45 protein-coding genes (1 of these 45 only partly in view) are annotated in these 57671 nt (G+C 62.0%); 16 read left to right on the plus strand and 29 right to left on the minus strand.

Going from position 1 to position 57671, the window contains the following annotated elements:
* The first annotated feature begins 136 nt into the window (after positions 1-136).
* From ABI_RS01180 to trxA, 3 genes are all read left to right on the plus strand, one after another.
* Positions 137-3136, plus strand: a complete 3000-nt coding sequence (locus ABI_RS01180) for a PD-(D/E)XK nuclease family protein (protein WP_006270969.1) — start codon at positions 137-139, stop codon at positions 3134-3136.
* Positions 3133-6657: a double-strand break repair helicase AddA gene (addA, locus tag ABI_RS01185; protein WP_006270970.1), complete on the plus strand. Its 3525-nt coding sequence runs from the start codon at positions 3133-3135 to the stop codon at positions 6655-6657. Before ABI_RS01180 ends, addA begins: the two co-directional genes overlap by 4 nt.
* Positions 6658-6720: 63 nt before the next feature.
* The gene (gene trxA / locus ABI_RS01190; RefSeq protein WP_006270971.1) at positions 6721-7047 is read left to right on the plus strand and encodes a thioredoxin; all 327 of its coding nucleotides are present in this window, start codon (positions 6721-6723) and stop codon (positions 7045-7047) included.
* A 221-nt stretch (positions 7048-7268) separates the two neighbouring features.
* Here trxA and ABI_RS01195 read toward each other — a convergent pair whose 3' ends face one another.
* The 6 genes from ABI_RS01195 to ABI_RS01220 all read right to left on the minus strand — a co-directional run bounded on the left by ABI_RS01195 (position 7269) and on the right by ABI_RS01220 (position 12811).
* Entirely contained in the window at positions 7269-8567 is a 1299-nt protein-coding gene (locus ABI_RS01195; RefSeq protein WP_006270972.1) for a bifunctional folylpolyglutamate synthase/dihydrofolate synthase, read from the minus strand.
* A gap of 18 nt (positions 8568-8585) precedes the next feature.
* A complete protein-coding gene (locus ABI_RS01200) occupies positions 8586-9011 on the minus strand; it encodes a hypothetical protein (RefSeq protein WP_157138667.1) in 426 nt (141 codons plus the stop codon).
* 25 nt (positions 9012-9036) lie between these two features.
* Positions 9037-9966 (minus strand): acetyl-CoA carboxylase carboxyltransferase subunit beta, encoded by a 930-nt coding sequence (locus ABI_RS01205; RefSeq protein ID WP_006270974.1) that lies wholly within the window; start codon positions 9964-9966, stop codon positions 9037-9039.
* A gap of 15 nt (positions 9967-9981) precedes the next feature.
* Positions 9982-10833: a tryptophan synthase subunit alpha gene (gene trpA, locus ABI_RS01210; RefSeq protein ID WP_006270975.1), complete on the minus strand. Its 852-nt coding sequence runs from the start codon at positions 10831-10833 to the stop codon at positions 9982-9984.
* Positions 10830-12056: a tryptophan synthase subunit beta gene (gene trpB / locus ABI_RS01215; protein ID WP_006270976.1), complete on the minus strand. Its 1227-nt coding sequence runs from the start codon at positions 12054-12056 to the stop codon at positions 10830-10832. Before trpB ends, trpA begins: the two co-directional genes overlap by 4 nt.
* A gap of 104 nt (positions 12057-12160) precedes the next feature.
* Complete coding sequence (locus ABI_RS01220; protein WP_040308472.1) at positions 12161-12811, minus strand: phosphoribosylanthranilate isomerase; 651 nt, start codon at positions 12809-12811, stop codon at positions 12161-12163.
* Between the two features lie 119 nt (positions 12812-12930).
* Here ABI_RS01220 and ABI_RS01225 point away from each other — a divergent pair, with 119 nt between their 5' ends.
* The 3 genes from ABI_RS01225 (at position 12931) to ABI_RS01235 (ending at position 16187) form a co-directional block, all read left to right on the plus strand.
* A complete protein-coding gene (locus tag ABI_RS01225; RefSeq protein ID WP_006270978.1) occupies positions 12931-13884 on the plus strand; it encodes a glucokinase in 954 nt (317 codons plus the stop codon).
* Between the two features lie 8 nt (positions 13885-13892).
* The gene (locus tag ABI_RS01230) at positions 13893-14840 is read left to right on the plus strand and encodes a glucokinase (RefSeq protein ID WP_006270979.1); all 948 of its coding nucleotides are present in this window, start codon (positions 13893-13895) and stop codon (positions 14838-14840) included.
* 288 nt (positions 14841-15128) lie between these two features.
* On the plus strand, positions 15129-16187 hold the full coding sequence (locus ABI_RS01235) for a ribonucleotide-diphosphate reductase subunit beta (protein WP_006270980.1): 1059 nt from the start codon (positions 15129-15131) through the stop codon (positions 16185-16187).
* A 274-nt stretch (positions 16188-16461) separates the two neighbouring features.
* Here the strand turns inward: ABI_RS01235 and ABI_RS01240 are convergent, their stop codons facing one another.
* The 3 genes from ABI_RS01240 to ABI_RS01245 form a co-directional block, all read right to left on the minus strand.
* The gene (locus tag ABI_RS01240; RefSeq protein ID WP_006270982.1) at positions 16462-17430 is read right to left on the minus strand and encodes a DUF4915 domain-containing protein; all 969 of its coding nucleotides are present in this window, start codon (positions 17428-17430) and stop codon (positions 16462-16464) included.
* A 356-nt stretch (positions 17431-17786) separates the two neighbouring features.
* Positions 17787-17924, minus strand: coding sequence for a hypothetical protein (locus ABI_RS24815; protein WP_006270983.1), 138 nt, complete (start codon positions 17922-17924; stop codon positions 17787-17789).
* A gap of 77 nt (positions 17925-18001) precedes the next feature.
* The gene (locus ABI_RS01245; protein ID WP_006270984.1) at positions 18002-18313 is read right to left on the minus strand and encodes a cysteine hydrolase family protein; all 312 of its coding nucleotides are present in this window, start codon (positions 18311-18313) and stop codon (positions 18002-18004) included.
* Between the two features lie 299 nt (positions 18314-18612).
* Here ABI_RS01245 and ABI_RS23325 point away from each other — a divergent pair, with 299 nt between their 5' ends.
* The gene (locus tag ABI_RS23325) at positions 18613-21897 is read left to right on the plus strand and encodes a tetratricopeptide repeat protein (RefSeq protein ID WP_169313699.1); all 3285 of its coding nucleotides are present in this window, start codon (positions 18613-18615) and stop codon (positions 21895-21897) included.
* A gap of 23 nt (positions 21898-21920) precedes the next feature.
* Positions 21921-23504: a tetratricopeptide repeat protein gene (locus ABI_RS01255; protein ID WP_006270986.1), complete on the plus strand. Its 1584-nt coding sequence runs from the start codon at positions 21921-21923 to the stop codon at positions 23502-23504.
* Between the two features lie 75 nt (positions 23505-23579).
* On the opposite strand, the gene ABI_RS01260 is transcribed toward ABI_RS01255, so the two are convergent.
* Positions 23580-23804 carry a CsbD family protein gene (locus tag ABI_RS01260; protein WP_040308474.1) on the minus strand — a complete coding sequence of 75 codons (225 nt, stop codon included), beginning with the start codon at positions 23802-23804 and terminating at the stop codon, positions 23580-23582.
* Between the two features lie 161 nt (positions 23805-23965).
* Between ABI_RS01260 and ABI_RS01265 the strand changes: the two genes are divergently transcribed.
* Positions 23966-25543 (plus strand): DUF5060 domain-containing protein, encoded by a 1578-nt coding sequence (locus ABI_RS01265; protein WP_006270988.1) that lies wholly within the window; start codon positions 23966-23968, stop codon positions 25541-25543.
* Between the two features lie 289 nt (positions 25544-25832).
* A complete protein-coding gene (locus ABI_RS01270) occupies positions 25833-27395 on the plus strand; it encodes a carboxylesterase/lipase family protein (protein WP_006270989.1) in 1563 nt (520 codons plus the stop codon).
* A gap of 63 nt (positions 27396-27458) precedes the next feature.
* On the opposite strand, the gene ABI_RS01275 is transcribed toward ABI_RS01270, so the two are convergent.
* The 6 genes from ABI_RS01275 to chvI all read right to left on the minus strand — a co-directional run bounded on the left by ABI_RS01275 (position 27459) and on the right by chvI (position 32403).
* Entirely contained in the window at positions 27459-28262 is an 804-nt protein-coding gene (locus ABI_RS01275; protein ID WP_006270990.1) for a hypothetical protein, read from the minus strand.
* Positions 28259-28561 (minus strand): HPr family phosphocarrier protein, encoded by a 303-nt coding sequence (locus tag ABI_RS01280; RefSeq protein ID WP_050808164.1) that lies wholly within the window; start codon positions 28559-28561, stop codon positions 28259-28261. The genes ABI_RS01275 and ABI_RS01280 overlap by 4 nt, the downstream gene beginning before the upstream one ends.
* 333 nt (positions 28562-28894) lie before the next feature.
* Positions 28895-29299, minus strand: coding sequence for a PTS sugar transporter subunit IIA (locus ABI_RS01285; protein ID WP_006270993.1), 405 nt, complete (start codon positions 29297-29299; stop codon positions 28895-28897).
* 169 nt (positions 29300-29468) lie between these two features.
* Entirely contained in the window at positions 29469-29855 is a 387-nt protein-coding gene (locus tag ABI_RS01290; RefSeq protein ID WP_006270994.1) for an HPr kinase/phosphorylase, read from the minus strand.
* Between the two features lie 178 nt (positions 29856-30033).
* A complete protein-coding gene (chvG, locus tag ABI_RS01295; RefSeq protein ID WP_006270995.1) occupies positions 30034-31584 on the minus strand; it encodes a two-component sensor histidine kinase ChvG in 1551 nt (516 codons plus the stop codon).
* A 108-nt stretch (positions 31585-31692) separates the two neighbouring features.
* Positions 31693-32403 carry a two-component response regulator ChvI gene (chvI, locus tag ABI_RS01300; protein WP_006270996.1) on the minus strand — a complete coding sequence of 237 codons (711 nt, stop codon included), beginning with the start codon at positions 32401-32403 and terminating at the stop codon, positions 31693-31695.
* Between the two features lie 233 nt (positions 32404-32636).
* Between chvI and ABI_RS01305 the strand changes: the two genes are divergently transcribed.
* Complete coding sequence (locus tag ABI_RS01305) at positions 32637-34358, plus strand: hypothetical protein (RefSeq protein ID WP_006270997.1); 1722 nt, start codon at positions 32637-32639, stop codon at positions 34356-34358.
* Between the two features lie 13 nt (positions 34359-34371).
* On the opposite strand, the gene kdgD is transcribed toward ABI_RS01305, so the two are convergent.
* Positions 34372-35310, minus strand: coding sequence for a 5-dehydro-4-deoxyglucarate dehydratase (gene kdgD, locus ABI_RS01310; RefSeq protein WP_006270998.1), 939 nt, complete (start codon positions 35308-35310; stop codon positions 34372-34374).
* Between the two features lie 229 nt (positions 35311-35539).
* Here kdgD and ABI_RS01315 point away from each other — a divergent pair, with 229 nt between their 5' ends.
* Complete coding sequence (locus ABI_RS01315; protein ID WP_006270999.1) at positions 35540-36862, plus strand: MFS transporter; 1323 nt, start codon at positions 35540-35542, stop codon at positions 36860-36862.
* 7 nt (positions 36863-36869) lie between these two features.
* On the plus strand, positions 36870-38705 hold the full coding sequence (locus tag ABI_RS01320; RefSeq protein WP_006271000.1) for a DUF8034 domain-containing protein: 1836 nt from the start codon (positions 36870-36872) through the stop codon (positions 38703-38705).
* Here the strand turns inward: ABI_RS01320 and ABI_RS01325 are convergent.
* The 8 genes from ABI_RS01325 to ABI_RS01360 all read right to left on the minus strand — a co-directional run bounded on the left by ABI_RS01325 (position 38702) and on the right by ABI_RS01360 (position 49482).
* Positions 38702-39466 (minus strand): SDR family NAD(P)-dependent oxidoreductase, encoded by a 765-nt coding sequence (locus tag ABI_RS01325; RefSeq protein WP_006271001.1) that lies wholly within the window; start codon positions 39464-39466, stop codon positions 38702-38704. The two genes, ABI_RS01320 and ABI_RS01325, sit on opposite strands and share 4 nt — an antisense overlap.
* Positions 39463-40641 carry an acetyl-CoA C-acyltransferase gene (locus tag ABI_RS01330; protein WP_006271002.1) on the minus strand — a complete coding sequence of 393 codons (1179 nt, stop codon included), beginning with the start codon at positions 40639-40641 and terminating at the stop codon, positions 39463-39465. The genes ABI_RS01325 and ABI_RS01330 overlap by 4 nt, the downstream gene beginning before the upstream one ends.
* On the minus strand, positions 40638-41531 hold the full coding sequence (locus tag ABI_RS01335; RefSeq protein ID WP_006271003.1) for an SDR family NAD(P)-dependent oxidoreductase: 894 nt from the start codon (positions 41529-41531) through the stop codon (positions 40638-40640). Before ABI_RS01335 ends, ABI_RS01330 begins: the two co-directional genes overlap by 4 nt.
* 289 nt (positions 41532-41820) lie before the next feature.
* Positions 41821-42498, minus strand: coding sequence for a TetR/AcrR family transcriptional regulator (locus ABI_RS01340; RefSeq protein ID WP_006271004.1), 678 nt, complete (start codon positions 42496-42498; stop codon positions 41821-41823).
* A gap of 192 nt (positions 42499-42690) precedes the next feature.
* Entirely contained in the window at positions 42691-44262 is a 1572-nt protein-coding gene (locus tag ABI_RS01345) for an AMP-binding protein (protein ID WP_006271005.1), read from the minus strand.
* The gene (locus ABI_RS01350) at positions 44262-45893 is read right to left on the minus strand and encodes a carboxylesterase/lipase family protein (protein WP_006271006.1); all 1632 of its coding nucleotides are present in this window, start codon (positions 45891-45893) and stop codon (positions 44262-44264) included. The genes ABI_RS01345 and ABI_RS01350 overlap by 1 nt, the downstream gene beginning before the upstream one ends.
* Positions 45890-47182: a spinster family MFS transporter gene (locus ABI_RS01355; RefSeq protein WP_006271007.1), complete on the minus strand. Its 1293-nt coding sequence runs from the start codon at positions 47180-47182 to the stop codon at positions 45890-45892. Before ABI_RS01355 ends, ABI_RS01350 begins: the two co-directional genes overlap by 4 nt.
* Positions 47183-47184: 2 nt before the next feature.
* The gene (locus ABI_RS01360) at positions 47185-49482 is read right to left on the minus strand and encodes a TonB-dependent receptor (protein WP_006271008.1); all 2298 of its coding nucleotides are present in this window, start codon (positions 49480-49482) and stop codon (positions 47185-47187) included.
* A 241-nt stretch (positions 49483-49723) separates the two neighbouring features.
* On the opposite strand from ABI_RS01360, the gene ABI_RS01365 reads away from it, so the two are divergent.
* Positions 49724-50911: a Fic family protein gene (locus ABI_RS01365; protein ID WP_211211106.1), complete on the plus strand. Its 1188-nt coding sequence runs from the start codon at positions 49724-49726 to the stop codon at positions 50909-50911.
* A gap of 76 nt (positions 50912-50987) precedes the next feature.
* On the opposite strand, the gene ABI_RS24820 is transcribed toward ABI_RS01365, so the two are convergent.
* The 3 genes from ABI_RS24820 to ABI_RS01375 are packed head-to-tail and all read right to left on the minus strand — an operon-like array spanning position 50988 to position 52793.
* A complete protein-coding gene (locus tag ABI_RS24820; RefSeq protein WP_157138668.1) occupies positions 50988-51482 on the minus strand; it encodes a hypothetical protein in 495 nt (164 codons plus the stop codon).
* Positions 51479-51841, minus strand: a complete 363-nt coding sequence (locus tag ABI_RS01370) for an STAS-like domain-containing protein (protein WP_083811358.1) — start codon at positions 51839-51841, stop codon at positions 51479-51481. Before ABI_RS01370 ends, ABI_RS24820 begins: the two co-directional genes overlap by 4 nt.
* Positions 51825-52793 carry a hypothetical protein gene (locus tag ABI_RS01375; protein ID WP_211211107.1) on the minus strand — a complete coding sequence of 323 codons (969 nt, stop codon included), beginning with the start codon at positions 52791-52793 and terminating at the stop codon, positions 51825-51827. The genes ABI_RS01370 and ABI_RS01375 overlap by 17 nt, the downstream gene beginning before the upstream one ends.
* A gap of 622 nt (positions 52794-53415) precedes the next feature.
* Between ABI_RS01375 and ABI_RS01385 the strand changes: the two genes are divergently transcribed.
* Entirely contained in the window at positions 53416-53832 is a 417-nt protein-coding gene (locus tag ABI_RS01385) for a hypothetical protein (RefSeq protein ID WP_006271013.1), read from the plus strand.
* Here ABI_RS01385 and bchE read toward each other — a convergent pair.
* On the minus strand, positions 53786-55339 hold the full coding sequence (bchE, locus tag ABI_RS01390; protein WP_006271014.1) for a magnesium-protoporphyrin IX monomethyl ester anaerobic oxidative cyclase: 1554 nt from the start codon (positions 55337-55339) through the stop codon (positions 53786-53788). The genes ABI_RS01385 and bchE overlap by 47 nt on opposite strands.
* 258 nt (positions 55340-55597) lie before the next feature.
* Here bchE and ABI_RS01395 point away from each other — a divergent pair, with 258 nt between their 5' ends.
* Positions 55598-57671, plus strand: the 5' portion of a protein-coding gene (locus tag ABI_RS01395) for a methyl-accepting chemotaxis protein (RefSeq protein ID WP_083811359.1). The gene runs 143 nt beyond the window's last position; only the first 2074 of its 2217 coding nucleotides appear in the window; the start codon lies at positions 55598-55600; the stop codon falls past the right edge of the window.

A 57671-nucleotide genomic window follows, 5' to 3' on the forward strand; every position in this document is an offset into this window, starting at 1 on the left:
GACATTCGGGCACTACTGTTTCTGGCCGAACCAACCCATCACCCCCACTCTCTCCCCTCAAGTGGGGAGAGGGAGTTGTTCATGATCTCCATCAAACTGATGGAATACTTCTGCCGACTCACGCCATTTAGTCGCCATGAGCGATGATCTCTTCGCACCGTCACCGGACCCGCGCTGGTTCACCATTCCGTCGGGACGGCCGTTTCTCGACGACCTGGCGCGTGGCCTGTGCCGGTCGCTGGGTAAAGACCTCCCCGAAGCCCAGATTCTTACCCCGACCCGGCGCGGCGCCCGCGCCATGGCCAGGGCCTTTTCCACCCAGACCCGCGGCGGCGCCCTGCTGCTGCCCCAGATCCGCGCCATCGGCGATCTCGACGAAGGCGAACCACCCTTCGACCTCGAAGCCCTGGGGCTGGACCTGCCGTCGGCCATCTCATCTCTGCGCCGCCGCTTTGAGCTGGCGCGGCTGATCACCGAACACTATAAGGGCCTAGAAGGCCGTAACGTCTCCGGCAAACTGGCGCTGGAACTGGCCGACAGCCTGGCCAAGTTCTTCGACTCGCTCGCCCTGGAAGAGGTCGACGCCACCGACCGGCTGCACAGCCTGGTCACGGGCCAGGGCGGCGACCAGTACAGTCTTGATAGCTGGGCGCAACACTGGCAGGTCTCGGCGCAGTTCCTGGCCATTGCCGTTGAGGCCTGGCCCAAACGCCTGAGCGAACTGGGCATGATGGACCCGTCCCAACGCCAGGTCACCCTGATCCGCCGGCTAATTAATCAGTGGACGGAGCATCCGCCCAAAACGCCCCTGATCCTGGCCGGCACCACCGGATCGGCGCCGTCCACCGCCGATCTGGCCAAGGTCGTCGCCGCGGCCTCTATGGGCGCCGTGGTCCTGCCCGGGCTCGATCTGTCCCTGGCTGACGATGCCTGGGACCAGATCGAGGATTCCCACCCCCAGGGCACGATGAAGCGGATGCTGGACCGCCACAACGTCGCCCGCGCCACCGTGCGCGTCTGGCCAGTGTCGCTGGAAGACGACCGCCGCAAGGCCAATGCCCGCCGCCGTCTGCTCAACGAAGCCCTGCGGCCGGCCGAAGCCACCAAGGACTGGCGCGACCAGATCGCCGCATTGCGTGCCGAAAGCGACACCGCCATCGACGATGGTCTGGACGGCCTGACCGAAATCAACGCTGCCCGTGACGAAGAGGCCGCCACGGTCATCGCCCTGCTGATGCGTGAGACGCTTGAAACGCCCGGCAAGACGGTCGCCCTGGTCACGCCCGATCTGACCCTGGCACGACGCGTGTCGGCACGCCTTACCCGATGGGGGCTTCAGGCCGACTCATCAGCCGGTGAACCCTTGGCCAACAGTCCGACCGGTCGCTTCCTGCTCGACCTGCTGACCCTTCTGCAAACACCGTGCGACCCCGTCGCCATTCTGTCGCTGTGGGGTCATCCCGCCTGCCTTTTCGCCACCGACCCCGGTCGCACCCACGTCGAGATGTACGGTCTGCGTGGCGCCACACCCAACGATATGGACTCGGTCCGCGCCGCCCTTATCGAACGCAACCGCGCCACCGATCTGTGGGATCGCTACGCCGCGGCCATTCTGCCGGTCGCCGAGATGCCGATCTCCGACCTCGGCGAAGCCGCGACCCGCATTACCCGCCTGGCGGAAAGCTTAAGTCTCGACGACGGCCAGGCCCTATGGACGGGAGCGGCCGGAGCCAGCGCCGCCGAACTGCTGGCCGGGCTGATCCGTGAAGGTGCCGGCTACACCGTCGACACCCTGCGCGATGTTGCCGATATCCTGGGTCAACTGATCCGCAACGGCAAGGTCCGCACCGGCGGCAACACCCACCCGCGCCTGCTGATCCTGGGGGCCATCGAAGCCCGCATGGTCACAGCCGACCGGCTGATCCTGGCCGGACTGGAAGAGGGCGTCTGGCCTCAGGCGCCCGATCTTGACCCCTTCCTGTCGCGGCCGATGCGCGCAGCCCTGGGCCTGCCCTCGCCGGAGCGCCGCACCGGCCTGTCGGCCCACGACTTCGTCCAGGCCGCCTCGGCGCCAGAATGCTTTTTGGTCACGCGCCACCGCCGTGAAGGCGAACCCCAGGTCCAGTCGCGCTGGCTGTGGCGGCTGCAAACCCTGTGCAAGGGCGCCAAGGTCGACATCCCCAGCGACGGCAGGTGGCTGGACTGGGCGCGCGCACTCGATCGCGGTCTGAGCGACAAACCCGCGGCGCTGAAGCCCGCGGTGCGGCCCAACCCCAAGCCCCCGGTCGAAGCGCGGCCCAAAAAGCTGTCGGTCACCGAGGTCGAGGTCTTCATCCGCGACCCCTACGCCATCTACGCCAAGCACGTCCTGGCCTTAAGACCGCTTGACCGGCCCAACGAGCCCGTCGAGGGGCGTCAGCGGGGGACCGCCATCCACAAGAGCCTGGAACGCTTCGTCACCGAGGACACACCGCTTGGTAAGGCCGGCATCGACCGATTGTGCGACCTGCTGCACGAGGAACTGGCTGCCACCCGCCTGTCACCGGCGCAGATGGCGCTGCAAAAGCCGCTGCTGCCGGGCATGGCGGCTGAATTTATCCGCTTCGAAGCCGATCGTCGTGCCCACCGCCCGAAGCTGCATATCGAACAGCGCGGCGAGCTGAAAATCGGCGACTTCACCCTGGTCGCCAAGGCCGACCGGATCGAACTGCGCGACGATGGCGTCGATATTCTCGATTTCAAGACCGGCGCCGCCCCCTCCGCCAAGGCCGTGGCGGCCGGCTTCTATCCGCAGCTCACCCTGACGGCGGCCATCCTGAAACAGGGTGGCTTTGCCGATATCCGCGCCGACCGGCCGTTAGGCGACCTGCTCTATGTCCGCGTCTCCCCCGACGTCACCAAACCGCAATCGGCCGTCCAGAAGGGTCTCTTCGCCCACGATCTGGCCGATGCGGCGCTGAACAGTCTGCGCCGGCGGATTTTCGCCTATGCCGAAGCCGACAAGGGCTATCTGTCGTGGACGGCGCCGCAGTTCCTCAAGACCCGCGCCGGCGATTACGACCAGTTGGCGCGGTTGTACGAATGGTATGTTCTGGGGACGGAAGATGCCGAAGAGATAGCGGAGGAAGAGGCATGAACGCCGTTAATCCGCAAAATCCAAATCCGCAAAATCCAAATCCGCAAAATATAGCCGCCGATCCGAAGGCGTCTTGCTTCCTGACCGCCAATGCCGGATCGGGCAAGACCTCCACCCTGGTCAACCGTGTGGCGCGCCTGCTGCTGAGCCGCGCTGATCCGGCGCATATCCTGTGCGTCACCTATACCAAGGCTGCCGCGGCCGAAATGCAGGAACGCCTGTTCCAGCAGTTGGGCGGGTGGGCTGTTGCCGACGACGAGCAGTTGATCGGCGACCTGGAACGCATTGGCGAGCCCACCCACGACCTGCCGCGTGCCCGTGCCCTGTTCGCCAAGGCGCTGGAGACGCCGGGCGGGCTGAAGATTCAGACCATCCACGCCTTCTGTGAAAAGCTGCTGCGCCGGTTTCCGCTCGAAGCGCAGCTATCGCCGGCCTTCAAGGTGCTGGACGATCTGCTCGCCGACGACCTGGCCGACAAGGCCAGCACCGCCGTCCTGACCCTGGACGCACCGGGTCTCGAAGCCGTTGCCGAGACGCGCGATCGGTTGATCCGTAAACTGAAGGTCATGGGTTTCGAGAAGCTGCTGGGCCAGTTTATCCACCAGCACGACGCGCTGCAGGAGCGTTTTAGACATCTCGAAAACCAATCGGAGGACTGGCAATCTGCTCTGTTCCATAGCCTCGGCCTCGACGGGGTCTGCACGTCACAAGAATGCCTCGATGCCTACGCCAACACTCTGGAATGGCACCTCCTGGAAGATCTCGGCCAGACGCTTCTGAGCGGTACCACCGCCACCAACCAGAAGGCCGGCCAGGCCTTCCTGGACCTGTATGAAAGCAAGATTTCCGGCAGGCCGTTCGAGTTCGAAGAGATTCGCGGCATATTCCTGACGCAGGCCGGCACGCTCCGCAAAAGCATCTACACCAAGGGTACCGCCCCGGCCGATGCGCGCTATCTCGACCGCATGGCTGAGGAGGCTGTGGCCTTGGCCGACCGGCTGAAGGCAGTGGAGATCGCCAGCAATACGCTGGATGCCTTGCGGCTGTTTGAAATTTTCAGCTTTGTGTACCTGAGCGAAAAGCGCGGTGAAGGGGCGCTCGATTTTACCGACCTGATCACCTATACAAAAAAGCTTCTGGATGACCCGACGCACGCGTTATGGGTACTGCATAAGCTGGACGGCGGACTGGACCACATCCTGGTCGACGAGGCCCAGGACACGTCGGAAGAACAGTGGATCATTGTCGATGCCCTGTCGTCGGATTTCTTCTCCGGCGAAGGTGTCACACGCACGATTCGCACCCTGTTCGCCGTCGGTGATGAGAAGCAGTCCATCTATGGCTTCCAGGGCGCCGACCCACGCGAATTCCTCAAGGCGCGCGGCCAGATCAGCCAGCGCGCGCACGACGGCGGCGCCAATCTGGTCGAGCCGCAATTGATCGACTCCTGGCGGTCCTTGCCGGAAATCCTGGGCTTCGTCGATGCCGTCTTCAAGGCCGATGATGTCCAGCATGCCTTGAATTTCTCCTCCGACCCCATCCAACATATCGCCCGGCGTAGCGACGCCTCGGGCGTGGTTGAGCTGTGGCCCGTGGTCCGGCCGATGGCAGCAGTGGAAACCACCGCCGATGACGACGACGAACAGGCGGCGCTGGACGATCCCGGTCGCAACCCACCCTCCAAGCGCCTGGCCAAACAGATCGCCGCCACCATCCGCTCCGAGATCACCGCCGGACGCACCATCTATGACAAGGCGCTGAAACGCCGCCGCACCGTCCATGCCGGTGACGTCCTGATCCTGGTACGCAAGCGCGACCACCTGTTCGAGCATATCATCCGTGAACTGAAGATCGCCGGAGTCGCCGTTTCCGGCGCCGACCGCCTGAAGCTGGGCGACCATATCGCGTTCCAGGATCTGCGCGCTCTCTTGCGGGTATGCCTGCAGCCGATGGATGCCCTGTCCCTGGCCTGCGTCCTGCGCTCGCCGCTCTGCGACCTGTCGGAGCAGGACCTGTTCGACCTGGCCCACGACCGGCAAATGCCGCTTTGGTCCGCCCTGCTGCACCACCCGGCCACGGAAGGCCCCGTTCATGATGCGCGTATCTTCCTGCTATGGGCCCAGAAGGCCGCCTGGCAACTGACCGCGTTCGATTTCCTGGCGCGCGTTTTGAACCGCCGCGACTTCGCCGGCCGCAGCGTTCGCCAGCGTTTTCTGACCCGGCTGGGCGACGAATGCGAAGACGTGCTGGACGAAACCCTGGCCCTGGCGCTCAAGGGCGAGGGCTCCGGTGCCGTGGCGCTGAGCGCCTGCCTCGACCTGTTCGAATTCCAGGCCTCGCAGATCAAACGCGAACAGGAGGAGGGCGGTCATGCCGTCCGGGTGATGACGGTGCACGGCTCCAAGGGGCTGGAAGCGCCATGGGTCATCGTTCCGATCGGACCGCAATACGGCGCGCGCAAGGAGGATCTGATCCTGACCGGCGAAGACGGACAGATGTATCTCTGCGCCGGAGGTAAAAAGGCCGATACGGCGGTGACGGCCGATATCCGCGATGGCCGCGCTCTGCGCGAAGAGCAGGAAAGCTTGCGGCTGTTTTACGTCGCCCTGACCCGGTCGCGCGACCGCTTGACGGTCTGCGCCTATACCGGCACGAAACCGGCCACGACCGGCAACTTCCCGTCATGGTACGACCTGGCGTCGGACGCCTTCGACCGGCTGGAGACCACCTCCGAGGTCATGCCCCTGGTCAATCCGTTCGACGACGGCGAATATTATAACGAGGCCCTGGTCCGGGTGCACGGCCAGCACAGCGAGGCCCTGACCGCGCAGGCGCGTCTTCGTGAGCCCGAAGTTCCGTTGCCCGACTTCGCGCTGGCCATGGTCACCCATGACGACATCGAGACTGAACGCTGGGCGGCCATTTCGCAGATGGGCGACGAGGACCGCACCGAGACCGAAATCGCGCCCTCGCCGCTGCAAACCCTTGGCAGTCTGGGGCGGTACCGCCGTGGCAATCTGATCCACAAGCTGTTCGAAATCCTGCCCGATATCGCGCCGGACAACCGCATGGCCATCGCGCAGCGCTATCTCACCCGCCAGGCCGATCTGACCGATGCCCAGCGCGAGGAAATGACCGACGCCGTCATGACGGTGCTAACCGATGCCCGCTTTGCCGAGGCCTTTGGTCCGCAATCCCGTCCAGAAGTTGCCCTGGCCGGACAGGTCGGCGTCAATCCGCGCGGCGAGGCCATTATGCTGTCGGGCCGGATCGACCGGCTGGTGGTCACGGACGACCGCGTGGTGATCATCGACTACAAGTCCAACCGCCCGGCGCCCGACCGCGCCGAGGATGCGGCGGTGGCCTATCAACGCCAGATGGCTGGCTATGTCGCCCTGCTGCGTCAGGTCTATCCGGATCGCGCGGTCGAGGCAGCTTTGTTATGGACAGATGGCCCGCGCCTGACGCCGATGCCCGAGACTTTAGTGCAGCTTAGGCTGGAAGAGATTCTTTCTCGCTGAGCCTCGCGTTGATTTCACCTGCAACACCTCCTACATTCGGTCAAAGTTCGAAAGGAGCCAATGATGGCGACGCATAAGATTACCGATGATAGCTTTGAGGCCGATGTTCTGAAGTCGAGCACCCCTGTTCTGGTGGACTTCTGGGCCGAGTGGTGTGGACCGTGCAAGCAGATTGCCCCCATCCTGGAAGAGTTGTCGGAAGGTCTGGGCGACAAGATCAAGATCGCCAAGCTGAACATCGAAGACAGCCCGATGACACCGTCGCGTTTCGGCGTCCGCGGCATCCCGACCATGATCCTGTTCAAGGACGGCCAGATGACCTCGATGAAGGTCGGCGCTCTGCCCAAGGCAAAGTTGCTGGAATGGCTGAACGAATCGGGCGTGGGGTAAGGTTTTAAGGGGACCTCTCCGCTTCGACGCGTTTCGCCCCATAAGGGGGCTCACTTGCTCAGCATGGCACGGGCCACCCCGCTCCCCATCAAGATGGGGAGGAGAAGAAAGAATAGGTATACGCCTACTTCCTTCTCCTCCCTACCGAAGGTGGGGAGGTGGCGAGCAAGCGTCGCCGGGCCGAAGGCCTGCGGCAAGCGCGTCGAGACGGAGGGGTCCTCTTACGAAGGCCAGGTCGCTTCTGACATGGCTAGCACATCTCCCGCCAGATACAGCGAACCACAGATCAACACGCGACACGGCTCAGCCGGTAAAGACTCGATCACCTGCAAAGGGCTCTCGGCTGCAAAGGCCTTGAGCCCTTTTGCTTTCGCCGCCAACGCCAGTACTTCGGGCGCGATCACCGCCTCGCTGGAAAAACCAACACAGGCAAAATCGGCCTCAACCCCGGCAAAGGCGCCGAAGAACTCACCCGCATCCTTGGTGTTGATAAGTCCGCAGATCAGGTAAAGCGGCTTGGCGTCGCGTGCCTGCATCCGATCGATAAAGTCACGCAGGGCCCGCGCCGCATGGGGATTGTGCCCGCCGTCCAGCCACAGGTCCGACCTGGCCGGCAGGGCTTCAAACAACGGCCCGGCCTTCAAAGCCTGCAACCGTCCCGGCCACACCGCTGTCCGCAGCCCGGTGTCGATGGCTTCCGGCGACCAGCCCAGGAGCCGCGCCGCCTTGATCGCCACGGCCGCATTGCCAATCTGATGCTCTCCCGGCAGGCGCGGCAATGACAGATCCAGCAGGGCGTCTTCATCCTGAAACACTAATCGGTCGCCTTCGCGCCAGGCATCGAAGCCTTCGCCGGCAAACTCCAGCGACACGTTCAATTTCAAGGCCTGCCGTTCCAGCGCGGCACGAGCCTCATCAGCCTGGCGCGCCGACACGGCCGGCACGCCGCGCTTGAAGATACCCGCCTTTTCGCGGGCGATCTGCGACAGTTCTTCGCCCAGGAAGTCCTTGTGGTCGTAATCGATAGGCGTAATCAGGGCCAGCTTCGGCCGCGCCACGATGTTGGTGGCATCGAGATTCCCGCCCAGCCCGGTCTCCAGCAGCAGCAGGTCGGCCGGCGTTTCCGAAAAGGCCAGAAAAGCCGCCGCCGTGGTGGCTTCGAAGAAGGTCAGGGGCTCGCCGCCATTGGCCTTTTCAATTCGGTCCAGCGCATCGGCCAGGGTCTCGTCGGAAATCAGCGTCCCGGCAAGCCGAATGCGCTCAGCGAAGCGAACCAGATGCGGCGAGGTATAGACGTGCACGCGCAAACCTTGCGCTTCGGCCATGGCGCGCAGCAGCGCCAGGGTCGAACCCTTGCCATTGGTGCCGGCGACATGCACCACCGGCGGCAACCGGTCCTGCGGGTTGCTCAGCGCCGCGCACACCCGCAACATCCGGTCGAGATTGAGGTCGATCCGTTTGGGGTGCAGGGCTTTCAGGCGCTCCAGCGGGGCATCGAACGGCAGCAGGCGGTCGGTCATGCCGCCGGTTTAGGACGATTAGACGTGTGTGTCGAGCGCGACGACACCATCCTTATCGGGCCGCCGGATCAGCCAAGCTATCAGGGCGCATCCGGCCGCCCACAGGCTGCACAGAATAGTATTTTCCAGCCGCTCAGCACCGATTCCTACTACATAGCCGTAGATAAAGCCGGCTATTGCGCCAACCAAAGCATAGATGATTAGGCTTCGCTGTTTCAAAGCGCTGAGGATGGCGTGCCCCACCAGGCCAACAGGTAAGGCGAACATGGCGACCATGTACGACCCTAATAGCAGCATGGAGCCATAGGTTTCAGGGAATTCCGAATCGAGATTTTCGGACACCATACCGGTAAAGGGCAAAGCGACGGCCGTACTGACCACCACACCTAAGGCCAGTCCAGCCAAGGTTTTGATCACACGACTCGCTTTGATCTGACGAATCATCGCCATCGCCCCCCGGCCGTTCCACTTACGCCGCCTTGCGACGGCCGCCCATCAGCATCGACATCAAAGCACCCAGCACTTCCGGCAGTTCGGAGCGTGGCACCACGCGGTCGACCATGCCTTTTTCGACCAGGTATTCCGAACGCTGGAAGCCTTCCGGCAGCTTTTCACGGATGGTGGTCTCTATGACGCGCGGACCGGCGAAACCGATCAGGGCGCCAGGCTCGGCGAGATGGATATCGCCCAGCATCGCGTACGAAGCGGTCACACCACCGGTTGTCGGGTCGGTCAGAACAACAATATAGGGCAGTTGCGCCGCCTTCAGCTCCTGAATGGCCAGGGTGGTGCGGGCCATCTGCATCAGCGACAAAGCGCCTTCCTGCATGCGGGCGCCGCCGGCCGCCGTATAGGCAACCATCGGGCATTTGCGCGCCACGGCTTCGCGGGCTGCCGTGATAAAGCCTTCACCGGCCGCCATGCCCAGCGATCCGCCCATAAAGGCAAAGTCCTGAACCAGCACGACGCAGGGCGTACCCTGAACCGTGCCATAGCCGGCGGCCATGGTGTCCTGTTCGCCGGTCGCGGCGCGGGCGGCCTTCAGCCGTTCCGAATAGGGCTTGCCGTCGGAAAAATGCAGGGGGTCTTCGTGGACGCCGGGCAGCGGAATATCGCTCCACTTGCTGTCGTCAAAGGTGAACTTCATGCGCGCGTCAGGACCGATGCGCATATGGCGGCCCGAAGGCGTCACCCACATGGCCGCTTCCAGGTCCGAGCGGTAGATCATATCGCCGGTGTCGGGGTCCTTGACCCACAGGTTCTCCGGCGTTTCCCGCCGGCTGACCAGTTTGGAGACACCGGGGGCAATCTTGGCCAGCCAGCCTCCGCGTTCGCGGCGTTCAGGTGGTTTTGCCGTCATGGGCAGTTTCGGACCCTTGGTCGTGTCAGCCATAGCCATACTATCTGCTACTCCTTAACGCGCCGAACGCACAGCCTGGGCCAAAATTGCGGCCTTTTCCAGCACTTTCGCGCTCGCGGCTTGCGAATCGGGTAACTTTTTTGTTGGCTCTAACGCTTCGCTCCTTGAGAGCGCTAACTTGATTTCGTCAACAAGTGCTGAACCAACCACAGCACCATCCGCAATTCGGGCAACTTCCGCGGCCCGTTCCGCCGTCCGAATGCCAAAACCAACCGCCACCGGCAGTTGCGCCGCCTCACGGACCTTGGCGACCTCGTCCTGAATGGCCGCGACGTTGATTTCCTTGACGCCCGTGACGCCGGTCACCGACACGTAGTAGACAAAGCCACGCGTCCGCTTGACCAGGGTTTTTAGCCGTTCGGTATCGCTGGTCGGTGTAACGAGGCGAATCAGGGCGACATCCTGCGCATCCAGGGCGTCCGCCAGGCCATCCGCCTCTTCCGGCGGACAGTCGACGACGATCATGCCGTCGGCCCCGACCTGAGCCATCCTTGCCGCCCAGGCGTCATAGCCCAGAAATTCGACCGGATTCATGTAACCCATCAAAATGAGCGGCGTGGTTTCGTCGACCTCACGAAAACGGCGAACCAGCTCGAAAACGTCCCGAATCTTGGTTCCGGCTTTTAGAGACCGTTCGGCGGCGTGCTGAATGGTCGGCCCCTCCGCCATCGGATCAGAGAACGGGAAGCCCAGTTCGATCAGGTCGGCACCCGCCGCCGGCAGGCCTTTCAAAATCTCGAACGTGGTGTCGAGATCGGGGTCGCCCGCCATGACGTAGGCGATGAAGGCGGCGCGGTTCTCGGACTTCAGGGCTGCGAAGCGGGCATCGATACGTGAGACGGTCATGCTGAAATCCCTCCCAGGCCAAGGCGTTTCGACACCGTGGCGATATCCTTGTCACCACGACCGGACAGGTTCAGTACGACAATGCCGTCCTTGCCGATTTCGCGCGCCAGTTCGCCGACGCGGGCAATGGCGTGGGACGATTCCAGCGCCGGGATAATGCCTTCCAGCTTCGAGGTGAGCTGGAACGCTTCCAGCGCCTCGTCGTCGGTCGCCGTGATGTAACGCGCGCGGCCCGTCTTGAACAGGTGGGCGTGCTCCGGGCCGATACCGGGATAGTCGAGACCGGCAGAGATGGAATGGCCTTCCAGGATCTGGCCGTCATCGTCTTGCAAGAGGTAGGTGCGGTTGCCGTGCAATACGCCCGGACGGCCGCCGTTCAGCGATGCCGAGTGGCCGTTATAAACCTCCAGCCCATGACCCGCCGCTTCGACGCCGACAATCTGCACGGTCTCATCGTCGATGAAGGGATGGAACATGCCGATGGCGTTCGAACCACCGCCGATACAGGCGATGACGGCGTCGGGCAAGCGGCCTTCCTGTTCCAGGATCTGCTCGCGCGTTTCTTTCCCGATGACCGTCTGGAAATCGCGAACCATTTCCGGGTACGGATGCATGCCGGCCGCGGTACCAATCATATAGTAGGTGTCGTCAACATTGGTAACCCAGTCGCGCAAGGCTTCGTTCAGGGCATCCTTCAAGGTGCCGTTGCCGGCCGTGACCGGCGTGACCTCGGCGCCCATCAGCTTCATGCGGAAGACGTTCGGCGCCTGACGCTCGACATCGGTCGCGCCCATATAGACCACCAGGGGCAGATCGAATTTGGCGCACACCGTGGCCGAGGCGACGCCGTGCTGGCCCGCGCCGGTTTCGGCAATGATCCGCGTCCGGCCCATGCGCCGCGCCAGCAGGATCTGGCCGATGCAGTTGTTGATCTTGTGCGCGCCGGTGTGGTTCAGCTCTTCGCGCTTGAAGTATATCTTCGCGCCGCCGTGGTGGGCTGTCAGGCGCTCGGCCAGATACAGGGGCGACGGGCGACCGACGAAGTGCTTCAGCAGGCTGTGATACTCGGCCCAGAAGGTGGGATCAGCCTTGGCGCTTTGCCAGGCGGCGTTCAGCTCCAGCACCAGTGGCATCAGGGTCTCAGGCACATAGAGACCGCCGAATTCCCCGAACCGGCCCTTGGCATCCGGTTGGGAATAGGTGTTGGGACGCAGATCGTTCACTGCAAAGAATCCTTCTGACGTATAGCTTCTGATGCCGCGACTACGTCCGGCTTGCCGACTTAGATCAAGCCAGACCTGGCTGCGCGCGTTTTAAAGAAAGCGGGTTATAGCGACTTTACGGCTTTAAGGAAGCCGGAAATGAGTCGCTCATCCTTAACGCCAGGCGCCGATTCAACCCCTGAGGATACATCCACCCCCGGCGCGCCGCTCAAACGGAGAGCCTGCGCCACATTGTCCGAACTGAGCCCGCCGGCCAGAAGCCACGGCGTCTTCCCTGGCCAGGCGCGCATCAGCGGCCAGTCGAAGCTTAAGCCCATGCCGCCCGGCAGGTCGGCACCGTTGGGCGTCTTCGCGTCGAACAGCAGATAGTCGGCGACCGCGTCATAAACGCACGCCTGCGCGATATCGTCCGCGGTTTCGACGCTGATCGCCTTGATCACCGGCAAGCCGAAGGTCGCACGCACCTGTGCCACCCGTTCGGGGGTTTCGTGCCCGTGCAGCTGGATCAGATCTGGCTTGGCGGCGTGGGTCAAAGCCTGCAAAAGTTTATCATCCGGATTAACCAATACGGCCGTCAGGAGTGTGGTCATACCTTCGGCGCGAATCACCTGCATCAGCTCAGCCATTGACGCTTGCGTCAAATGACGGGGACTTTTCGCAAAGTGGATAAAACCAAGGAAGTCCGCACCACTATTGACCGCCGTCCGCGCGGCAGAAAGCGTCGAAATACCACAAATTTTCGACAAAACCGTCATAATGCGAAGCTCCAGGTCAGACCTTTAGTAAAAATCAACAAATCGATTTTAATTTTACCTAATAACAAAGCTGGCGCGTACATGGCCAGCTGTCAAAAAGTGTTTGAGGGCAGGATATCATGGGCGAATATGTATTGCTGAGCGATATCAGCAACGGGCTGTGCCTTAAACTGGCCCTGGCGCGGCGCGGCGAACGACCCGACAACACACAGCAGTTCCCGTGCGAAACCTGGGAGGATTTCCAGACATCGATCACGGGGTTTCTAAAGGCCCACGACAATCCCCACCTGATGGGCGCGGCCATCTCTGCCGGCGGCTGGGAAGACCGCGGCACCATGGCCATGCCGAACCACCGCTTCTCGCTTAACCGCGCCGAGGTCCGCGAATTCCTCAATATCCAGCGCCTGAACCTCGTCAATGACTGCGTTGCCAAGGCTCTGGCCATTCCGCGCCTGGCCAGCGACGAACGGCTCAAGATCTGCGGCGGCGAGGCCCTGGAAGAACAGGTCATGGCGGTCATCAGCACGCACCGTGGATTGGGCCAGGCCGCTCTGGCGCCCGACGGCATGGGCAACTGGACCGCCATGCCCTGCGAAGGCGGTCACTCGGACCTGACGCCCGTCACCGACCTGGAATGGAAGGTATGGAAGATCCTGCACGACAAGTATAACGGCCACGTCTCGCGTGAGCGCGTCATCTCCATCCCCGGCTTGCGCGATATCTGGCAGGCCCTGGCGAAAATCGACGGCGAAGACGGCGCCATTGTGCCCGAGGCCGAAGTCATCATCAGCCGCTGCCGCGCCGGCGATGCCCGCTGCCGCCAGGTCATCGACCTGAGCATGGGCTGGTTCGCCGCCTTTGCTTCAGACGTCGCCCTGATCCTGGGTGCGCGCGGCGGGGTTTACCTGGCCGGCGACCTGATGGACATGATCGGCGACCAGCTCAATATCGACGCCTTCGTCGCCCGCTACAGCGACAAGGGCCGGCTGAGCACCTATGTCAGCGAGATCCCGGTTTATCTCGCCACCGCCCGCGACCTGGAAGTCATCGGCCTGGCGACCCTGTTCGATTAGGATACCAAATGTCCGACCACGTCCTTCTCTGTGATATCGCCATCGGCGCCGAGGTCGAGTTGGCCCTGACGCGCCCAGGCTCGCGTCCGCCGGAGGCAACCCCCTATTCCTGCCCCGATCGGGCCTCGTTCGATGAGGCCCTGCTCGACTTCCTGGCTCAGAACGGTCAGCCGGGCTTGATGGGCGTGGCGATATCGTCGCGCGGATGGGAACGCAAGGGCATGCTGCAACTGCCTCAGGAGGGCATGTCGATCGTTCGCGACGACATACGCGCGCTTTTGGGTGTTCAGCGCATCAATCTGGTCAACAATTTCGTCGCCCGCGCCCTGGCCATTCCGCGCCTCAACAGCCACGAGGTCGAAAAGATATGTGGCGACGAGCCGATCGACGAACAGGTGATCGCTGTCCTGGGTCCCCACCATGGCCTGGGCCTGGCCGCACTGGCGCCGGATGGCGCCGGTAGCTGGACCGCCATACCCTGCGAAGGCGGCCACTCCGACCTGCCCGTGACCACCGATCGCGAATGGCAGGTGCGCCAGGTCTTTGCACGCCGCCACGGCCATGTGGCGCGCGAATATGCCATTTCGCTGGAAGGCCTGGTCCATGTCTGGGCAGCCTTGAGCGAACTGGACGGCGACGAGGTTGTGCGCAAATCGCCGGAAGAGATCGTCGCCCTGGCCAGTATCGGCGATTCCCGAGCCCTCGAAGCGGTCCAGTTAAGCATGGGCTGGCTGGCGGCCATGGCGTCGGATGTCGGCCTCATCCTGGGCGCGCGCGGCGGGATCTATCTGACGGGCGATCTGATGGACCTGATCGGCGATCTGTTCGACGCCGACGCCTTCTGCCAGCGCTATACCGCCAAGGGCCGGCTGAGCGGCTATGTCGCCGAGATCCCGGTCTACAAGACCCTGGCGAACCAGTTGGAAATCATCGGTCTGGCGACATTGTTCGACTAAGCGCTTTGCCCGCCCGGAAAGATATCATCGCGGCCTCCCCGAAGCCGTGAAGGACAGCCCTCTTCCCCGGCCCCTTCACAAATGATTTCGCGTTAACCTTTCCCCTCGACTCGCCTGTCCCGTTTGGTAACCTTGTGTCTGACTTGGGTGCAGGACCACCTTCACCCACAGGGCGACAGAATTTGTCCCCAAATATCACCTACCAGATGTAGACGTTAAGCTGGCATTAACCACAATTTGTGGTGATATGGGTCCGGCTTCGGCCTCAGTTTCGATTCGGGATTACCAATGACCACGTCACGCCTCCTGTCCGCGTCCAGCGCCGGCCTCCTGACCCCCAGCCACAGCTACAAGCCGTTCCGCTATCCGTGGGCCTTCGAGTACTGGCGCAAGCAGCAGCAGGTCCACTGGATCCCGGAAGAAGTGCCGCTCGGCGAGGACTGCAAGGACTGGGCGTCCAAGCTTAGTGATTCCGAACGCAACCTGCTGACTCAGATCTTCCGCTTCTTCACCCAGTCGGACATCGAGGTCCAGGACAACTACCTGGAACGCTACGGCCGGGTGTTCAAGCCGACCGAAATCAAGATGATGCTGTCGGCCTTCGCCAATATGGAAACCATCCATATCGCGGCCTATGCCCTGCTGCTCGAAACCATCGGTATGCCCGAGTCCGAATTCGGCGCGTTCATGGACTATGAGGCCATGCGCGACAAGCACGACTTCATGGGCACCTTCGGCGTCGATACCGAAGCCGATGTGCTGCGGACTCTCGCCATGTTCGGCGGGTTTACCGAAGGCCTGCAACTGTTCGCCTCGTTCGCCATGCTGATGAACTTCCCGCGCTTCAACAAGATGAAGGGCATGGGCCAGATCGTATCGTGGTCGGTGCGCGACGAAAGCCTGCACTGCGAAGGCATCATCAAGCTGTACCATGCGTTCGCCAAGGAAACGAAGGCGCTGACCAAGTCGGTCCAGGACGACATCATCGACTGCTGCAAGACCGTGGTAACGATGGAAGACAAGTTCATCGACCTGGCGTTCGAGATGGGCCCGGTCCAGGGCATGACTCCGGACGATATCAAGGCCTATATCCGCTATATTGCCGACTGGCGGTTGCGTCAGTTGAATCTGCCGGAGGTCTATGGCGGCGTGAAGGAAAACCCGCTGCCGTGGCTGCAGGTTCTGTTGTCGGGCGTCGAGCACGCCAACTTCTTCGAAGCCCGCGCCACCGAATATTCCAAGGCCGCCACAACCGGCCAGTGGACCGGCAATCAGGGCGTCTGGGGCGCTTTTGACCAACTGATGAAGAAGCGCACCGAAGGTTTGAAGACGGGGCTCGGCGTCTAGAGCGTAATGCGTTTTGGTAGAATCAAAACGCCGCTCCAGATCTTTGTTTTGACGCGCAATTTTTTCGAAAAGTGCTGCACACTTTATCGGATTGCGCTTTAGTTTACGGCTTTCTTATCTTTGTCGTCACATCGCCAACTGAAAATTTATCCGTGTTCGGATAATATCAAAACTTCCTGTTGAACTTGAAAAATTCAACAGGCCCAAGGACCCGAGGATTGAACATCTGAAGCTGAAAAGCGGAAAGATTTGTTCGATAAATCCTCGGGTCTCTTCATATCTGGCCTCCATACATTTGCATTATATCACCGCGCAGACGCGTCGTCAGTTGCGTCAGCCAGCTCGTGGCCGGTTGCGCCGCCGGCTGGGGCGCGTCGAACCTGTCAATCCGATAGACCTCGCCGCCGTAGCGCGTGGTGTCGATAAACCGGCAGTCGCCCGACCTGCGCTCATAGACATACACGCCCGCCCGGCCCGACGCTGCCCGAACCTCGCTGTCGGGAAACAGCAACGGCGGCAGAGGCGTGCGACGGCTGCGGCTGTCGGTGCGGTGGACGCTCTTGCCGATCACGATCCAGTCGTCGTCAATATATAGCCCCCGCGCATAGCCGAAGACGCTTAAGAGCCGGCGCGGCCCCTGTCCGGTTTCCAACTCGAACAGGCTGCCCGTCGCCGAGTCCAGCACGTAGAGCAGGCCGTCGCGGCTGGTGACGCTGTGCGGGTCGGTGAAACCGTCGAACAGGACCTCGCCGCTCAGGACGTCGAAGACGCAGCCGATGCGTTTGCCGGTGTTGCGCCGGGCGCCGAACTGCGACGCAACAAGCCGGCCCTTATGGACGCACAGGTCGTTGATATGCAGGGTGTCATTGTCGTCGCTCTGGTTCGGGTTGACGCAGTCGAGCGGCTTCAGGTCGGGGCTGAGGCGCCAGATCTCGTTGCGCGCCGTGCGGACGCTGTAGAGGTGGCCCTGGAAGGCGACCAGGCCGTGCAGGTCGCAATGGAACGGGCCATTGGGCAGGTATATGGCGCGGTTCAGGTTCTCATCGGTGACGGCGAAACTGTAGGCGCGTGACTGCAGAGAGATGATGATCCGGTCGCCCAGCCTGACCCAGCCGGTGGCGCCGCGCAGTTTCGGTTTGAGCCGGTAGGCGGCGGGGGTGATCTTTCCTGTCGTGTCGACCTGGAGCAGGTGGGTGGTGGACTTACCGGTGTTGCACAGGGAAACGAGGAAGGATGGCGGCATCGAAGGACCTTTCGCGGGAAGATTACAAATCCGTAATCCGCCCGCGTGGTGCAAATGGGGTGGCCCTGTTTCAGAAAGATTTCAACTTCGTGGTTCGTGTTGCACGTGTGAAATTAATGGGAGACTTATGGCAATTGTACGACCTCCGCACAGCCTTCTTACCTGCGGCCGGCTAATCTAGGCCCATCGCCGAGGACCCTTGATGGGACACCCGGCGGGTCTAAAAGCGCCAGGAAGACGATGTCGGGATATTAACGGATCTTCCCCCCGGTCCGTGACGCGTCGTCTTCCTGGCCGCTTGTTGTGTGGACGGTCTGAGCCTGCAATTCCCCACAAGCCGCCGAGGATGGTGTCGCCTAAATCGACATTCGGAAGCGGAACACCGTTTCTTCATCCGTCGATTGTACCGTCAGTTCGCCCCCGTGCGCCTTGGCGATTTCGTCCAGGACCAGGGGCACCGCATCGATGCGCTCAATCGCAGCGAGGTCGTTCATAGCGGCACCACGACAGGATGAACCCGCATGTCAAACACAACGAGGCCCGCGGCCATGTCGTTGCGCATTTCGGATGATCAGGCGTAGATTCCGGTCGTTTCCGCTTCAAAACCGAGGGCCTGCGCCGCCGCCACAACCGAGTCGGAACCGGCGACGCTCAGCCGGGCAACGCCGACCGCACGCAGTTGCGCCGCCAGGTTGGTGCCGGCGAACAGATCGGCGCCGTGACTTTCGATCACCCAGTCAGGAAAGCGCGGGGTCACGCCTTCCGACGCCCCAACGAAAACCACCTGTGTCCCCTCGGCCCGCGCGCTTTCGACCATCTCAACGACGGCCGCGCCCGGCAACAGGGCGCCGATGACGATCAGGGCATGACGGTTGGTACTCATGATACTCCTCCTGGAGAACGCGACAGGCCCAAAACTGACGAAACAGGGAGGAAAGCCATCCCCCGTCCGTCCTGGGCGGGGGTGGATGGCTGAATGGGTCCTAAAGGATCACACAACCACCCGACGCCCCGCGGATCGCGGTCGCTTTACGGGCTACGGTTGTTGTGAACATCGAGGTCATGTCATCACGCTAACACGACTCGCGACATGAGTCTATCGCATCGCAACACGATCACGGGCTGTTGAAAGATGGCCGGTGACGCGTTACATCTGATGGTGAGGATTGGGGAATGTTTTCTATGTTGAAACAGGTTGTTCTGGCATCGGTGGCAATGGCGCTGGTCCTCGCGCCGAGCTATGCCTACTGCAGCGATGCGCTCGAATTCGGTCCCGCCGGAACGTGGATCAAGCCGTTGCCCGCCGTGCGCGAGACGAAGCTCGAGCCGGGCGCGCCCGCCGCCTTCCTGGGCATGGATATTCAAAGCCGGTTCGGCGACGGCGACGACCACTATATAGATATCGCGCTAAAGATTTTGACGCCGCAGGGCCTGGCCTTTGGCCGGCCGACGGCCTACTGGAACCCGCAGACCGATACGGTTACCATCCACAAGGTGCATATCCTGCGCGGGGACCAGGTCATCGACGTCCTGGCCCAGGGGCAGACCTTCACCACGTTGCGCCGCGAGAGCAACCTCGACCGCCAGATGCTGGACGGAAACCTGACCGCCGTGCTCCAGACCGAGGGCCTGCAGGTCGGCGATATCCTCACCTATTCCCTGACCATCCACCGCAAAGATCCGGTGCTGCGCGGCAAGTCTGAAACCCTGTCTTCCTACAACAGCGCCACTGCCATCGGCCGCGTCACCTATCGGGCTGTGTGGGACGGCGGTAAGCCGATGCGCTGGAAGGCGACCTCCGACCTGTCCGACATCAAGGTGAAGAAGACGGCGGCTGGCACCGAACTGAGTCTCGAACTGAAGGACTACAAAAGTCCCGAGGCGCAGCCGCGCGTCCCCGACCGCTACAAGCGCTTCGGCCAGTTGCAACTGACCGAATTTGCCTCATGGCCGGATCTGTCGGGCATGATGGCGCCGCTTTACACCAAGGCCTCCACGCTGGCCCCGGAGTCGCCGCTACGCGCCGAGGTCGACAAGATCCGCGCCGCTTACACGACACCCGGCGAGCAAGCGGCGGCCGTGCTGCGGCTGGTGGAGGAACAGGTGCGCTACGTCTATATCGGCGCCAACCAGGGCAACTATGTCCCGGCCGATGCCGATCTGACCTGGCAGCGCCGATATGGTGACTGCAAGGGCAAGACGGCGCTGCTGCTGGCCCTGCTGCGCGAGCTGGGTATCGAGTCCGACGCCGTTCTGGTTTCGACCAAGGGCGGTGACGGCATGAACGAGAGCCTGCCGCTTATCGAACTGTTCGACCACGTCATCGTTCGCGCCGTCGTAGAGGGCAAGACCTACTGGCTGGACGGCACACGCATGGGCGACACACGGCTGGATCAGGTGCCGGTACCGGCCTATGCGTGGGGCCTGCCGGTTAAGGCCGCGGGCGGCGACCTCGTGGCGATCACCCCGCCGTCACCCGCCAAGCCGCTGCAGGAAAAGTCCATGCGTGTCGATGCCTCGGGCGGATTGGACGCGCCGGCGCCCTTCACCGCCGAGGTCATCACCCGTGGCGACCCGGCTTTGGCCATGCACACGGCCATGACGACCTTGTCGAAGGAAGAGTTCGACAAGCAGATGAAAGAGACGATGAAGGACAACGAGGACTTCACGCTCGACACCATCACCACCGACTGGGACGCCGTCACGGGCGAGTTCCGTATCCGGATGGACGGAAAGGCCAAGATGAACTGGTGGTCACCCGGTTCCGGCAAGCCGCGCCAATATGCGATCGATGGGTCCTATGTCGGCGGCGGCTTCGACCTGGAACGCAAGGACGGTCCGGCCAAGGACGCTCCGGTCAGGCTGGTCTTTCCGCACTATGAAAAGACCAGCGCCACCGTCGTCCTGCCGCAGAAGGGCAAGGGCTTCGCCATCGCCGGCGAGGCGATCGACACAACCCTGGCTGGCTATGCCATGAAGCGGAGTTTCCAGCTCAAGGACGGCGTCTTCACCATGGAGGTAAGCGAGCGCACCGTCGCCCCTGAGGTGGCGGCAGCGGAAGTTCTGGCCGCCGAAGCCGAACTGGATCGGCTGGGCAGCACGCAGGTCTATCTCCAGATGCCGTTTGACTACAAAGCGACCGCCACCGATGTCACGGCGGCGGGCAAGGACGACCCCAAGACGGTGGACGACTATGTCGCCCGGGCCGAGACCCGGTGGACCGGTGGCCAGCTCGAGGCGGCAATCGCCGATCTGGACTCCGCGCTAAAGCTGGACCCGAAATCGGCCAAGGCCCTGGTCCTGCGCGGCCAGATCAAGGACAAGGCCAAGGACTACGATGGTGCCCTGGCCGACTATGCCGCGGCCCTGGCCATCGACCGGCGCAATACCAACGCGTATACTGGACAGGCCTTCGTTTACTGGCGGCGCTTGGACTATCCGGCGGCGATCGACGCGGTGACGCGGGTCCTGGACATCAATCCGGCAGATCCGGCGGCGCGCTACCTGCGCGGGCTAATCCTGCTGGAAAAGGGCGACGCCGTTCGGGCCCTGGACGACGCCCTGGCCAATGTCATGATGCAGCCGGACTCCATCGAAGCAACGCTGTTCCTGGCCACGGCGTATCAGGCCAACATCCAGTACGACAAAGCGGTGGAGGTGTTACAGGCCGCTATCACGAAGAACGACAAGGACGCCCGGCTCCATGCCGCCTTGGGTGAGGCGTTCCTGCGTTGCGCCACCCAGGCCGAATGCGACTCCAACCGGCCAAAGGCGGTCGAGGCCTACAACAAGGCCATCGCCCTGGAGCCGTCGGTGGATCTGTATCTGAACCGCGCTCGGGTGCGGCCGGAATCCGAACGTGCCGCCCGGTTTTCCGATATCGACGCCGCCCTGGCACTGCAGCCGGATTCAACCAAGATCCTGCTGACGCGCGGCCAGTTTTACCGGTCGTACAAGGATTACGACCTGGCCCTGGCCGATGCCGACGCCATCCAGGCGCTGGAGCCCGACAGCACGGAGGCCTACAGCCTGCGCGCCAATATCTACGCGGACCAAGGTAATAACGACGCCGAGTTCATCCAGCTGGATAAGGCGCTGGCCTTGAAGCCCGAGGATCCCGACCTGCTCAACAATGCCTGCTGGTCGCGCGCCACTTCTGGCCGCGAACTGGCGAGGGCGCTGGAGCTGTGCAACGCGGCGTTGACGGTCCAACCCCGGTCCGGTCAGGTCCTGGACAGCCGCGGCATGGTCCATTTGAAGATGGGCAAATGGGACGAAGCCCTGGCGGATTACGACGCCGCCGTCACCGTGGCCAATGGCGGCCCCTTCGCCTCGGCCTGGTACGGCCGTGGCATTGCCAAGATGCGCAAGGGCCTCACGAAGGAGGGCAAGGCCGACCTGGCCGAGGCCAGGCGCCAGTCACCCGGTATCGAAAAAACTTACGCCGAGGACGGCATCAAACCTTAAAGCGTGTGCGGGGAATAAAGCTTATGTGGAAACGGATCTTGTGGTCGTCAGCCGCCGGCATCATGCTCCTCGGTGCGCCGGTTACCGGGCTGGCGGCGCAGGTCAAACCGCCGGCGGCGACCTCGCAAAAGGTCGATAAGGCCGCCGCCGCACGGGGCCAAGCCGCTAAAGCTTACGAATGGCTTCAGGCCGGCCAAACAGACCAGGCCAGGATCGAGGTCGAAAAGGCGCTCAAGACAGATCCGCGTTCTTCCGTGGCCTACAGTGTACGCGCCATGATCCGCATGAACTCCAAGGATCTGGACGGCGCCCTGGCCGACCTGACGACCGCCCAGGGTCTGAGCCCAAACGACGCCCAAAACTACTTCCTGGCCGCGGTGATCTATATGCAGCGCGAGGATCTGCCGCGCGCCCTTACGGCCGCGAACAAGGCGGCCGATCTGGCGCCGGATGATGCCATGGCGCAAGGCATGCGCATTGTCCTTCTGGGTGTCACCGGCGATACGGCGCAGGCCGAGGACAAGGCCGTAGCCTGGTTCACCGCGCAACCCAATTCACCGGAAGCCGCGCAGGTTCTTGCCGGTATCTATGCCGAGACCAACCGCTACGACAAGGCCATCGAGGTGGCTCGCGCCGGGATATCCAGGAACCCGGACACTATCGGCCTGCTCGACAGCCTGGCAGAGTACCTCTCAGGGTGCAAGGGCACGATGACGACCTGCGCCGCCCAGCGCAGCGAAGCCGGAACCGTTTACGGCAAGGCTGTCGCCGCGGCCCGTGCCGGCGTTGCGCGACAACCCGATCATGTAGAAGGCCTCGACGATCTGGGGCAGCGCCTCACCGAGTGCAAGGACACAACCGTGCCCTGCGCCACCCAACGCGCCGAGGCGCTGGAGGTGTTCGGCAAGGCGATCGCCAAGGCGCCGACGGCCGATCTTTATGTTCGCCGCTCGCAGGCCCGTCCGCAGACGGACCGAGACGGCAAGTTTGCCGATCTCGATGCCGCCCTGGCGCTGGAGCCGGATTCGGAGTTCATTGTGGTGACCCGCGGCGCCACCTATTATAATTACAGGGAGTACGACAAGGCTCTGGTCGATATCAACGCGGCCATCGCCATGGACCCGGAAGACGACGAAGCTCTTTCCTTGCGGGTGCGCCTGTATGAGCGCAATGGCAATCTCGACGGCCAGCTCCAGGACCTCGACGCGCTAACCCGGATGCTGCCCGACACGGCTGAGCACTTCAATGCGGCCTGCTGGCTGCGCGCCACCCATAAGCGCGAACTGGACAAGGCTCTGGAGCAATGCAATGCGGCGATCACCCTCAAGCCTGCTGACCGCGCCATGACCGACAGCCGCGCCATGGTGTACCTGCAGATGGGCAAATGGGACGAGGCCATCGCCGACTATGACGCAGCCATGGCGGAAAAAACCTATGCCATCGGTCTCTACGGCCGTGGTATCGCCAGGCTGGGCAAGGGACTGAAGAAGGAAGGCAAGGCCGACATCAAGGCCGCCCGCAACCTCGACAAGACGATCGAAACCACCTTTGCCGGTTACGGTATCGGCGACACGCCCAAAAAAATGAAGGCGGGAAAGCGCCTCTGAGGAAACGCCTTCCCGCCCGTTTGCCGCGTCCATCCGGCGGGAAGGATACGACAATCTCGTGAAGTGTAAGGTGAACTAGTGCGTATGGTCCTTGGTTTTATCAACCGCCTCGTCAGTCCACTTGTCGATCTGACGTTCGGCCTCATCCTGAGCCACGCCATAGCGTTCCTGGATCTTGCCGGACAGGATTTTGCGGTCGCCTTCGATCACGTCGAGGTCGTCATTGGTCAGCTTGCCCCAGGCCTTCTGCACGTTGCCGCGCACTTGGTCCCAGCTGCCTTCAAGTCGATCACGGTTCATAGCTAACTCCTATAAATTCAGTGGCTTGTAAGGGCTACAGAGTTACCGTTGCGGACCTAAAGTTTCGAGGTCTTAAGGCTTCGGTTCCATAAAAAGGCCATAAGCCTTGCCAGATCGATCTATATTTGTATGATGACATACAAATAAACTGGGAGACGTTCATGACCAAGATTACGCGCCGCCATCTGGTCGCCGCTTCCGTGCCCCTGGCTCTGGCCAGTGCCGTGCAGGCGGCCGAGCCCGTCCCCGCGGTCGAACGCTGGGGCATTTTCGAACAGGCCTTCGAAGGACCGAAAAACGGCAATCCGTTCGACGACGTCGCGCTGTCGTCCGTCTTCCGCAGCGGCGAGCAGAGCCTGACCGTACCTGGCTTTTACGACGGAAACGGCGTCTACAAGGTGCGTTTCAGCCCGCCGCAGACCGGTGACTGGGCATGGCGGACCGTGTCGAACGTACCGGGGCTGAACAACCGCACAGGTGCGCTTTTGGCAACGCCGCCTTCGCCCGGCAATCATGGCCCGATGCGGATCACGCCCGACGGTTATCACTTCGCCTATGCCGACGCCACGCCCTACCGCCAGATCGGCACCACCGCCTATGCCTGGGCCCAGCAGTCCGATGCCCGCTGTGCCGAGACCCTGGCCACGCTGAAAGCCTCGCCGTTCAACAAGATGCGGATGTGCGTCTTTCAGAACGTCGCCGCCGAGCCGATCGAACCGTTCGCTGTTACTGGCAAGGGTGACAAGGACTGGGACCCGTCGCGGCTGAACCCCTTGTTCTTCCAGCGCTTCGAAAAACGTGTGGCGCAACTTCTGGAACTGGGTATCGAGGCCGACATCATCCTGTTCCACCCTTATGACAGCAAGCACGGCTATGGCGATATGGCCCGCGCCGACGACGAACGGTATCTGGCCTATGTGATTGCGCGGCTGGGCGCCTATCGCAATGTGTGGTGGTCGCTGGCCAACGAGTTCGACCTGGTCAAGACCAAGTCGCCGGCCGATTTCGATCACCTGGGCCAGTTCGTGATGGACCACGACCCGCATGACCGGCTGCGCTCGATCCACAACTGCAAGGCCATTTACGACAACACCAAACCGTGGATCACCCACAGCAGTATCCAGAACGGCTCGGCAGTGACCGACGATACGCGCGCAGAGATCTACCGCAGCATCTGGGAGAAGGCGGTGATCTTCGACGAGGTCTGCTACGAAGGCAAGATCGAACTGCGCTGGGGTAACCTGAGCGGCGAAGACGTGGTAATGCGGTTCTGGCACGGCCTGATCGCCGGGACCTATGTCGGCCATGGTGAGACCCTGACGGCGCAGAACCTGAGCGCGGACGATTCGTGGACCGGCAAGGGCGGGAAACTTTTGGGTGAATCCGCGCCGCGCCTGGCGTTTTTGAAACAGGTCATGGAGGATGGGCCGAAACCCGGGATCGATCCGGTCGACAAGTGGTGGGACCGCCACATCGGCGGCCGGGCGGGTCAGTATTATCTGCGTTATTTCGGGGTCGAGGCGCCTTCGGAGTGGGCCTTGAACCTGCCGAAGAACGAGTTGGTGGGCGGTGAGCAGTTCCGGGTGGATGTGTTGGACACGTGGAACATGACGGTGACCCCGGTCGACGGTGTGTTCACGGTTCAGAAGAAGAACATGTACGACTTTTTTGATCCCGCGCGGCCGGTTGTGGCCCTGCCTGGACGCAAGTGGATGGCGGTTCGGGTGGTAAGGGTTTGAACCACGAACCACACGAACGGACACGAACTTCAGGACATGTTGGAGACTTCCGCGAAGCGGCATTTACATCAAGTGGGTCCACAGATTACACAGATTACGAGGGATTAAGAATAATCTGAGCTAATCTGTGAAATCTGTGGATCCCTTTTCTTGAAGGCGCCGCTCCGCGGCGGGTTCGGGTACTCCCTAAAGTTCGTGTCCGTTCGTGTGGTTCGTGGTCAAACCCTTACCGTCGTTTGACCCATTCCCAGACCGTGGTAGGTTCCGTCCAAAATAACGGAGGATCGCCATGAAAGCCCTGCCCATGATCGCCGCCCTGGCGATGACCGCGTGTGTCGCCACCACCGCCCCGGCTGACCCCGTGACCATCGAAACCGGCCAGGTCCGCGGTGTCGCCGCCGATGGCGTTGAAGCCTTCAAAGGCATCCCCTTTGCCGCCCCGCCCGTCGGAAGCTTACGCTGGCGCGCACCGCAGCCCGCCGCCAAATGGTCCGGAGTCCGTGACGCCAAGGCCTTCGGTGCCGACTGCATGCAGGAACCTTTTCCTGGCGACGACGCGCCGCTGACCGTCAAACCGGCCGAAGACTGCCTGTACGTCAATGTCTGGCGGCCTGAGGGCGCCAAGGGAAAACTGCCGGTCATCGTCTGGATCTATGGCGGCGGCTTCGTCAATGGCGGCACCTCCCCCGCCGTCTATGACGGCTCGGCCTTCGCCCGCGACGGCGTCATCTATGTCAGCTTCAACTACCGCCTGGGCCGGTTCGGCTTCTTCGCCCACCCGGCCCTGAGCCAGGCCGACGAGGACAAGGGCTTGCTTGGCAATTATGGCTATCTCGACCAGATCGCCGCCATGCGTTGGGTTCAGCGCAACATAACAGCCTTCGGGGGCGACCCCGCCAATGTCACGGTGTTCGGGGAATCGGCCGGCGGCGGTTCAGTGCACAACCTGATGACCTCGGGCGAATCGAAGAACCTGTTCGCCCGCGCCATCATCCAGTCCGGCGGTGGCCGCGGCAACCTGATGGGCGCGCGGCGAATCCGTGACGACTTGCCGACCGCGCCATCGTCAGAGACCCTGGGCGTCAACTTCGCCAGGCAACACAATATTGCCGGCACGGATGCTGCGGCCCTGACGGCGTTGCGCGCCCTGCCCGCCGAAACTGTAACGGCCGGGCTGGGCCTGCACACCATGGGCCAGGCCGGCGACACCTACGGCGGCCCGACCCTTGATGGCCGTATCGTCAAAGAGGTGCCACAGGAAGCCTATCTCAATGGCCGGTACAACAAGGTGCCGGTGCTGGTCGGCGCCACCCGCGCGGATATCGGCCGGTTCTGGGTCAACACGCCCGACGAAGCCTATGCCAGTTTCGGCGCCCGTGCCGAGGCGGCGAAGGCCGCCTATAGCGGTGACCTGCAGACCCTCAATGCCGATATCGGCATGGACCGGCTGATGATCGAGCCGGCGCGCTTCGTCGCCGCAACCCTGACCGCTCAGGGCGTGACGGCGTGGCACTATCGCTTTTCCTATGTCGCCGAATCGCGTGCGTCCGAGTGGAAGCGCGGCGCGCCCCACGCCACCGAGATTCCCTATGTCATGGACACCCTGCCGGGCAAGTACGGCACGGCGGTAACGGCAAAGGACGCCGCCATGGCCAAGACAGCCCATGCCTATTGGGTCAATTTCGCCAAGACGGGTAACCCCAATGGCGCTGGATTGCCGGTTTGGCAGGCCTACGATCCGGCGACTGACCCGATCCTGGATTTTGCCCTGGACGGCACGGCCAAGCCAGGGCCCGATCCGTGGAAGGCGCGCCTGGACGTGACGGCGGCGATCGCGCCTAAGTCACAATGAGAGTGTGACTTAGCTTCTCTGACGCCTCACGCCAAAAAGTGGCGGCCACTTTTTGGCGTGAGGCTAGAAAAGAGCCTTAGTGGCCTTGGGTTCGGGCGCGCACCAGCCCTGTTCGCCCAGATGCGAGGTGAATCCCACCCTCTTGTCGTCGATGGCTTCGGCGTAGAAGCTGCCACGCGTCCGATCCAGCGTAATGCGTAACGCGTCACCGCCCTTGGTCGTCATATTGACCAGGCTGTAGGTGCTGGGGCTGACCCGTGCCTGACAGCTGATGTCTTGGCAGACGGTATCGCGGACGAGTGATGTGTGAGCCGGATCGACGAAGCGGAACTGAAAGCTGGCCTCTTCGTCGGGAAAGACGGGTGACGGCACGATGGCGATGTAGAAGATGCCGGTGGAGACCGTCTTTTTGCCCCGCGACGTCGTTGTCTCGCACTTGAGATTGATTTCGGCGGGCGGCGGCGGATTGATGACCACAACCTCTTGCGCCGGAGGCGGAGGCGGCGGGGGTGGAGGAACCTCCGCGATATGGACCGGGGCGTGGGTCGTATGAACAGGCGCCGGATCAGGATGCGCTGCGTGGACCGGCGGGGCTTCGACGTGTGCCGCTGCCGTCGGCGTCAGCGCCTTGGCCATATCGGGACTCAGCGGCGTACCACCGCCCAGTTGGGTATAGGGTATGGGCGCGTCAGGCAACTTCGGCGCCGGAACAGCCGGTTTGGGTTTGGCTTTGCGCGGCTTGGGTTTCGGTTTCGGTGTGGCCTCGGCATCGCCTTCACCGGTATAGGGATGGCCGGACCCTTCGGCCAGAACGGGCGACGCCATGGCCAGCGCCGCAGTCAGCAGAAGGGCAAGGACTGATCTCACGCCTCTTCCTCGAATTTGTTCTCGACCAGTTCGATCAGGGCGGCGACGACGGCCTGCGCCTGGGGGCCATCGGCTTCGATTTCGATAGTCGAGCCCTTGCCGGCGGCCAGCATCAACAGGTCGAGGATCGAATCACCGTCGACCCGGTTGCCGTCCTTAGTGACGAAGACGCGCGTGTCGTCATAGTTCGACACCAGCTTGACGAACTTGGCGGAGGCGCGGGCGTGCAAGCCTTTGTTATTGCAGATCTCGACTTCGGCACGAATGGGGGCGCTGACGGACACGGCTATTTCACTCATCGGGGCGGACCTTTCGTCAGGTGCCGGTGTTATTTTCGGGCAAAAACCATGAGCGAAGGGTTAATGGAAATCAATATGGTCTTATGGAACGGCCAAAAGAAGAAAAGATTTACCACGGAACGCTCGGAAACGCCGCTATGCGGCGACACGGAAAAAGGCACGGAATTACGGTTGAATAATCTTCCGTGCGAAGCGCCTTTTGTTCGCGTACGATAGGAAGGCGCTTCGCGCGGATCAGTGCAAAATTTCAGTGTTTTCCGTGTCGCCGCGCAGCGGCGTTTTCGTGCTTTCCGTGGTCCCCTCTTAAAACCGACGAGACATCACATCAGATTCCTAGCTGTCACCCGACAGCACGTAGGACGCCACGGTCACGTATTTACGACCCGCTTCCTGGGCATGGCCGACGCAGGCGTTCAACGGCTCATTCTTGCGCAGCGACGCAAGCTTGATCAGCATCGGCAGGTTCAGTCCGGCAATCACCTCGGCCTTGGTCTGTTCCATCACCGAAATGGCCAGGTTCGATGGCGTCCCGCCGAACATGTCGGTCAGCAGGATGACACCATCACCCGTGTCATTGCGGAAGGTCGCGTCCAGGATATCCTTGCGGCGCTGGCTGACATCGTCCTCAGGCCCGATACAGATCGCCGTCACCTGGGTCTGTGGGCCGACCACATGCTCCATCGCAGCGACGAATTCATCCGCCAGCTTGCCATGGGTGACGATCACCAAACCGATCATATTGCGCCTAGCCTCGATACTTACCCGCGCCGGGGAGCGGCAATCTAGCCCCGAACGCTTCGCACTGCAAAAAAGTTTTTTGAACGACAGCAATTTCCGCGCCATCGACGCGGGGTGTACCATTCATGTAACTATAATCATTGTGAACAAAGCATGAATATTCAAGTGATCACAGCGAACGCAATCGCGTGATCAGCCGCGGCACGGCGGAGGCTTCGCGCGGATTGAGTCGCAGGGTCGGGACGTTGTGTCCCAGAATGGCTGTGATCTCGCCCTCTGGCGCCCTGGGGCCTTCGGATTGCGCCAGAACGACCAGGTGCAGACGCGTCAGGGTACGGAAGGCTGTGGGGTCGGGAACGGCCGGTGTGGCATAGAGATGGCCGCCGGACGACCAAAGCGCGGTGTGGTCGTCGCAGATCAGCATCAGACCCTTTTCGACGGCGCGCACGGCCATGTCGCTCTTGCCGACGCCCGAAGGCCCCAGGATCAGAACACCCTTCCACGCACCCCCGGACAGGAGGCTCAGGGTGGTGGCGTGAACGACGAGTTTACTCATGGACCTGCAATAAGGTAACGGGGTGTGGGGCCAAAGAACGTATCTTGGGGCCCCGCGTCTTTCTTATCTTTTCTTTTCCCTAGCCCCAAGGGGCGGGGAAAAGAAAAGATAGGAAGAAGAGTTGGGGCCACAGGCCCCCATCGCTCGCAAAAGCTATACTTTTGCTTCGCTATACCCATTACATTGTTGGAAGGGCGATGAGGAACCTCGCGCCCACGACATTCCCCTCGCCATCCGTCCGGTTTTCCGCCCAGATCCGCCCGCGATGCGCTTCAACGATCTGACGCGAAATCGAAAGCCCCAGACCGGAATTGCGCCCGAAACTCGTACCCTTGGGTCGTGACGTGTAGAACCGCTGGAAGATCGTCTCGAGATTATCCTCCGGTATCCCCGGACCATCATCCTCGAACCGGATCAACACCGGCAGCGCCGCGTCACCGTTCGTCAACGTCACCCGCACCTCGCCTCCCTCCGGCGAAAACGACCGCGCATTGTCGATCACATTGCGGAACACCTGGCCCAGAGGGCCTTCCCGGCCGCTGACCGTCGCCTGCGTCCGTTCGCGCACCAGAACCACCCCGACCTCGCCCGGCCGGTCGCCCTGGCCATACAGCGACACGATGTCGTCCAGCAGCGTTGCGACCTCCACCGGCCGGGGCGTATCCCGCGACAGCTCAGCGTCCAGCCGCGAGGCATTGGAAATGTCCGTAATCAAGCGGTCCAGCCGGCGGACATCCTGGTTGACCACGCCCAGAAGCCGCTCCTTGGCCTTGTCGTCCTTGACCAGTTCCAGGGTTTCCAGCGCACTTCGGATCGAGGTCAGCGGATTCTTGATCTCGTGTGAGACATCGGCCGCAAACCGGTCGATCTCTTCCATCCGCCGCCACAAGGTATCCGTCATGCTTTCCAGCGACCGCGCCAGGGTCCCGATCTCGTCCTTGCGCTCCTCCAGGTCGGGCAAGGAGATCGCCCGCGTCTGGCCGGTCCGCACGCTGTCCGCTGCCGCCGACAGCCGCTGGATCGGCCGTGACACCAGCCAGTTCAGCAGCAGCGAAGAAAACAGGGTCACCCCCAAGGCCACCAGGATGAACGGCAACATGGCCAGGCGCTGCGCCTGCACAATGCTCTCGAAGTCGTCGCGCTCAATGGTCAGCACACCCAAAACCTGCTTGACCCGGCGAAGCGGCACCGACACCGACACGACCTTCACGCCGCGGTCGTTGCGCCGCACCGTCGCCACCTCGGCGCCGGCCAGGGCCATCATCACCTCCTGGCGCAACTCGGCTTCGGCTGCCTTGCGCACGGCCGCCTGGCCGGCCGAGGCGTCCTTGGACGGTGCCTTGCCCGCTTCCTGGGCCGGCGGCAGTTCAATGACCTCGACCGTATCCATGACCAAGGCTGAATCGACAATCGGATTGCCCTGCTCATCGAACAGCCGGGCGCGCTGCTCCGCCGGAATGAACCGGGCCAGCAGCTGAGAGGCATAGTGCTGATCGAGATATGGCTCCGGCACGCCCGAGGTCGCCGCCTCGGCAATCACCTCGCTCATCTGCAAAGCCTGGGCGGTCAGTGACTCCTTCTGGGCGGTGATCAGACCCTGGCGCAGCTCATTGAGCACCAGGGCACCGATCACCAGGACCAGAAGGCCGACAATGTTCAGCCCGAAAATCAGCCGTCCCAGCCGCGACTGGCCGAACGGCAGCTTCTTGTACCAGGGCTTTGCGGACATTCAGAAGGTTTCCAGACCAGATACTCCAAAGTGCTAGCACTTTGGCAAGGGCGCCAAAGAACGTCGTTGGCCGCCCGAGCTTTCGCGAGGAGCCATGCGGCGCTTGAGCTAAATCTCGCGATACCGATAACCGACGCCGTACAGGGTCTCGATCGAATCGAAGGTGTTGTCGACGGCGCGGAACTTCTTGCGCATGCGCTTGACGTGGCTGTCGATGGTGCGATCATCGACATACACCTGGTCGTCATAGGCCGCGTCCATCAGGTTATCGCGGCTCTTCACGAAGCCCGGGCGCTGGGCCAGGGCATGCAGCAGCAGGAATTCGGTAACGGTCAGCCGCACCGGCTTGCCGTCCCAGGTGCATTCGTGGCGCGCCGCGTCCATGACCAGCTTGCCGCGCTTCAACGACTTGGCGTTCAGCGCCTCGGTCACTTCCGGCGCCTCGCCCTGCTCGACAATGCCGGCCCGACGCAGGACCGCCTTGACGCGCTCCAGCAGCAGACGCTGCGAGAACGGCTTGTGCATATAGTCGTCGGCGCCGAGATTAAAGCCCAGGACCTCGTCGATCTCATCGTCCTTGGAGGTCAGGATGATGACCGGCAGGTTTGATGTCGCGCGCAGGCGTCGCAGCACTTCCATGCCGTCCATGCGCGGCATCTTGACGTCCAGGATGGCCAGGTCGGGCGGATCCTTTTCCAGCGCCTGGAGGCCAGCAGCCCCGTCATAATAGGCCTGGATGGTATGGCCGCCGCTTTCGAGCGCCAGGGACACGCTGGTCACAATGTTCTCGTCGTCGTCAACCAAGGTAATTCTGGCCAAAGCTCGTCTCCATTTCGGCAGGTGGAACCTGCGATACATAATCCGATTGCGCCGGATTTCAATCAAACCCGAACGCGCCCGCGTCCGTAACTAGTGATCACATCCTACGCGCGTTCTTTTCAAGGCGTCAACGCGGCTGCAATTCGGTCTTATTGGGGCAATGATGAGACCTCAATGATGCCTTAATGCCTATTGTGTAAGTTTTGAAAGAATATCCGCTTTGCGAGTACATTATGTCGAGTTCCGGCCGTAATCAGGTTCACTACGAAGTCTTCAGCCGCAAGACGCCGGCTTCGTCGTGGGTGCTGCAGATGGCGACCGAAGACCGCGCCCTGGCGCTGCAGAACGCCGAAGACATGATGCCCCACTCCGCCGGGGTCAAGGTCAACAAGGAGATGATGGACGCCGGGACCGGCGAGTTTTCCAGCGCCACCATCTTCAACAAGGGCGCCCCCGAAGCCAAACGCAAGGTCAAGCTGGCGCCCGAGACCGATACCATCTGCGTCACCCCCCAGGATCTGTACAATCTCCACGCCCGCGAAAAGATCGCCCGGCTGCTGGAAGACTGGCTGAAACGCAACCAAATCACGCCCTTCGAACTGCTTCACCGCCCCGACCTTGTCGAGAAGCTGGATGCCTCGGGCACCGAACTGCAGCACGTCGTGCAAAAGCTGGCCATTCCGGAATCGCAGGAGACCGGCCAGGACCTGCATGACCTGATGCGGCGGTGGCGCGCCCTGATCGACAGAGCCTGCACCCGCGTCATCGAAGACGGCCGGCGTAAGGTCTTCCCCGAAGTCGATGCCGCCAATTTTCTCGCTGTCGTCGACAAACTGGATGACCATGGCGAACGCGCCTATGTCCTGGGCGGCGGCATCTGCAAGTTCATCGCCAAGACCGCCAACAGCGGTCCGGCCGCCAAGCTGGGCGCCCTTCTCACCCTGGGCAAGCAACTGAGCGAAGACCTGGGTGGCCGCGAATGGGCGCTTCAGGTGCTGGAAGTCCCTGTGTCGGAGCTGTTCGGCACCCGTACCTCGATGAATGAACTTCTGGGCTACGAGGCTGACCTAGGCGATGCCATGGCGGTGATGACTCGAATGGCCGCCGGCCCCGCAGTCGACCTGATCGCCAAGATCGATCCGCGCGTCGGCAAGATGATTCCGCCGTTGACCGGCGCCCTTGCTGGCTATCACGAACTGATGGCCAAGGACTGCTTTCCGCACCTGAGCCAGAACATCTCCAAGCGGCTGATGACCGAGCTGAAGGGGCCGCGGCGACTGAAGCCCGGCAACCCCGAGGCAGAGATCGAGACCCTGCGCGCCCTGGCCCTGTGCCTGACCGCTGCCGGCAAGGAACAACACGAGCGCGACGACATCAAGGAAGCCTTTATCGAGCGCTCCAAGATGCTGGTCTCAACCGATTTCGTCGAAAGCCTCACCCGTTCCGGCAAGACCTCGGCCGAAGAGGTCGAACGCCTGATCTGGCTGTGCGAAAACGTCGTCGGCGCCTCGAACAAGCGCCAGGCGGCGCGATGGGTCATCTCGGCCGTAGGGGCGCTCAAGTTCGAGCGTGACATGCGCGATACCAACACCTCGGCGGCGCACCGGCTGCAACTTCTGGCCCATATGCAGCGGCGCATTAAGAACGCCGCCCTGATGGAAAAGGACACCGAAGAGGCCTGCACCAAGCTGGGCCAGGTCGGCGGCATGATTGCGCAGGACGTGCAGCTAATCCCGCATCTTCTACGCGCGCCGGGCGGTCCGGTGCAGAAACTGACCCTGCTTCTCGGATTTGCCTCCGGCATGGCGGCGCCTCTCGGTTCGGTCAGCGACCAGGCCAAGACCGAAGCCATGAAACTGTTCCGCATGCCGGAACTGCGGCAGATGCTGGGTGAGAATCCCAACGCCCTTGCGGAACTGAAGCCCATGATGGTCGCGGCCGGGATGGCGGCTTAGCGCCGCTTACGCTTTACGCGGCGCTCTTTAAGGCCTCGGGCTGGACCCGGGCGATCAGGGCGGTGAGCTCCGCGACCTCGGCTTCGCTGAGATCGCTCAGCGGCGTGCGCACCGGACCGGCCGGCCGACCGATCACCTGCATGCCCGCCTTGACGATGGAGACAGCGTAGCCCTTGCCCTTGTTGCGAAGGGCAATGTACGGCATGACAAAATCGCGCAGACCGGTCAGGACCGCCTGCTGGTCTTCCGCGCGCACCGCGTTGTAGAAGCCCAGCGCCCAGTCCGGCAGGAAGTTGAAAATGGCCGAGGAATAGGTGGTCACGCCCATCTTCAGATAAGGCGCGGCGAAGGTTTCCGCCGTCGGCAACCCGCCGATATAGGTCAGGCGGTCCCCCATGCGGGTGAAGATGCGGGTCATCAGCTCGATATCGCCGACCCCGTCCTTGTAGCCGACCAGGTTGGGATTGCGGTCACACAGGCGCGCCAGGGACTCGTCTTCGATAATGCCATTGTCGCGGTTGTAGACAATGACACCCAGCTTCGTCGCTTTACAGACGGCATCGATATGGGCTTCGAAGCCGTCCTGCTTGCCGCTGATCAGATAGGGCGGCAACAGGAGGATGCCATCGGCGCCGCTCTGCTGCGCTGACTGGGCCAGTTCGATGGCGATCTGGGTTCCGTACCCGCAGCCGGCCACCACCGGCACCTTGCCGCGTGTTTCCACCACGGCGGCAGCCACGACATCGCGGACTTCGGTCAGGCTCAGCGAAAAGAACTCCCCCGTGCCGCCGGCGGCGAACAGGCCGGCCAGGGGCTTTTCCAGCATCCAGGCGCAGTGGTCGCGATAGGGGGCTTCGTCGAAGCGGTTATTGGCATCGAAGTGGGTCACCGGGAAGGACAGCAGCCCCGTACCAATCGTATGCGCCATCTCCTTGGGGCTGAACCCTGCCATTACGGCCTCCGTGTAAACATGTCGTTGTGGTTGACGCCAACGCTACCGACAAGCCCGGTCACGGTCCATGACAAAGGCGGCATCGATCGATGCGTGGAACGCAATGAAGGGTGCGATCTTGTGCTCCCAAAGCCGAAAAATCTGTGCCTAATTACAGATAACGAAATCATCCGGATGGCCAGGCGGATTGCCAGCGATACACGGGTGGTATGAATGCAGCGAGTGAAATATGACCCCGTCCGATGCGATCCCCGCACCAAAACCGTCTTACGCCCGCTACTGGCTGATCGCGCTTTTGTTCGTCATCACGACCATCAACTATGCCGACCGATCGACCTTCTCCATCGCCGGTTCGGCGGCGTCGGAAGCGCTGAACCTGTCGCCGGTCCAGATGGGGTTTATTCTGTCGGCCTTCGGCTGGGCCTATGTCGCCGCCCAGGTGCCGGGCGGCGCCTTGCTGGATCGCTTCGGCGTCAAACGTGTCTATATCGGCGCCATTGTCCTGTGGTCGATCTTCACCGCCCTTCAGGGTTTCGTCGGCTTTATCGGCGGATTGTCGATCGTGGGGTCTTTGTTTGCCCTGCGATTCCTGGTCGGCTTGGCCGAGGCGCCATCGTTTCCCGGCAATGCTCGTATCGTCGCCGCCTGGTTCCCGGCGGCAGAACGCGGCACCGCCTCTGCCATCTTCAATTCGGCGCAGTATTTCGCGCTGGTCGCCTTCGCGCCGCTGATGTCGTGGCTGGTGCATGATTTCGGCTGGCGCAGCGTCTTTTTCTTCATGGGCGGGCTGGGCATCATTGCCGCGATGGTCTTCGCAAAATTCATCACCGGTCCGGACAAGCACCCGATGGTCAATGGCGCTGAGCTCCAGGTTATCCAGGCCGGCGGCGCCGTTAGCATGGAGGCCCGCGTCGCCGGTACCAAGGGCGGCTTCAGCCTGGCGCGGCTGAAGTTCCTGCTGACCAACCGCATGCTGCTGGGCATCTATCTGGCCCAGTACTGCATCAACGTCCTGACCTATTTCTTCGTCACCTGGTTCCCGATCTACCTGGTCAAGGAACGCGGGCTGAACATCATCCAGGCCGGTTTCGCCGCCGCCGCCCCGGCCCTTTGCGGCTTTATCGGCGGCCTGGCCGGGGGCATCATCTCCGACTACCTGCTGAAAAAGACCAACAATATAAGCCTGGCGCGCAAGATCCCGATCTTCATCGGCATGGCGCTGGCCCTGGCCATCATTCCCTGCGCCTGGGCCGGCCAGGAATGGGTGGTCATCGCGCTCATGGCGGTCGCCTTCTTCGGTAAAGGTATCGCCTCACTGGGCTGGGCCGTGGTGTCGGACGTGTCGCCGAAGGAGTTCATCGGCCTGACCGGCGGGGTGTTCAACATGTTCGGCAATGCCGCGGGGATCGTCACCCCGATCGTTATCGGCTATATCGTTGCGGCGACCGGTTCGTTCGACGGCGCCCTGATCTATGTAGGCATCCATTGCGTGGTGACCATGCTGGCCTTCGGGCTGATCACCGGTAAGATCGCCCGCCTGAAGATCGACTGAGGCCGCCATGATCCACCGTCGCGCCCTGCTGCTCAGCGCCTGCGCCGCTGCCGTCGCCCTGCCGGCCCGCGCTTCCGCCGTCGTCATCGATACCCCGATGCCGCCGCCCGACTGGGCGCTGCTGCAGCGCGAGGCCCTGCGGGTACAAAGCGAAGCCGTCGAGGCGTTTTACGGCAAGTATTTCGACGACCGTGGCTATTTCCAGTGTTTCGAACGCTGGGGCGCCAATGACGGGCCGGACGATGCCATCGAGAACTGCAATGACTGGCCACACCTGCATGCCCTGGGCGGGTCCGACCGCGTGCTGGAGCTGTACAAACGCGCCTGGGAAGGCCATCTCAAGCAATATACCGAGGCGCGAACCGTCGAGACGCCGATCGCGCGGGACGGCATGTATCATCGCGAATTCCCGGTGATGAACGACTGGCAGCACCTGTCGGAAGGGCTGTCGGTGTTCAACATCATGGGACTGTCCGACCCGCACGACGCGAAGTTTCAGGACCGCGCTCGCCGCTTTGCCGGATTTTATACCGGCGAGGACAGGCATGCGCCAAACTATGACCGCAAGCGCAAGCTGATCCGGTCGATGATCAACGGTTCCAAGGGGCCGATGTTGCGCAAGGCGACCGCCTTGGACTGGGCCGGCGATCCGTTCGATCCGTCGGGCTTCTTCATGGAGCACGGCGAATCGACCTATCAGGAAACCCTGGATCACTATGTCGACTATACCGATGTCGTTGGCGACAGCCCGCTGAACCTTCAGGCGACCGGCCTGGTGATGAACGCCTACATGATCGCCGGCGAGCGCAGGTACCGCGACTGGATCACCAACTATCTCGATGCCTGGATCCAGCGGGCAAAGGCCAATGGCAATGTCTTGCCCAGCTTCGTCGACCTGAAGGGACGGATCGGCGGCCGCAAAAAGCAGTGGTACGGCAATGTCTATGGCTGGGGCTTTTCGCCGATCGACCCGACCACTGGCAAGCGCGAAGACCGCAACCGCGTCCCGCGTGCCATCGTCGCTTTTTTGAACGCCTATGCGCTGACCGGCGACGACAAATACCTTCAGGTTTGGCGCGACCAGACCGACGCCATCAATGCCCAAGCGCGCACGGTGGATGGCGTGGTCCAGACCCCGACCATGTACGGCCCCAAGGGCTGGTACAGCTATAAGCCCGGCCTTTACCGAACGAACGGTCTGGACATCTGGTACATGTCGATGCGGGCGACCGATCTGGCCCGCGCTGACAGCGATCATCCGTGGGTCAACTACCTGCAAGGGCGCAATCCCGGTTATCCGGCGGCAGCTTTCCGCGACACGCTGGAGGCCGTGCGCAGAAGAATGGATGTGCTGAGCAAGGACACAACCACGCGCGAGACGCGGCTGGCCGATGCCCTGTTGAAGTATAATCCGGCGACGGTCACGCCGTTGCTGCATTTGATGTGCGGCGCCATTCACATCGCGCGGCCGCCGTGGTCGAAGACATCACCCGCCCAAGGCGGCGCACTGTTGTATGCCCGGCTGCGCTACTTCGATCCGGTACGCAAACGGGCCGGCATTCCTGAGGACGTCGCGGCTCTGGTCAGCGCCTTGTCGGATGAAGCGACGACAGTGACTCTGGTCAATACCCATCCGTTCCGTACACGGACGGTTGTCGTCCAGGCCGGCGGTTATGGCGAGCATCAGTTTACTGGTATGGCGGTTGGCGGGGTGGAGACGACGCTGGGCGCCAATCAGGTGAGCCTGGACCTGGCTCCGGGTTGCGGCGCTGAGGTGCGGTTCCGCCACCGCCGCCATGTCAATGCGCCAACCCTGCTGATGCCGTGGGATCGAGTGGCCTAACCCGCCGTCCAGCCGCCGTCGACCATGACCGAACTGCCTGTCATCAGGGTCGAAGCGTCCGACGCCAGCAGCAAAAGTGCGCCACTCAGTTCATCCATGCGGCCGAGACGCCCGAGCTTTATCCGGCTCAGCACAAAATCGCGCGTGCCCGGCGTGTCCAGGATCGGCCGCGTCAGGGCCGTATCAATAAAGGTGGGGCAGATCGTATTGACCCGGATGCCCTGGGTTGCCAGGTCGATGGCCATACAGCGCGTCAGGCCTTCCAGCCCCCATTTCGAAGCGCTGTAGAGACAGCGTCCAGCGCCACCGACATGGCCCATCTGGGACGAGACATTGATGATCGAGCCCGGACGACCGGCGGCGATCAGGCCGTTTGCCACGGCCTGGGCCACGAACAAGGCCGCCTTCAGGTTCAGGTCCAGCACGGCGCCGTAGTCGTCTTCGGTAATGTCCGTGATCGGACGAATGCGGTTGGTGCCGGCATTGTTCAACAGGATGTCGAACGGTCCACGCGCCGCGATCTCCGTCTGCATGCGTGGAATATCGCCGACATCGAGCGCGAAAGCCTCGGCTTCGAAACCGGCCGCGCGGATCTCGGTCGCCACGGCCTCGACCTCGTCGGCGGACCGGGCGCACAGGGTGACCTTGGCGCCCGCCTGGGCAAAGATCGCCGCCGCCGAAGCGCCGATGCCGCGCCCCGCTCCGGTGACCAGGGCGGTTTTGCCGTCCAGCCGGAACGAGGGTAGCGGCGGCAGGCTCACGGGAAGACCTCAAACAGGCCGGCCGCGCCCATGCCGCCGCCGACGCACATGGTGACGACGACATAGCGGACACCGCGGCGGCGGCCTTCGATGAGGGCGTGGCCGACCATGCGCGCACCCGACATGCCGTAGGGATGGCCGATCGAAATCGCGCCGCCATTGACGTTCAACTGTTCCGCCGGAATGCCCAACCGGTCGCGGCAATAGATAACCTGGACAGCGAAGGCTTCGTTCAACTCCCACAGGCCAATATCGTCCATCGACACGCCGAACTTTTGCAGCAGGCGCGGAATGGCGAAGACCGGGCCGATGCCCATCTCGTCGGGCTTGGTGCCCGCCACTGCCATGCCGACATAGCGGCCTAACGGGTGTAAACCCCGGCGCTCGGCCAGGCTGGCCTCCATGACCACGCAGGCCGAGGCGCCGTCGGATAATTGGCTGGCATTGCCGGCGGTGACCGTTCCGCCAGGGAGGGCGGTTTTCAGAGCGGCCAGGCCTTCGGCGGTCGTATCAGCGCGGGCACCTTCATCGCGGCTCAGGGTGATTTCGCGTTGGCTGGTTTTGCCGGTCGTCTTGTCGGTGACCTGCATGGTGGCGGTCATCGGCACGATCTCGGCATCGAAACGGCCGGAGGTCTGCGCCGCGGCGGTGCGTTGCTGCGATTCCAGGGCATAGGCGTCGCAGGCCTCTCGGGTTATGCCGTAACGCGCGGCGACGATTTCGGCCGTTTCCAGCATCGGCATGTAGGCGTCGGCCTGCATCGCGGCCAAAGCTGGGTCGGCATCGATGCGCAGGGCTGGCGTCTGGACCTGGGAGATGGATTCGACCCCGCCGGCGACGACGATATCCATGCGGTCGACAATGACCTGCTTGGCTGCCGTGGCGATGGTCATCAGGCCCGATGAACATTGCCGGTCGAGCGTCATGCCGGGGACGTCGACCGGGAAGCCGGCCCTAAGCGCCGCCATCCGGCCGATGGTCTGTTGGGAGCCCTGCGGCAGAGAGCAGCCCAGGATACAGTCCTCGATCTGCGCGGCGTCGATGCCGGCGCGCGCCACCGCGGCCGTCAAGGCATGGGCGGCCAGGGTGGGCGAGGGGGTCAGGTTGAACGCGCCGCGATAAGCCCGCCCGATCGGGGTGCGGGCGGTGGCGACGATGACGGCTTCTCGGTTCATTTCGCCATCACCTCATCGGCGGAGGTCAGGCCGGCGCTCAAGACTTCGCGTTCGGCCTGGAAGAAGCCGTAGGCTGGGACGAAGTCGCCACCGCGGTCGGAAATGCCGTCCCATTGGGCGATGGCCTGTTCGCCGGCATCGTTGGCTGCGCCGATAAACCGGCCCTGCGACAGGGTGATTTCGGCGCGAGCGAAATGGCCGGCGCCGGCGCAGACAATGGCGCGGGTGGGGGCTTCGTCGCGGACCAGAGGCAGCAGGGCCGGGCTGACGCGGGACGGATCGAGCAGGTCCAGGCTGGCGGCAGACAGGACGGCGCGCGTCATCTGCGTGGCGGCTGAGGGCGCCAGGGCATTGACCCGGATGTTGTATTTTTCGCCTTCGATGGCCAGGGTCTGCATCAGCCCGACCACGCCCATCTTGGCCGCGGCATAGTTGGCCTGGCCGAAATTGCCGTACAGACCCGACGACGAGGTGGTCATGACAATGCGGCCATAGCGCTGCGCGCGCATGATGTCCCAGACGGCCTTGGTGCAGATGACGGCGCCCATGACGTGCACGTCCAGCACCAGGCGGAAATCGTCCAGGGTCATCTTGGAGAAGCTCTTGTCGCGCAGAATGCCGGCATTGTTGACCAGAATGTCGATACGGCCCCAACAGTCCATGGCTTGATCGACCAGGGACGCGATGGCGGCTTCGTCGGTGACCGAAGCGGCAATGGCGATGGCCTCGCCACCGGCGGCGGTGATTTCGGCGGCGACCGCGTCTGCGGCAGCCTGGGTGAGGTCGTTGACGACTACCTTGGCGCCCTGCCCGGCCAGATATAGGGCATGGGCCCGGCCCAATCCTCCGCCCGAGCCGGTCACAATGGCCACGCGTCCTTGAAGCAACATGCATTATCCTCCGAATATTCTGTGACTCCGCTTACGTCCTCCTCCCCTGTTTACGGGGGAGGTGGATCATGGCGTAGCCATGAGACGGAAGGGGCTATTCCACTGACAGTAAGCCCCACCCACGGCTTCCTTGCGCTTCGAGCGCAATTCGCTCTTCGCTCACCCCCCTCCCCGCAAGCAGGGAGGGAGAAGAAAGATTTTATCCAACCACTGAAAGTCTATATCATTTTTTATTCACTCACAAGAGAGCGAGTGTTTATTTCGTAGTCTGGCAGGGATGTGCCGGCCTCTATCGCTTCTGGCAGATGGCCAGGAATCCCGCCGCCATAAAGGCTGCCATGCGCTTTTTCACCGCCACGAAGTCGTCGGATTTACACAGTCCTCCCGACAGCTTGTCGATGCGGCCGGTCCGCGCCAGGGTCAGCAGCAGCGCACCCGTCACAAAGTGATAGCCCCAGAAAATGTCCTCTTCGGCGCAGTCGGGAAGGGCCTTTTTTAGCAACCCGATCAGGCGCAGCACCACCGGATCGAAATGCTTGTCCATCAGTTCCGCGCCCCATTCCGGGGTGTTGGCGACCTGAGCGCCCAGGGCGGCATAGTTCTTCCAGCTCTCTCCGCCCTCGATATAGAGGTCGAGGTCGGTATCCAGAAAGGCGTGCAGCGCCCCTTCGATAGTCGGCTTGCCGTTGGTGGCGGTATCGTATTCGTCAAGCGCCGTCATCCGCCGTTCGCTGGTCACCGAAGCCCGGCGCGCAAACACGGCGTCGAACAGCTTCTTCTTGTCCTCGAAATAGTAGTTCAGCAGGGTGTGGTGCACCCCTACCCGTTGGGCGACATCCTTGAGCGTCACGCCATACAGGCCGTGTTTGGAAAACAGGTGTTCGGCCGCGTCGAGGATCTGCTCGATCATATCGGCGCGTTGTTCAGCCTTGGTACTGCGGCGTTTGGGTTTGATATCTTCTGGCACGCTTCACTTTTCCGCCTTTGCCGGGCCAAGGTCAAGTCATGACCGCTAGTGGTCCGATTCCAACATTTGCTTCGCGCTTTCCGCTTACGCCGGGCAAATGTTGGAATCGAAAGACCACTAGCCACTTTATGACTGAAGTGGAGCTTTGAATTTGACGTTTGAACAAGCGTAGCGGCGAGTCGGATTCAAACGTCAAATTCGCTCCACTAGGCCATACTCGCTTCGCAGGCGTATCTTATCGATCTTACCGGTAGATGCCAGAGGCATGTTCGGTACACGGACGACTTCGTCGGGGATCCACCAGCTTGCCACACGGCCTTTCAGCGGCGCCAGAAGGGCTTCGTCGGTCAGGGCCTGGTCGTCGCGCATCTCGACCAGCAGGACCGGGCGTTCACCCCATTTCGGGTCGGAACGGCCGATGACCGCCGCCAGCGAAACTTCGGGCAGGGCGCCGACCACGGCTTCGATTTCGGCCGGATTGATCCATTCTCCGCCCGACTTGATCAGGTCCTTGGCGCGGCCGGTGATCATCAGATGGCCGTCGTCATCGATGCGCGCCAGGTCGCCGGTAGCGAACCAGCCATCGGCATCCGTGGCGCAGTGGTCGTGGCCGAAATAGCGTTCGATCACCGCAGCGCCGCGCACCCGCAGATGGCCATCGACACCGCGTTGTTGCGGCAGGGCGCGGCCTTCGGCATCGGTGATCAGCAGGTCGACCCCGATGGCAGGACGGCCGGACAGGGCCGCCTGGCCCGGATCGCCAGGTGCCGCCACCGTGCCCGACGGTGACAGCTCGGTCATGCCCCAACTGGTCTGGACGATGACGCCCAGGCGATCCTGTACGCGTTCCATCAGGGCCGGAGCCAGGGGCGCGCCGCCCATGATGATGCGTTTCAGGCTGGGGAGGTCGCCGCCTTCGGCTTCCAGGTGTTCGACCAGGCCCAGCCATACCGTCGGCACGCCGACGGCCACCGTGACATCTTCCTGGCGGATCAGGCGTGCCAGACTGGCGCCGTCGGAATGGCGACCGGGCAGGACCAGTTTCCCGCCCACGGCCGGGACAGCGAAGGGCAGGCCCCAGGCGCTGGCGTGGAACATCGGCACGACCGTCAGGACGTTGTCGCGGCCGGATAACGCCATGACATCGGTTTGCAACAGGCGCAGGGTGTGCAGGAAGCTGGAGCGATGGGTGTAGGTGACGCCCTTGGGTGCGCCGGTCGTGCCCGAGGTAAAACACAGCCCCGACGGCGCGGTTTCGTCAAACCCGCCCCAGGGATGGTGGTCGGGCGTGGCGGTGATCATGGCCTCGAACGAATGGCCGGCCTCGGCCGGACCATCAATGACCAAAAGGCGTTGCAAGCCCGGCACGCGGGCCGCCACCTGGCGGGCCAACGGCATCAGGTCGGCGCTGATGATGGCGATGCTGGCGCCGGACTGTTCGACCATGGCGGCCAGTTGCGTCGCCGTCAGACGCGGGTTCAGGGTATGGCATACCGCGCCCATGCCCATGATGGCGTACCAGACCTCGACATGGGCCTGGCTGTTCCAGGCCAGGGTGGCAACCTTGGCGCCCAGTCCCACGCCCAGCCCGGCCAGGACGGTTGAGATACGCCGGCTGCGGTCGTGCAGCCCGGCATAGCCGATACGGTCGGTGCGGCCGCCGTCACGGGCGGTGACGACTTCGGCGCGGGGATGCCACTTGGCGGCGTGCGTCAGGAACTGATCGAGCGTCAGCGGGTACGCCTGCATGGAACCGTCGAGCATCAGCATCCCGCCTTTTCGGGCAAGGGTGGAGAGACGACGCCGACATTCCAGTTCCACGCCGTGTCACCACGGGCGCGGCGGCGGCACACCACCTCTTCGTTCAGTTCGTACATGCCGGGCAGCAGATGGGTCCTGGCGACGGGTGTCGCTTCGAAGGCCATATAGGATTTGTCGGCGCCGTAAGCGTTCCAGGCCGGTTGGCCGGCGGCCGAGGGGACGCCATCGCGCACGAACGATGCCCAATAGCCCATCACGGCATCGGAAAAGGCGGCTTCTTCCGGTGTCAGGACGACCTTGGGCCACAGGGCCGGCGTCGTGGCGTGGGTGCCGAAGACATAAGGAATTTCGCTGGCGTGGAAGGCGTGAAGGCCTGCCGCTTCGGCGGCGGGATACCCGCGGTCGAAATAGTAGAGATACGCCGATTGACCGGCCGTCGTCGTTTTGAGCGCCAGACGTTCAGCGGTCCAGCCATAGAGGGCGTCGCGGGTGGTGGCGAGCAGGCTTTCGGGGATGTTGGACGACGGGTATTGCGCCAGGAAGGCCTCGGCCAGCTCGCCGTAACGTTCTTTCACGGCGGCGATGTAGTCGGCTTCGGTCGCCGGGGCCGGCGGCGCCAGGAAGCGCAGCGAGCGGATCTCGCCGCTGTTGAAGCCGACCAGGATCGGCACCGGCGCCTGTTCGCCGCGATCGAAGACCTCGACCAGCTGACGCGGCAGGACACGGCCGTCGACGGTGCCGAACGGCAGGTAGCCCTTGGTGGGGGCTTGGTTGGTCAGGGTTTCGGCGTCCATACCGCGCAGGGCGGCCAGATCCTTGGCGCCCAGTTGCGATTGCAGCCACACCCCGATGGCTTCGGCGGGTTCGGAACCGTAGCGCTTGGCCTTCAGTTCCGGCGTCGAAATCATATAGGCGCTTTGCAGGATCGCCTTGTGGAACAGGCCACTCGCCGGCGGTGAGGCCAGCAGGTACATGACGCTCAAGCCACCGGCCGATTCCCCGGCGATGGTGACATTGCCGGCGTCGCCGCCGAAGGCTGCAATGTTGCGCTGGACCCAGCGCAGGGCCTCGATCTGGTCCATCAGGCCGTAATTGCCCGAGATGTTGTAGGGCGATTCCGAGCTCAGCTGCGGATGAGCCAGGTAGCCCAAGACGCCCAGGCGGTAGTTGATCGACACGACCACAATGCCCTGTTTGGCCAGGGCGGCGCCGTCATACATGGCTTCATGGCTGTAGCCGCCGGTCAGAGAGCCGCCGTGAATCCACACCATGACGGGGGCGTTCTTGGCATTTTCCGGCGCCCAGACGTTCAGGCTCAGGCAGTCTTCGCTCATGCGCTCGGGCGGGTTGGCATAGATGCTGGCCACACGCGGCTTGGGCTGATAGCAGGCCGGGCCGAACTGCGACGCATCGCGGACGGTCTTCCACGGCTTTGCGGCGACCGGGGCCTTCCAACGGCGCCAACCGATGGGCGCCTGGGCATAGGGCAGGCCGCGATAGATGTTCAGGCCGTCTTCGGTGATGCCTTTGACGGGGCCAGCCAAAGACTTAACAACCGGCGCCTTGACCACAGGCTCGGCGAACGCGGCCGGGGCGAAGAACAGGGCAAGCGCAGGGAGGAGGAACTTGATCATGACGGTTCACCGGTAGGAGTCAGGCCGTGTTTGCGCAAAGATCCGGCCAGGACCATGAACAGGACGGCGGCCAGCACATAGAAGGGCACCAGCGTGTAAAAAGCCAGTTGCAGCGAATGATCGGGCGAGACGGCGCGCAGCCAGTCGGAAGCGGCGCCAAGATAGGTCGGCCCCAGCCCCAGGCCGATCAGGTTCATGACCAGCAGCAGCAGGGCACCGGACATGACGCGTTGGTGCGGGGCGACGGCTTCCTGGACCAGGGCGACGGCGGGGGACAGATAGAAGTAGTTGAAGACCATCGGCCCGATCAGGAACAGGATGGCGGTCTGCCAGTCGGGCGCGTGGACGAAGCCGATGAACGGCGGAATGGCGCACAGCAGGCCGATGGCCGGGATCCAGGCATAGGCCGACTTGGCGCGCGGGGCAAAGGTGTCGACCAGCCGGCCGGAGATGATCATGCTGGCGCTCATGCCGAGCCCGACGACCAGGGCATACCAGACGGCGACATCGGGCAGGGCCATGTCTTTTTCGCGCATCAGCAACAGGGTGGTGAAGTTGAGCGAAGCGTAGGTGACGAACTGGACCGCGCCGCAGGCCAGGGCCGTCAGCACCAGGACCGGGCGCGAGAAGAACATCCGCAGGGTCGGCCAGAAGCCGGCCTTTTCCGTCGGGGCAACCGTAACCTTATCGAGGCCGCCACGCTTGGGTTCGCGCACGGTGAGAAACACGACCAGGGCCATGACGATGCCAACGATGCCCAGCACGATAAAGGCGTAGCGCCAGCTATAGGCGGCGGCAATCGAGGCGCCAAAGGCCACACCCAAAGCCTGACCGACTGGCGGCCCCAGGTTAAACAGGCCAAAGGCAAGGCCACGGCTGCGCGACGCGAAATAGTCCGAGATGATGGCGTAGGACGGCGGCACCCCGCCGGCCTCCCCTACCCCCACCGACATGCGGGCGGCGACCAATTGCGGATAGTTGGCCGACAGACCGCAGGCGACGGTGGCAGCGCTCCACAGGCCGCAGGCCAGAGCGACCACCTTGGTGCGGTTGGTCCGGTCGGCCAGCCAGCCGACCGGGATGGAGATAAAGCAGTAGAAGACCGCGAAATAGAGGCCGGAAATCATCCCCAACTGCCCGTCGCTCACGCCCAGCTCGTCCTGGATCGGCTTGGCCAGTATGGACAAAAGCTGACGATCCAGGAAGTTCAGGACATAGACCAGGAACAGGACGAACAGCACGAACCAGGCATAGCCGGCCGGTTTCGTCGTTTGGGGACTCATCTCCATGGTCAGAAGTCCGCCACCAGACGCACACCCACCGTCCGCGGCGTCAGGCGGGCATAGCGGCTGGTGAAGAAGGTTTCCGGGTGGACATAGACCACGGAGTCGCTGTTGGTCAGGTTTTCGACATAGAAGCCGACGGTATAGTTATCCATGGCGATGGCCAGGGTGGTGTTCACCAGGGTGTAGGCGTCGGTATAGTCGAAGGTCGGCATGGGCACGGTCGGCTTGCCCGGGGTGTTGGGGAAGGTGTTGGGGAATTCACCGACGTGGGAGATGGCCAGCGACCAGTTGGCGCGGGCCTTGGGCGTCAGGTCCCAGGCATAGTTGACATAGGCCGTTCCCTGGAATTTCGGGCTCGACAAGGGCGTTCCCAAAACGGCGCCGGAATAGGCGGCTTCCTGGGCGGTCAGCTTGTCGACTTCGGACTTATTGACAGAGCCGTTCAGCCCGATGACAAGGCCGCGTCTGGGATACGCATGCAGCTCCCATTCCAGGCCCTGGCTGGTGGCGCCGCCGATATTGGTGGCGAACTGGACACCGTCGGAGACGCGGTTGGCCTGGACCTGGATGTTGCGCCAGTCGATCCGGTAGAGCGCCAGGCTGCCACCCAGCTTGCCGCCGAACCAGCGGCCCTTGGCCCCCAACTCGTAGTTGGTCAGGTCGTCGGAATCGGCGCCGTCGGGAATGATCAGGTCGTTCGGATCGGTCAGGCTGACCCGGCCGGCCAGGGCGTTGATCACCGGTGTGCGGAAGCCCGTCGACACCGCCGCATAGGTGGTCAGATTGTCATGGGGCTTATAGGACAGGCTGAGGCGATAGGACGGCTTTTCGCCCTTGGCTTCGCGGCCGGTCGCGGTCGGGGTGGCGACGCGGTTGAGGTAGCCGGTATTGCCTGGGAAGACATAGCCGGCCGCGCCATAAAACGCGTAGGTGTAGTAGTTGGGCGCAGAGAAACCGCCGGCATCGGTAAAGCCCTGGGCCGACAGGCTGCCGTAGCGCAGGCCGCCTGACACCCATAGTTTGTCCGAGAAGCGATAGGTCAGGTCGCCATAGATGGCCGTTTCCTTGGAATCTGCGTGGCTGTAATCCATCAGGTAATATTCACCCTCGGTATTACGGATGTTGTAGGTGGTCAGGAAGTCCTGGCGCGAACGCAGGAAATATTCGAGATATTGCCGGCGTTCCAGGTAGAAGCCGCCCAGAACCCAGTCGAATTTTCCGCCCGGATCGGAGACCAGGCGCGCTTCCTGGACGACGGTGCGGCGATAGCCATAGGCGTCCAGGCCGAACGGAATGGCGCCGCCAAACGTGCCAGCCAGGTCGACCACGAACTTCTGGTCGAAGTTCGAATAGTTGCTGGAGCTCATGAACTTGGCGCCGTCGAACTGATAGTCGACGGTGACATTGTAAGAGGTGAATTTTCCGGTGAACAGGTCGGGCTTGTCCGAGATCTTGACGTACTTGCCCAGGTTCGGGCTGGTCATGCCGGAATCCTGCGGATTGCTGTTCTCGTGCGAGGCGGTGGCGCGGATCGACAGGCGCTCGGTCGGCTTCCACATCAAGCTGACGCGGCCGCCGGTATCGATCAGCGAATTGGCCTTTTCGGTCCCCGTGCCGATATTGGTGATGTAGCCGTCCTCATCGCGGTGGAACAGCACGGCGCGCAGGGCCAGCTTGCCGTCGACCAGGGGGACATTGACCATGGCGTTGTAGCGCTGACGCCAGGACCCGTTGCCGCGCACGGCGACGTCGCCCAGCACCGAGGCTTCGAATTCGCTCAGGTTCGGCGCCTTGGTGATAATGCGCAGCGCGCCGGCCAGCGAGCCTGAGCCGAAGAGGGTGCCTTGCGGTCCGCGCAGAAACTCGACTCTTTCGACATCGAACAGGTTTGGGTCGATATTGGTGGTGTTGCCGTTGGCATTGATCGGCTGTTCGTCGATATAGATGGCGACCGCGCTTTGCAGACCGGCGCCATAGCCGGAATTGGTCGCCACGCCGCGGGCGGTGAAGTAGTTGAAATTGGCGCTGGGGCGGTTCAGCACCACGCCGGGGGTCTCGCGACCCAGGCCTTCGAAGCCGACTATGCCCTTGGCGGTCAGGTCCTTTTGCGAAAAGCTGGTGACCGAGATCGGCACGTCCTGGGCCTTTACGGCGCGACGGGTCGAGGTGATGACGACGGCATTGTCGTCGTTGGCGGCGGCGGCATCGTCAGCCGGCGCGTCCTGGCTTAAGGCGGGTGAAGCGATGGCCACGCTGGCGGCCAGGGCGGCGGCGCAGGCCGTCCGCAAAAGAAGTCCCTTCATGCGTTATCTCCCATCAGCGCCGATCATTCACGCCGGGCTGTTAGGCTCAACATGCGCCGGATTTGGGGGCTTGTCAACACTCACTCTCTCGCGTGTGAATGTTATTGAATTTGATCTTTTCGATCCGGCACAGGAACCGGCACAACATGCGCCTATTTTAAGCGATCTTGAGACATATCTAATTGATATTATGATCTATTATTTGTTAGACAACCGGCACAGTAACCGGCACAATAGGCTTATGGATATATCCTATATGGAACCCATGGTGCCGGAAGAGGCCGTCCGGGCGCTTGAAGACGAGGTTGTCGACCTCATCGCCGAAGCCAATCAGCTTGCCGGCAAGGTGCATCCGATTTTGCGCGACTCCATCGGAACGCTGGTCCGATCGATGAACTGTTATTACTCCAACCTGATCGAAGGTCACGACACCCATCCGCGCGATATCGATCGAGCGCTGGCCAACGACTTTTCGACGGAACCAAAGCGGCGGGAACTGCAACAGGAAGCCGTTGCGCATATCTATGTCCAGGGCCTGATCGACGCCGGCGATGACCCGGATATCTGGCCGGCTTCGGCCGTCTATGCGTCATGGTTGCACCAGGCGTTCTGTGAACGGCTGCCGACGGAGATGCTGTGGGTGACGAATAAGGACACCGGCGAACGGCTGGAGGTCGTCCCAGGGCAATGGCGGACCCATGATGTTCAGGTCGGACGCCACGTCCCGCCGGAACCGGACGACCTGCCGCGCTTTATGGCGCGTTTCGAAAAGGCTTACGGCGCGGCGCCGCTCAACCGGTTGCGCCAGATCCAGACCGTCGGCGCGGTACACCATCGCTTTCTGTGGATACACCCGTTCCTGGATGGAAACGGCCGGGTGGCCCGCCTTATGTCTCACGCTTTGCTGAAACGTCTCGGCATTGGCACCAGTCTGTGGTCCGTCGCCCGTGGGCTGGCGCGGCAGGAAGGCCAATACAAAAGACTGCTGGATTGGGCGGATTCTCCGCGTCAAGGCGATCGCGATGGACGGGGCAACCTGACCCAGCAGGGCCTGGTCGATTTCTGCAAATTCTTCCTCGATACGGCGATCGATCAGATCCGGTTTATGAAAGGCCTGCTGGAACCGGACTCGCTTCTGACCCGGATGGAAATCCATGTCGAAGAGGAAATTCGCGCCAAGCGGCTTCTGCGCGGCAGCTTCGCCGTTCTGCGCGAAGCCGTTCTGTCCGGAGAAGTAGAGCGGTCTAAGATTCCGGCCTTGACCGGCTACGAAGAACGCGGCGCCCGAAAAGTCACCGCAGCCTTGCTGGAAAAAGGCATGCTGACAGCGGCATCCCACCGCGCGACTCTTCGCCTGGCCTTCCCGACGGATGTGGTCGAACGCTGGTTCCCCAATCTTTACCCTAGCAACGCTGGGACGAGATCATGAAAGCGGCTGGGTCAAAGGCTGATTGCATCGCGAAGTGCCGTGTTTGATATCGATATCACCAGAATCCCCGGGCTGCTTACTTGATTCCGAGAAACGGTACGATGTGCAATACCGACCAGCGGTATCTGCAAGATGCGGCATATGCTCTACAGTTGGCGAAATGTGCTCTGGCGTTAGTCAATACAGTGGCGTCGGCAGCGTGGCGAACTGGTGAACCAAACCCAGAACCGGTGATTGAAGAATAAAACGCGTTAATGTGATTGATGAAAACTTGCTCGCTAAAAATTTGCAATTGTTCGCGGTGGGCAGCGGAAATCAGGCTGTAAAGTTCGGTACGAGAAGATAATATTGCCGCACCCTCATACGGCAAATATACAGAACTTGACCAATACTTTAAAGAAAGGTCATTAACCTTGATCAAGAGGGCAACGATTTCATCGATTTGCTTATTGTATTGGTCCGCACGCCGCTTCCTCGCCTCGACCCAACTATTTTGGAACAGAGTTACCAGTACACTGGACGCAGAGCCCGCAAGTCCCCCCACAATCGCTGCTAATGTCGCATCATTCATGCAGTCTTGCGTCGCTCGCGGTCTGCATCCTCAATATAAGTCCAAATATCCTTTACATAATATTCATAGCCAGGGTTGGTCTGAATCAGCGCCAAACGAGATTTAAGTTCGGCGAACGAATAGCCTGCATATCTGATCAACCCGCCAAAACACTCCTCCAAGAATGAAGAACCGTATCCAAAGGCTGAATCAATTATGATACTTACTTTTTCTGATTCTCTGAGCGCCGGAACAAGAAAATCTTCTCTGAATTCCTCTCCGCTCTTGGGCCCATCCAAGCGAATACGGCCGCCCGGGAAGGGCGAAAAATCGTTGCCAATGTCGATTACTTTTTCGACCATTTCAGCCATCAGACTCATAGATTTCCCATGCAACCAATGTCCCGCCTATATCGTGTTTGTAAAGGCGTTTCTCAACTCCGCCATTTTCGCAATCGTAGAAATATTCGCCCTTTCCGCTAACAACCCTCAGAGTTCCCTTGCTAAATTTGTCCAAAAGGTTTCGCATTTCGCGAAGTCCTTTACCGCGATTTTTTTCACCCGTAGCAGACCGAGGGTTCTTAAATGCGGCTTCGATCGCGTCAGCATCACTGAAGAGTGAAGAATGTAAAAAATTCTTTAGCACTTCCCATCCGAGGCGACGTAGAGTCGCTGGTATGCCTTGACCATGGTCAAAAACCAATATCGAGAAGCGCTTTTTGTCCTCATTATAAGACGCCAAGAACCACCATCTATCAAACACTTGCTTTGGAACCTGATATTGTATGTCTTTGTAAGCCCATTGCCGAACGTTTGTAATCGCCTCGCTGATGGCGCCGTAGAGTTTGGGCGTTGCTTTTACAAAGGTTGCAATGGCCGCTACTTCCGTCATAAGGCTACGTAACGCTCGTTCCATGTCGACAATGTCTGCGCTTCGAATTGATATGTAACGTTCTGCAGTTATCGGCGTTTGAGGCTCCGGCATATTATCTACGCCGACCAGCTCGAAAACACCGATCTCATTCAACATCCGCTTGATTCCGGGATCCCAAAAACCGTCGGCGGGTATCGTGTGCCTACCTCCGTGGATACGTTTCATTCGGTCCATTTCACTCGCAAAGAGAAGCGCACACGTCGGAGACATGCGGCGGATGTGCTGCATTGTTACACCAATGGTCGGTGGAGAAAGCTGCACAACTTCGCGTATGGTCTGGAGAAATCCAATGGTGGCCTCACCAGCTTCTTGTAAATCAAGAACTTCCGGTGCAGAAATTGATACGTGCCCATACTGCACGTTGACTTCGGTCCCGTATTTGGCGGCAATTTCTCCCACTTTGTCGGAAAGCCCGGACTCGACGACCCTTACGTACAAGCGGTTGGCGTAATAATGATGCTTACGATTGCGCTTTTCGGCCCTCTTCGACCTGATCCTTTGCCTAGACTCGCTTCCAGATCCCCTTTTCATCCGTAGCACGCCGTCCCGTCTTCATCAGGATCAAGCCTACGACCATTACCCCACTGCTCCATAGATCGTGTTCTGCGGGCACTTCCTTCCCAGCATTGCATTTCGGCGCCCAGGGCTGAAACTAGCGCCAACGTCCGTACATACCGATCTGATCCGATTCGCTCGATAGTCAACGGTTGGCGCCGCAGCACTTGCTTCAAGCTTTTTCGGCTGGCCTTAGCATCACCGAAGACACCTATCTCGGGAGCGTCAGTGTCAGTGAGGCGGATTCGCCCGTCGTCGCAGCGAATGATATCGCCGTCGACAGCATCGCGCGTAAGCGTATCCGAAAAGAAAATGTGAATCATGCGAGGACCTTCCCTCGCGATTGCAACCAGAAATTCAAGATTGATGCAAGGTCGCTTTTTTGTCACGGCAGGGACCTTGAGAATGAGAATTCTAAGAATTCTTAGAATTCGGTGACACCTTATCGAATACGGAAATTCGCGCCATGACTCAGCCACTCCAAACCCAATATGCCACCCTCAACGATCGCCGGCTCCACTTCGGCCGAGCCTTCTGGCAGAGCATCGCGTTTCATATTGCCTGCCTGATCGCGGTGGCGTTCCTGCTGCGCGGACTGAACCTGAGCACGCCGCTGCTGGGTGCGGCCGGTGCGGCGCTGGGCATGGCTACCCTGCTCATGGCCTTTATCGCCTGGCGGCTGCAAAGGCTGGAAGTCCAGTACGAGTTCGATCTGCGCGCCATCGAGGATCACTGGATCGCCGCCGGAGAAACCGGCATCCAGCGGCCTGCCGTCTCCGGACGGTTCGGATCGCGGCTGGCCGTCGTCGCGGCTCTCGCGCTCTTCGGTGCCGGGCTTATTGGGCTGGGACTTGTGGTGCTGAGCGCCGGCCTTCCGAAATAAGCCGCGTCATCCTCACCGGCTTCGCCAAGGCCTCCTCATGCGCCTCCAGGCTCTCGCCCCAGAAGGCTTCGACGCTCGGCCCCTGCTTCAGCCGCTTGTCGCGAAACAGAAAGCCGAACAGTTCGTGAAACCACACCCGCCGGCCCATCTGGTAGTACCAGCGCTGGGCATGGCGCAGCTTCGGGTCGCGAAAGGTGAGCAGGCGCCACAAGGCTTTCGGCCGCGTCTGCATAATGACCTCGATGGCCTTGACCCACACAAAGACGCGCCACGGCGGCACATGGCGCGTGGCCAGGACCTGGTGCTTATAGTCCCACTTGCTCTGGTCGGTCTGGATGACCTCCCGCCCCTTGGCCAGGCCGAAAAACGGCGTCCAGCGGTGGGGCGTGACATAGACGCTTTGGATCTGGTCCGGATCATAGGCCAGGAGCTGGCGCAGTTGCCGCCAGTAATCCCGGTCGGTTTCTTCCTCGAAGCCCACCACCCAGGTCGCCATGGACAGCATGCCATGTTGCCGCATCAGCCGGATGGCTTCGCGGTCCGTGGTGGTCGATCCGCCCTTGCGGATCTTGCTGAGCACCGCTTCGTCGGTGTTTTCCATACCCATCAGAAAGCGTTCGACCCCGGCCTGTTTGTAGAGGTGCAGGTGGTCGCGGTCGCGCACGATGTCGTCGGCCCGCGTTGAACCGACCAGGGTGACCGAGACCTTTTCGGCAATCAGGGCTTCGAGGAACCGTTTCCACATCTTCTTCGACGAGGTCGGGTTTTCGTCGGCGAAGTTGAACACCTCCACGCCGTGGTCGCGGTGCAGCCGGGCGATTTCGGCGGCGAAGCGTTCCGGGTTGCGGTGACGCCACTGGGTCCAGAAGCCGCGCTGGCCGCAGTAGTTGCAGGGATGAGGGCAGCCGCGCGAGAACTGGACCACCACGGCGCGTTTGCCGCCCCAGTAGGAATAGCGGGCGAAGTCGATCAGCTCCCAGCCGATGCGCCAGGCGTCAAGGTCGGCCAGCATCTCACGCGACGGCGTCTTGTGCGGGGTGCCGTCGCGGCGGAAGGCGATGCCTTTGACGGTGGCGAGGTCGGTGTCGGAGGCCAAGGCGCGGACCAGGTCGCGGCAGGTTTCCTCGCCTTCGCCGCAGACGATGTAGTCGAACTGAGGTTCGTCGCGCAGGATGTCCTGCCAATGGTAGGTCGGGAAGACGCCGCCATAGATGACTTTGAGGTTGGGCAGGCGAGCTTTGGCGCCGGCGGCAATCTTGCCCGCGATCGGGTGGGCCGAGGTCGAGCCGGAATGGCCCAGCAGCAGCAGGTCCGGGGCATGGGCGGCGATGTTGCGGCAGATCTCATCCAGCGGCATGGGGCCGAATTCGGCATCCAGCAGGGTGACGTCGTGGCCATCATCGATCAGAGGGCCTCCATTCGACAGCAGCCCCAGCGGTGGCAGGTGGTCGTCGGGTATGCGGCTGCCGATGGCCGGATGCGGCGGGTTCACGATCAGGATACGCATGCAGTCCCCCATAAGGTTGTCAGAGCCTTCGGGGTTACATGCTTCGCCGGTGAGCGGCATGAGGCGGTTATGAGGAATTGCTGAAAAGGGCCACATGACCCGGCAGACAAGGCGTGACAGACCTTCCGAAGGCGGAAATTATTTTCGCCCAATGCGCGAAATCTTTTTCGCCTTTAAATTGCGGTTAACTATTCCACCCCTTCCTATACCAAATAGTTACTTTGTTCATATTTCCCCAAGGTCGCCTGAGGTTCCAGCATGTCATTGACTATGCGACTCACCATCCGCCAAAAGCTCTTGTTTATGGTTGGCGTCTTCTTCGTTCCCATTACCCTTATGTCCTGGCTTTTCCTGGATCAGGCGCAACGCGAAATCCGGTTCAGCTCCCGCGAAATTGACGGCGTCGCGGCGCATCTGTCGGTTCTGCCGACCTTCGATGCCCTGGCCAAACAATCGGCCACCGGCCAGGCCGCTGAGCCGCCCGCCCGTGACATCACAGCGGCCAAGGCTATGGTTCCCGCCGCGGTTGAGGCCTTCGAAGGCGCGTCCAGCGGCGGCTCGACCGTTGCCCGTGACAAGGCGCTCGAGGTCATCACCGCGATAGCCGACGCCTCCAACCTGACACTCGATCCCGACCTCGACACCTATTATCTGATGGACGCGATGTCGTTCAAAGCGCCCCAGGCCAACCGCGATGTCAGCGAGTTCCTGTCTGTGCTGCGGTCGGTCGATGCGACGGTTCCCGGCGCGACGCGGCGGCAACTGGTTCTGGAACTGGGCAAGTTCCAGACCGGATGGCGCGGTCAGGTCACGTCACTGGAAAAATCTATGGACCAGGCGCCCGAACTCAAAGAGGCGCTTGGCGCCAAGACCAGCGCCTACAAGGCGGCGGCCGAAGCCTTCGATAGCCTGGCCAATCAGGCCGTGGATCAGCTGGATGCCACCCAGGCCATCGCCGAAAGCGACGTCACCGCACTTATGACGGCGTACGACGCGTATCTGGGTCAGGCGAAAATCCTGTCCACCGCGACCGCGGCGCAACTGAAGGGCCGGCTTGAGCAACGGGTCCATCGTCTGGAGACCCGCCTCTTTGGCCTTCTGGGCATCGCCGGGGCCGCGTCGATCGTCGCCATCTTCATGGCCCTGTGGTTGTCGCGCTCGGTCATGGGCGCCATCCGCGCCATTACTGGCAATCTGCGCGATCTGGCCGACCACGATATCAATGCCGAAATTCCGGAATCGCGGCGTCAGGACGAAATCGGCGAAGTCGGCAAGGCTCTGGTCTATTTTCGCAGCAAGGTGATCGAAAAGATGGCAGACGCCAGCAGCGATGTGAAGCGCAACAGTCTGATCGTCAAAGAGAAGGAGCGGATCAACAGTCTCAGCGTCCGCGTCAAGAACTCCATTACCGACGTGATCGACGCCATTCAGATCCTGTCCGCCTCCATCAGCGAAACCACCGACGATGTCAGCGTCACCGCCCGTTCGACGCGGGAAGAGCTGTCGGCCGCGGTGCAGAAGCTGGCGACCGCCGCCGAAGACGTCACGCGCGTCTCCGAAAGCATGGGTCGGGTGTCGATGGCCTTTGCCGAGATCGAGCACAGCAGCCGGCGCAGCGCCGACCTTTCCGCTGAGGTCAATCTGGAAATCCAGAAATCCCAGCAGGTTGCCGACAGTCTGATGCAGGTGGTCGGGCGCATCGGCGACGCCTCGAAGCTTATTCACGACATCGCCCAGCAGACCAACCTGCTGGCTTTGAATGCAACCATCGAAGCCGCACGGGCCGGCGAGGCCGGACGCGGCTTTGCCGTGGTGGCCGGTGAGGTCAAGTCATTGGCCGGGCAAACCGCCAAGGCGACGCACGAGATCGAAGATCAGATCAACAGCGTCAGCGCCGCCGCCTGTACCATGGCGGACTCGATCGCCCAGATGCACGCCCTTCTGGAGCATGTTTCGCAGTCGTCGGCTTCGGTCGCACAATCCGTGCAACAGCAAAGCCTGGAAACCCAGGAAATACGGTCGACGCTGCAACAGGCCGCGGCCGACAACAAGGACGCCGTGGGCATCATCTACCGCTTGCCCGAAGCCACCCGAAAGACAGAAAAATCGGCCGACACCATGCGGCAGATCTCGGCGGATATGTCGCAGACCTCCACGGACATGCAGGCGGAACTGTCTATCCTGCTGGAAGAAATGATCGATAAGCGGATGTCGGCGCGCTACGCCTCAACCGAAAAGATCGACGTCAAGTTCAAGGGACGGCTCTATGCGGGCGTCCGATTGCTGGACGTGTCCGAAACCGGCGCCCGGTTGGGAGGGATAGCCGACGCCC

The organism is Asticcacaulis biprosthecium C19, from assembly GCF_000204015.1.
Classification (GTDB): Bacteria; Pseudomonadota; Alphaproteobacteria; order Caulobacterales; family Caulobacteraceae; genus Asticcacaulis; species Asticcacaulis biprosthecius.

Excerpts from the sequence above, each read along its gene's own strand:
- ABI_RS01370 (WP_083811358.1), bottom strand. The coding sequence starts at position 51,841 with ATGAGTCTGATGGCTGAAATGGTCGAAAAAGTAATCGACATTGGCAAC.
- ABI_RS01335 (WP_006271003.1), bottom strand. The coding sequence starts at position 41,531 with ATGTTGCTTCAAGGACGCGTGGCCATTGTGACCGGCTCGGGCGGAGGA.
- ABI_RS01270 (WP_006270989.1), top strand. The coding sequence starts at position 25,833 with ATGAAAGCCCTGCCCATGATCGCCGCCCTGGCGATGACCGCGTGTGTC.
- ABI_RS01280 (WP_050808164.1), bottom strand. The coding sequence starts at position 28,561 with ATGAGTGAAATAGCCGTGTCCGTCAGCGCCCCCATTCGTGCCGAAGTC.
- ABI_RS01195 (WP_006270972.1), bottom strand. The coding sequence starts at position 8,567 with ATGACCGACCGCCTGCTGCCGTTCGATGCCCCGCTGGAGCGCCTGAAA.
- kdgD (WP_006270998.1), bottom strand. The coding sequence starts at position 35,310 with ATGGCAGGGTTCAGCCCCAAGGAGATGGCGCATACGATTGGTACGGGG.
- ABI_RS01385 (WP_006271013.1), top strand. The coding sequence starts at position 53,416 with ATGACTCAGCCACTCCAAACCCAATATGCCACCCTCAACGATCGCCGG.
- ABI_RS24815 (WP_006270983.1), bottom strand. The coding sequence starts at position 17,924 with ATGAACGACCTCGCTGCGATTGAGCGCATCGATGCGGTGCCCCTGGTC.
- ABI_RS01205 (WP_006270974.1), bottom strand. The coding sequence starts at position 9,966 with ATGGCTATGGCTGACACGACCAAGGGTCCGAAACTGCCCATGACGGCA.
- ABI_RS01360 (WP_006271008.1), bottom strand. The coding sequence starts at position 49,482 with ATGAAGGGACTTCTTTTGCGGACGGCCTGCGCCGCCGCCCTGGCCGCC.
- ABI_RS01330 (WP_006271002.1), bottom strand. The coding sequence starts at position 40,641 with ATGAACCGAGAAGCCGTCATCGTCGCCACCGCCCGCACCCCGATCGGG.
- ABI_RS01240 (WP_006270982.1), bottom strand. The coding sequence starts at position 17,430 with ATGCCGCCATCCTTCCTCGTTTCCCTGTGCAACACCGGTAAGTCCACC.
- ABI_RS01315 (WP_006270999.1), top strand. The coding sequence starts at position 35,540 with ATGACCCCGTCCGATGCGATCCCCGCACCAAAACCGTCTTACGCCCGC.
- ABI_RS01200 (WP_157138667.1), bottom strand. The coding sequence starts at position 9,011 with ATGATTCGTCAGATCAAAGCGAGTCGTGTGATCAAAACCTTGGCTGGA.
- ABI_RS01305 (WP_006270997.1), top strand. The coding sequence starts at position 32,637 with ATGTCGAGTTCCGGCCGTAATCAGGTTCACTACGAAGTCTTCAGCCGC.
- ABI_RS01345 (WP_006271005.1), bottom strand. The coding sequence starts at position 44,262 with ATGCTCGACGGTTCCATGCAGGCGTACCCGCTGACGCTCGATCAGTTC.
- chvG (WP_006270995.1), bottom strand. The coding sequence starts at position 31,584 with ATGTCCGCAAAGCCCTGGTACAAGAAGCTGCCGTTCGGCCAGTCGCGG.
- ABI_RS01350 (WP_006271006.1), bottom strand. The coding sequence starts at position 45,893 with ATGATCAAGTTCCTCCTCCCTGCGCTTGCCCTGTTCTTCGCCCCGGCC.
- ABI_RS24820 (WP_157138668.1), bottom strand. The coding sequence starts at position 51,482 with ATGAATGATGCGACATTAGCAGCGATTGTGGGGGGACTTGCGGGCTCT.
- ABI_RS01290 (WP_006270994.1), bottom strand. The coding sequence starts at position 29,855 with ATGAGTAAACTCGTCGTTCACGCCACCACCCTGAGCCTCCTGTCCGGG.
- ABI_RS01265 (WP_006270988.1), top strand. The coding sequence starts at position 23,966 with ATGACCAAGATTACGCGCCGCCATCTGGTCGCCGCTTCCGTGCCCCTG.
- ABI_RS01220 (WP_040308472.1), bottom strand. The coding sequence starts at position 12,811 with ATGACGGTTTTGTCGAAAATTTGTGGTATTTCGACGCTTTCTGCCGCG.
- ABI_RS01230 (WP_006270979.1), top strand. The coding sequence starts at position 13,893 with ATGTCCGACCACGTCCTTCTCTGTGATATCGCCATCGGCGCCGAGGTC.
- trxA (WP_006270971.1), top strand. The coding sequence starts at position 6,721 with ATGGCGACGCATAAGATTACCGATGATAGCTTTGAGGCCGATGTTCTG.
- ABI_RS01245 (WP_006270984.1), bottom strand. The coding sequence starts at position 18,313 with ATGAGTACCAACCGTCATGCCCTGATCGTCATCGGCGCCCTGTTGCCG.
- ABI_RS01285 (WP_006270993.1), bottom strand. The coding sequence starts at position 29,299 with ATGATCGGTTTGGTGATCGTCACCCATGGCAAGCTGGCGGATGAATTC.
- ABI_RS01235 (WP_006270980.1), top strand. The coding sequence starts at position 15,129 with ATGACCACGTCACGCCTCCTGTCCGCGTCCAGCGCCGGCCTCCTGACC.
- ABI_RS01355 (WP_006271007.1), bottom strand. The coding sequence starts at position 47,182 with ATGGAGATGAGTCCCCAAACGACGAAACCGGCCGGCTATGCCTGGTTC.
- ABI_RS01320 (WP_006271000.1), top strand. The coding sequence starts at position 36,870 with ATGATCCACCGTCGCGCCCTGCTGCTCAGCGCCTGCGCCGCTGCCGTC.
- ABI_RS01225 (WP_006270978.1), top strand. The coding sequence starts at position 12,931 with ATGGGCGAATATGTATTGCTGAGCGATATCAGCAACGGGCTGTGCCTT.
- ABI_RS01255 (WP_006270986.1), top strand. The coding sequence starts at position 21,921 with ATGTGGAAACGGATCTTGTGGTCGTCAGCCGCCGGCATCATGCTCCTC.
- ABI_RS23325 (WP_169313699.1), top strand. The coding sequence starts at position 18,613 with ATGTTGAAACAGGTTGTTCTGGCATCGGTGGCAATGGCGCTGGTCCTC.
- ABI_RS01180 (WP_006270969.1), top strand. The coding sequence starts at position 137 with ATGAGCGATGATCTCTTCGCACCGTCACCGGACCCGCGCTGGTTCACC.
- bchE (WP_006271014.1), bottom strand. The coding sequence starts at position 55,339 with ATGCGTATCCTGATCGTGAACCCGCCGCATCCGGCCATCGGCAGCCGC.
- ABI_RS01260 (WP_040308474.1), bottom strand. The coding sequence starts at position 23,804 with ATGAACCGTGATCGACTTGAAGGCAGCTGGGACCAAGTGCGCGGCAAC.
- addA (WP_006270970.1), top strand. The coding sequence starts at position 3,133 with ATGAACGCCGTTAATCCGCAAAATCCAAATCCGCAAAATCCAAATCCG.
- ABI_RS01365 (WP_211211106.1), top strand. The coding sequence starts at position 49,724 with ATGGATATATCCTATATGGAACCCATGGTGCCGGAAGAGGCCGTCCGG.
- trpA (WP_006270975.1), bottom strand. The coding sequence starts at position 10,833 with ATGACCGTCTCACGTATCGATGCCCGCTTCGCAGCCCTGAAGTCCGAG.